Source organism: Streptomyces sp. NPDC104309 (genome assembly GCF_055584025.1).
In genome coordinates this window covers 57174-113940 of record NZ_JBVJMV010000011.1, presented here as the reverse complement: position 1 = coordinate 113940, position 56767 = coordinate 57174, and the positions used below count along the sequence as shown (strand labels likewise).

Annotated in this window: 54 protein-coding genes and 2 pseudogenes (1 of these 56 running past the window's edge); 41 read left to right on the top strand and 15 right to left on the bottom strand. The window is 70.5% G+C overall.

The window, feature by feature from the left end; translation table 11 throughout:
* The 9 genes from recG to ACZ68L_RS18125 form a co-directional block, all read left to right on the top strand.
* A protein-coding gene (gene recG, locus ACZ68L_RS18165; RefSeq protein WP_469577867.1) for an ATP-dependent DNA helicase RecG crosses the window boundary here: on the top strand, window positions 1-45 show its final stretch. The gene continues 2172 nt to the left of window position 1, outside the view; only the last 45 of its 2217 coding nucleotides appear in the window; its start codon lies beyond the left edge, outside the window; the stop codon is at window positions 43-45.
* Between the two features lie 115 nt (window positions 46-160).
* The gene (rsmD, locus tag ACZ68L_RS18160; RefSeq protein ID WP_469577865.1) at window positions 161-745 is read left to right on the top strand and encodes a 16S rRNA (guanine(966)-N(2))-methyltransferase RsmD; all 585 of its coding nucleotides are present in this window, start codon (window positions 161-163) and stop codon (window positions 743-745) included.
* Between the two features lie 26 nt (window positions 746-771).
* A complete protein-coding gene (coaD, locus tag ACZ68L_RS18155; protein WP_361447199.1) occupies window positions 772-1251 on the top strand; it encodes a pantetheine-phosphate adenylyltransferase in 480 nt (159 codons plus the stop codon).
* A 98-nt stretch (window positions 1252-1349) separates the two neighbouring features.
* A complete protein-coding gene (locus ACZ68L_RS18150) occupies window positions 1350-2423 on the top strand; it encodes a cell division initiation protein (RefSeq protein WP_469577863.1) in 1074 nt (357 codons plus the stop codon).
* Between the two features lie 180 nt (window positions 2424-2603).
* The gene (locus ACZ68L_RS18145; RefSeq protein WP_469577861.1) at window positions 2604-3275 is read left to right on the top strand and encodes a YceD family protein; all 672 of its coding nucleotides are present in this window, start codon (window positions 2604-2606) and stop codon (window positions 3273-3275) included.
* Between the two features lie 2 nt (window positions 3276-3277).
* On the top strand, window positions 3278-3451 hold the full coding sequence (gene rpmF, locus ACZ68L_RS18140; RefSeq protein WP_003965982.1) for a 50S ribosomal protein L32: 174 nt from the start codon (window positions 3278-3280) through the stop codon (window positions 3449-3451).
* A 19-nt stretch (window positions 3452-3470) separates the two neighbouring features.
* A complete protein-coding gene (gene rnc / locus ACZ68L_RS18135; RefSeq protein WP_469577859.1) occupies window positions 3471-4295 on the top strand; it encodes a ribonuclease III in 825 nt (274 codons plus the stop codon).
* Between the two features lie 104 nt (window positions 4296-4399).
* Window positions 4400-5260, top strand: coding sequence for a bifunctional DNA-formamidopyrimidine glycosylase/DNA-(apurinic or apyrimidinic site) lyase (gene mutM / locus ACZ68L_RS18130; RefSeq protein ID WP_469577857.1), 861 nt, complete (start codon window positions 4400-4402; stop codon window positions 5258-5260).
* A gap of 139 nt (window positions 5261-5399) precedes the next feature.
* Window positions 5400-6038, top strand: a complete 639-nt coding sequence (locus ACZ68L_RS18125) for a LysE family translocator (RefSeq protein ID WP_469577855.1) — start codon at window positions 5400-5402, stop codon at window positions 6036-6038.
* A 123-nt stretch (window positions 6039-6161) separates the two neighbouring features.
* Here the strand turns inward: ACZ68L_RS18125 and ACZ68L_RS18120 are convergent, their stop codons facing one another.
* Window positions 6162-6572, bottom strand: coding sequence for a winged helix-turn-helix transcriptional regulator (locus ACZ68L_RS18120; RefSeq protein ID WP_469577853.1), 411 nt, complete (start codon window positions 6570-6572; stop codon window positions 6162-6164).
* Between the two features lie 72 nt (window positions 6573-6644).
* The gene (locus ACZ68L_RS18115) at window positions 6645-7583 is read right to left on the bottom strand and encodes a CAP domain-containing protein (RefSeq protein ID WP_469577851.1); all 939 of its coding nucleotides are present in this window, start codon (window positions 7581-7583) and stop codon (window positions 6645-6647) included.
* Window positions 7584-7728: 145 nt separating this feature from the next.
* Between ACZ68L_RS18115 and ACZ68L_RS18110 the strand changes: the two genes are divergently transcribed.
* The 4 genes from ACZ68L_RS18110 to ACZ68L_RS18095 all read left to right on the top strand — a co-directional run bounded on the left by ACZ68L_RS18110 (window position 7729) and on the right by ACZ68L_RS18095 (window position 14498).
* A complete protein-coding gene (locus tag ACZ68L_RS18110; RefSeq protein WP_030928628.1) occupies window positions 7729-8010 on the top strand; it encodes an acylphosphatase in 282 nt (93 codons plus the stop codon).
* Window positions 8011-8449: 439 nt separating this feature from the next.
* Window positions 8450-8662 (top strand): hypothetical protein, encoded by a 213-nt coding sequence (locus ACZ68L_RS18105; RefSeq protein ID WP_018551753.1) that lies wholly within the window; start codon window positions 8450-8452, stop codon window positions 8660-8662.
* A 343-nt stretch (window positions 8663-9005) separates the two neighbouring features.
* Complete coding sequence (locus ACZ68L_RS18100; protein ID WP_469577848.1) at window positions 9006-12857, top strand: AAA family ATPase; 3852 nt, start codon at window positions 9006-9008, stop codon at window positions 12855-12857.
* Between the two features lie 222 nt (window positions 12858-13079).
* The gene (locus ACZ68L_RS18095; protein WP_469577846.1) at window positions 13080-14498 is read left to right on the top strand and encodes a sugar porter family MFS transporter; all 1419 of its coding nucleotides are present in this window, start codon (window positions 13080-13082) and stop codon (window positions 14496-14498) included.
* Window positions 14499-14577: 79 nt separating this feature from the next.
* Here the strand turns inward: ACZ68L_RS18095 and ACZ68L_RS18090 are convergent, their stop codons facing one another.
* Both ACZ68L_RS18090 and ACZ68L_RS18085 read right to left on the bottom strand, forming a co-directional pair.
* Window positions 14578-15543: an LLM class flavin-dependent oxidoreductase gene (locus ACZ68L_RS18090; RefSeq protein ID WP_469577844.1), complete on the bottom strand. Its 966-nt coding sequence runs from the start codon at window positions 15541-15543 to the stop codon at window positions 14578-14580.
* Between the two features lie 58 nt (window positions 15544-15601).
* Window positions 15602-17009 (bottom strand): annotated as a pseudogene (locus ACZ68L_RS18085) (purine-cytosine permease family protein).
* A 111-nt stretch (window positions 17010-17120) separates the two neighbouring features.
* Here ACZ68L_RS18085 and ftsY point away from each other — a divergent pair.
* Window positions 17121-18332 carry a signal recognition particle-docking protein FtsY gene (ftsY, locus tag ACZ68L_RS18080; protein ID WP_469577842.1) on the top strand — a complete coding sequence of 404 codons (1212 nt, stop codon included), beginning with the start codon at window positions 17121-17123 and terminating at the stop codon, window positions 18330-18332.
* Between the two features lie 180 nt (window positions 18333-18512).
* Here ftsY and ACZ68L_RS18075 read toward each other — a convergent pair whose 3' ends face one another.
* Window positions 18513-19172: a bifunctional DNA primase/polymerase gene (locus tag ACZ68L_RS18075; protein ID WP_469577840.1), complete on the bottom strand. Its 660-nt coding sequence runs from the start codon at window positions 19170-19172 to the stop codon at window positions 18513-18515.
* A gap of 425 nt (window positions 19173-19597) precedes the next feature.
* On the opposite strand from ACZ68L_RS18075, the gene nsdA reads away from it, so the two are divergent.
* The 5 genes from nsdA (at window position 19598) to ffh (ending at window position 27338) form a co-directional block, all read left to right on the top strand.
* Window positions 19598-21073 carry a transcriptional repressor NsdA gene (gene nsdA / locus ACZ68L_RS18070; protein WP_469577838.1) on the top strand — a complete coding sequence of 492 codons (1476 nt, stop codon included), beginning with the start codon at window positions 19598-19600 and terminating at the stop codon, window positions 21071-21073.
* 369 nt (window positions 21074-21442) lie between these two features.
* Window positions 21443-22801, top strand: coding sequence for an ammonium transporter (locus ACZ68L_RS18065; protein ID WP_469578155.1), 1359 nt, complete (start codon window positions 21443-21445; stop codon window positions 22799-22801).
* A complete protein-coding gene (locus ACZ68L_RS18060; RefSeq protein ID WP_327272692.1) occupies window positions 22798-23136 on the top strand; it encodes a P-II family nitrogen regulator in 339 nt (112 codons plus the stop codon). Before ACZ68L_RS18065 ends, ACZ68L_RS18060 begins: the two co-directional genes overlap by 4 nt.
* A 59-nt stretch (window positions 23137-23195) precedes the next feature.
* The gene (locus ACZ68L_RS18055; protein ID WP_469577836.1) at window positions 23196-25655 is read left to right on the top strand and encodes a [protein-PII] uridylyltransferase; all 2460 of its coding nucleotides are present in this window, start codon (window positions 23196-23198) and stop codon (window positions 25653-25655) included.
* 132 nt (window positions 25656-25787) lie between these two features.
* A complete protein-coding gene (gene ffh / locus ACZ68L_RS18050) occupies window positions 25788-27338 on the top strand; it encodes a signal recognition particle protein (RefSeq protein ID WP_469577834.1) in 1551 nt (516 codons plus the stop codon).
* A gap of 69 nt (window positions 27339-27407) precedes the next feature.
* On the opposite strand, the gene ACZ68L_RS18045 is transcribed toward ffh, so the two are convergent.
* The 8 genes from ACZ68L_RS18045 to yhfZ form a co-directional block, all read right to left on the bottom strand.
* Complete coding sequence (locus ACZ68L_RS18045) at window positions 27408-28649, bottom strand: phosphopentomutase (RefSeq protein WP_469577832.1); 1242 nt, start codon at window positions 28647-28649, stop codon at window positions 27408-27410.
* Between the two features lie 26 nt (window positions 28650-28675).
* Entirely contained in the window at window positions 28676-29839 is a 1164-nt protein-coding gene (locus ACZ68L_RS18040) for an alanine racemase (RefSeq protein WP_469577830.1), read from the bottom strand.
* 2 nt (window positions 29840-29841) lie between these two features.
* On the bottom strand, window positions 29842-30957 hold the full coding sequence (locus ACZ68L_RS18035) for an aminotransferase class V-fold PLP-dependent enzyme (RefSeq protein WP_469577828.1): 1116 nt from the start codon (window positions 30955-30957) through the stop codon (window positions 29842-29844).
* Window positions 30954-31916, bottom strand: a complete 963-nt coding sequence (locus ACZ68L_RS18030; protein WP_469577826.1) for a phosphotriesterase family protein — start codon at window positions 31914-31916, stop codon at window positions 30954-30956. Before ACZ68L_RS18030 ends, ACZ68L_RS18035 begins: the two co-directional genes overlap by 4 nt.
* Window positions 31917-31951: 35 nt before the next feature.
* Window positions 31952-33286 carry a YhfT family protein gene (locus ACZ68L_RS18025; protein WP_469577824.1) on the bottom strand — a complete coding sequence of 445 codons (1335 nt, stop codon included), beginning with the start codon at window positions 33284-33286 and terminating at the stop codon, window positions 31952-31954.
* A 42-nt stretch (window positions 33287-33328) separates the two neighbouring features.
* Entirely contained in the window at window positions 33329-33685 is a 357-nt protein-coding gene (locus ACZ68L_RS18020) for a DUF2620 domain-containing protein (RefSeq protein ID WP_469577822.1), read from the bottom strand.
* A gap of 44 nt (window positions 33686-33729) precedes the next feature.
* Window positions 33730-34116: a PRD domain-containing protein gene (locus tag ACZ68L_RS18015; protein ID WP_469577820.1), complete on the bottom strand. Its 387-nt coding sequence runs from the start codon at window positions 34114-34116 to the stop codon at window positions 33730-33732.
* Window positions 34117-34206: 90 nt separating this feature from the next.
* Window positions 34207-35145, bottom strand: coding sequence for a GntR family transcriptional regulator YhfZ (gene yhfZ / locus ACZ68L_RS18010; protein WP_469577819.1), 939 nt, complete (start codon window positions 35143-35145; stop codon window positions 34207-34209).
* A 154-nt stretch (window positions 35146-35299) separates the two neighbouring features.
* Between yhfZ and ftsH the strand changes: the two genes are divergently transcribed.
* A complete protein-coding gene (gene ftsH / locus ACZ68L_RS18005; protein WP_469577817.1) occupies window positions 35300-37213 on the top strand; it encodes an ATP-dependent zinc metalloprotease FtsH in 1914 nt (637 codons plus the stop codon).
* 57 nt (window positions 37214-37270) lie between these two features.
* Here ftsH and ACZ68L_RS18000 read toward each other — a convergent pair whose 3' ends face one another.
* Window positions 37271-38119 (bottom strand): methyltransferase domain-containing protein, encoded by an 849-nt coding sequence (locus ACZ68L_RS18000; RefSeq protein ID WP_469577815.1) that lies wholly within the window; start codon window positions 38117-38119, stop codon window positions 37271-37273.
* A 228-nt stretch (window positions 38120-38347) separates the two neighbouring features.
* Between ACZ68L_RS18000 and proS the strand changes: the two genes are divergently transcribed.
* The 18 genes from proS to ACZ68L_RS17910 all read left to right on the top strand — a co-directional run bounded on the left by proS (window position 38348) and on the right by ACZ68L_RS17910 (window position 52897).
* A complete protein-coding gene (gene proS / locus ACZ68L_RS17995; RefSeq protein WP_469577813.1) occupies window positions 38348-39763 on the top strand; it encodes a proline--tRNA ligase in 1416 nt (471 codons plus the stop codon).
* A 229-nt stretch (window positions 39764-39992) separates the two neighbouring features.
* The gene (locus ACZ68L_RS17990; protein ID WP_030928573.1) at window positions 39993-40586 is read left to right on the top strand and encodes a hypothetical protein; all 594 of its coding nucleotides are present in this window, start codon (window positions 39993-39995) and stop codon (window positions 40584-40586) included.
* Window positions 40587-40743: 157 nt separating this feature from the next.
* Entirely contained in the window at window positions 40744-41187 is a 444-nt protein-coding gene (rpsP, locus tag ACZ68L_RS17985) for a 30S ribosomal protein S16 (RefSeq protein ID WP_361452577.1), read from the top strand.
* Window positions 41188-41189: 2 nt separating this feature from the next.
* Window positions 41190-41429, top strand: a complete 240-nt coding sequence (locus tag ACZ68L_RS17980) for an RNA-binding protein (protein ID WP_020868149.1) — start codon at window positions 41190-41192, stop codon at window positions 41427-41429.
* A 79-nt stretch (window positions 41430-41508) separates the two neighbouring features.
* Window positions 41509-42093 carry a ribosome maturation factor RimM gene (gene rimM, locus ACZ68L_RS17975; RefSeq protein ID WP_469577810.1) on the top strand — a complete coding sequence of 195 codons (585 nt, stop codon included), beginning with the start codon at window positions 41509-41511 and terminating at the stop codon, window positions 42091-42093.
* A complete protein-coding gene (trmD, locus tag ACZ68L_RS17970; protein WP_469577808.1) occupies window positions 42093-42914 on the top strand; it encodes a tRNA (guanosine(37)-N1)-methyltransferase TrmD in 822 nt (273 codons plus the stop codon). The genes rimM and trmD overlap by 1 nt, the downstream gene beginning before the upstream one ends.
* A 167-nt stretch (window positions 42915-43081) precedes the next feature.
* On the top strand, window positions 43082-43432 hold the full coding sequence (gene rplS, locus ACZ68L_RS17965) for a 50S ribosomal protein L19 (RefSeq protein WP_351083108.1): 351 nt from the start codon (window positions 43082-43084) through the stop codon (window positions 43430-43432).
* A 45-nt stretch (window positions 43433-43477) separates the two neighbouring features.
* Window positions 43478-44248 (top strand): signal peptidase I, encoded by a 771-nt coding sequence (gene lepB, locus ACZ68L_RS17960; protein ID WP_469577805.1) that lies wholly within the window; start codon window positions 43478-43480, stop codon window positions 44246-44248.
* Complete coding sequence (gene lepB / locus ACZ68L_RS17955) at window positions 44241-45320, top strand: signal peptidase I (protein WP_469577803.1); 1080 nt, start codon at window positions 44241-44243, stop codon at window positions 45318-45320. The genes lepB (ACZ68L_RS17960) and lepB (ACZ68L_RS17955) overlap by 8 nt, the downstream gene beginning before the upstream one ends.
* The gene (lepB, locus tag ACZ68L_RS17950; RefSeq protein WP_469578152.1) at window positions 45217-46116 is read left to right on the top strand and encodes a signal peptidase I; all 900 of its coding nucleotides are present in this window, start codon (window positions 45217-45219) and stop codon (window positions 46114-46116) included. Before lepB (ACZ68L_RS17955) ends, lepB (ACZ68L_RS17950) begins: the two co-directional genes overlap by 104 nt.
* 51 nt (window positions 46117-46167) lie before the next feature.
* On the top strand, window positions 46168-46914 hold the full coding sequence (gene lepB, locus ACZ68L_RS17945) for a signal peptidase I (RefSeq protein ID WP_469577800.1): 747 nt from the start codon (window positions 46168-46170) through the stop codon (window positions 46912-46914).
* Window positions 46904-47392, top strand: a complete 489-nt coding sequence (locus tag ACZ68L_RS17940) for an NUDIX hydrolase (protein ID WP_469577799.1) — start codon at window positions 46904-46906, stop codon at window positions 47390-47392. Before lepB (ACZ68L_RS17945) ends, ACZ68L_RS17940 begins: the two co-directional genes overlap by 11 nt.
* 64 nt (window positions 47393-47456) lie before the next feature.
* Window positions 47457-47765: a DUF2469 domain-containing protein gene (locus ACZ68L_RS17935; protein WP_003965949.1), complete on the top strand. Its 309-nt coding sequence runs from the start codon at window positions 47457-47459 to the stop codon at window positions 47763-47765.
* 126 nt (window positions 47766-47891) lie between these two features.
* Window positions 47892-48251 carry a YraN family protein gene (locus ACZ68L_RS17930; RefSeq protein WP_361452555.1) on the top strand — a complete coding sequence of 120 codons (360 nt, stop codon included), beginning with the start codon at window positions 47892-47894 and terminating at the stop codon, window positions 48249-48251.
* Window positions 48251-49876 (top strand): YifB family Mg chelatase-like AAA ATPase, encoded by a 1626-nt coding sequence (locus ACZ68L_RS17925; protein ID WP_469577797.1) that lies wholly within the window; start codon window positions 48251-48253, stop codon window positions 49874-49876. The genes ACZ68L_RS17930 and ACZ68L_RS17925 overlap by 1 nt, the downstream gene beginning before the upstream one ends.
* 104 nt (window positions 49877-49980) lie before the next feature.
* On the top strand, window positions 49981-51135 hold the full coding sequence (gene dprA / locus ACZ68L_RS17920; RefSeq protein ID WP_469577795.1) for a DNA-processing protein DprA: 1155 nt from the start codon (window positions 49981-49983) through the stop codon (window positions 51133-51135).
* Between the two features lie 241 nt (window positions 51136-51376).
* A complete protein-coding gene (gene whiG / locus ACZ68L_RS17915) occupies window positions 51377-52213 on the top strand; it encodes an RNA polymerase sigma factor WhiG (protein ID WP_469577793.1) in 837 nt (278 codons plus the stop codon).
* Between the two features lie 117 nt (window positions 52214-52330).
* Window positions 52331-52897: a TetR/AcrR family transcriptional regulator gene (locus tag ACZ68L_RS17910; protein WP_469578150.1), complete on the top strand. Its 567-nt coding sequence runs from the start codon at window positions 52331-52333 to the stop codon at window positions 52895-52897.
* Between the two features lie 83 nt (window positions 52898-52980).
* Here ACZ68L_RS17910 and ACZ68L_RS17905 read toward each other — a convergent pair.
* Window positions 52981-53619 (bottom strand): annotated as a pseudogene (locus tag ACZ68L_RS17905) (murein hydrolase activator EnvC family protein); the annotation flags it as partial.
* A gap of 277 nt (window positions 53620-53896) precedes the next feature.
* Between ACZ68L_RS17905 and rpsB the strand changes: the two are divergent.
* The 3 genes from rpsB (at window position 53897) to pyrH (ending at window position 56756) form a co-directional block, all read left to right on the top strand.
* Complete coding sequence (gene rpsB, locus ACZ68L_RS17900) at window positions 53897-54883, top strand: 30S ribosomal protein S2 (protein ID WP_469577792.1); 987 nt, start codon at window positions 53897-53899, stop codon at window positions 54881-54883.
* 99 nt (window positions 54884-54982) lie between these two features.
* Complete coding sequence (gene tsf / locus ACZ68L_RS17895) at window positions 54983-55819, top strand: translation elongation factor Ts (protein ID WP_469577790.1); 837 nt, start codon at window positions 54983-54985, stop codon at window positions 55817-55819.
* 160 nt (window positions 55820-55979) lie between these two features.
* On the top strand, window positions 55980-56756 hold the full coding sequence (gene pyrH / locus ACZ68L_RS17890; protein WP_469577788.1) for a UMP kinase: 777 nt from the start codon (window positions 55980-55982) through the stop codon (window positions 56754-56756).
* Window positions 56757-56767: the final 11 nt, after the last annotated feature.

The window sequence follows — 56767 nt, the reverse complement described above, 5'->3', positions numbered from 1 at the left end:
GCGCTGCTCGACAAGGAGCGCGAGCAGTACCTCGACAAGGGCTGACGGGTCCGGCAGGAGGCGACGGGTGCGCGGGCCCGATCCGCCACGACGCCATATCGTGGGTGGCACGGCGCCACAGCACCCTGTGGGCCGCCCACGAACCGAGGACCAGACACCCATGACCCGCGTGATCGCCGGCTCGGCCGGCGGACGCCGCCTGGCCGTCCCGCCCGGCACCGGCACCCGCCCCACCTCCGACCGCGCGCGCGAGGGACTCTTCTCCACCTGGGAAGCATTCCTGGGCAGCCTCCACGGCACCCGAGTCGCGGATCTGTACGCGGGCTCCGGCGCCGTCGGCCTGGAGGCGCTCTCCCGCGGCGCGGTCCACGCCCTGCTCGTCGAGGCCGACACCAAGGCCGTCCGCACCGTCCGGGACAACGTCCGCACGCTCGGCCTGCCCGGCGCCGAGGTCCGTACCGGCAAGGCGGAACAGATCGTGACCGGGCCGGCGCCTGCGGAGCCGTACGACGTGGTGTTCCTGGACCCGCCGTACGCCGTGACCGACGGCGATCTTGGGGAGATACTGCTCACACTCCGTGCTCAGGGGTGGCTCACGGCCGACGCGCTCGTCACCGTGGAACGCAGCACCAGAGGCGGAGAATTCAACTGGCCCACGGGATTCGAGCCATTGCGGGCCCGTCGCTACGGCGAGGGAACGCTTTGGTACGGTCGCGCCGCCTCTACGTGCGAAGACGCACGATGACCGGACCGGAGAGCGAGGGAACCAAGTTGCGCCGCGCCGTCTGTCCGGGGTCTTTCGACCCCATCACCAATGGACACCTCGACATCATTGGCCGTGCCTCGAAGCTGTACGACGTCGTACACGTCGCGGTGATGATCAACCAGTCCAAGAAGGGTCTGTTCACGGTCGACGAGCGGATCGACCTGATCCGTCAGGTGACCGCGGACTTCGGCAACGTCCAGGTCGAGTCCTTCCACGGCCTCCTGGTCGACTTCTGCAAGCAGCGCGACATCCCGGCGATCGTGAAGGGCCTGCGGGCCGTCAGCGACTTCGACTACGAGCTGCAGATGGCCCAGATGAACAACGGCCTCTCCGGCGTCGAAACGCTCTTCGTGCCGACCAATCCCACCTACAGCTTCCTGTCGTCCTCCCTGGTCAAGGAGGTCGCCACCTGGGGCGGAGACGTCTCCCACCTGCTTCCCCCCGTGGTCCACCAGGCCCTCACCGAGCGCCTCGCCGAGCGCTGAATCACTGACTGTCCGTCACCAGGTGTCGGGCGGGCGCCGACTGGCCGTACAGTCGTCCCGTCCGTCTCCAATCGGCTGTAGAGAGTGGCGAGCACACGGTGGACGTGCAGAAGAAGCTCGACGAGATCGTCGAGACGGTCGGCAGCGCCCGGTCCATGCCCATGTCGGCTTCGTGCGTGGTCAACCGCGCCGAGCTGCTCGCGATGCTCGAAGAGGTGCGCGACGCCCTGCCCGGCTCGCTCGCCCATGCCCAGGAGCTCATCGGCGGGCGCGAGCAGCTGGCCGAGCAGGCCCGTCAGGAGGCCGAACGGATCATCGAGGCCGCACACGCCGAACGCACCTCGTTGATCGCCGGGACCGAGATCGCCGTGCAGTCCCGCAGCGAGGCCGACCGCATCCTCGAAGAGGCCCGGCGGGAGGCCGGGGAGGTCCGCAGCGAGGCCGACGAGTACGTCGACAGCAAGCTCGCCAACTTCGAGGTCGTCCTCACCAAGACCATCGGCTCCGTCGACCGGGGCCGCGAGAAGCTCCTCGGCCGCGGCCAGGCCTTCGACGAGCAGGGGTACGAGGACCCGGACTTCGCCGAGGCCCCCGAGCGCAGCACCGACCCGGCCACGCTCCAGCGCCGGGCCGACGAGTACGTGGACACCAAGCTCGGTGCCTTCGAGGCCGTGCTCGCCAAGACCCTGGAGGCGGTCGGCCGCGGCCGGCAGAAGCTCCACGGCCGGGTGGCCACCGACGAACTCGGCGCGCACATGGCCGCCCAGGACGCGGCGGGCAACCAGGCGCACATGAGCGACGAGGACCACTGGGCCGGCCTCGCCGAGCTCGCCACCCCGGAGCCGCAGCCCGCGCACCAGCAGGTCCAGCCGCACTTCCCGGCCCAGGCCCAGCCGAGCTACGCGGAGACGTACGGGTACCAGGAGCAGCCGCAGCAGGACGTCTACGGATACCAGCAGCAGCCGGACCCGTACGCCGCCTATCAGCAGCAGGGCTACGACCAGAGCCAGGCCCAGCCGCCGGCCCAGGGCTACGACGGCTGGCAGCAGCAGCCCATGCACCCCCAGCAGACCCTTCAGCCGCAGGGCGAGGGCGCTCTCGACGAGACCAGCCTGTTCGACACCAGCATGATCGACCTGGACCAGCTCCGCCGGTACGAACAGGAGCGCTGACCGGCCCCCGCGCCGGTCCGGCCGCCGCAACGGTCCGGGCCGTGCGGGGCCCGGCGGACCGGATTGGGAGCTGAGCGGCGCGTCCAGTATCCTGGCTCTTCGGTCGCGCGTATGACCGCGATCTTCGCTGCCCGATTCGCATACGAATCCGGTCGGCCCTCCCCACGCTGCGTGACGCACATGATTTCGAAAGCAGGAAAAGCCCTGAACGGCCACCTCGACCACCGAAACCCCCTCGTGTTCGACACGCACGAGTTGGGTCGGCGTCCCGGTGCCCTCCAGCGGCTGACCCGCACGGTGGACGCACCCGGTTCACCGGCCCTCGGTATCGACGGGGTCATCGGTGTGCCGGAAGGCGCGCCCGTGGAGCTGGAGCTCCGCCTCGAATCCGTCATGGAAGGGGTGCTCGTCACAGGCACCGCCCGTGCGTCGGCCGAGGGGGAGTGCGTAAGGTGTCTGGAGCCGCTGCACCAAGAGGTCGCGGCGGACTTCCAGGAGATGTTCTCGTACCCTGACGCCGATGACCGGGGCCGCAGCAGCAAGGCGGAACCGGCCGACGACGCCGAGGACGACGAGGGCAGGCTCTTCATCGAGGACGGCCTGTTCGACCTCGAACCAATGCTGCGCGATGCGGTGGTGCTCGCACTGCCGATGCAGCCGGTGTGCCGGGAGTCCTGTGCCGGTCTGTGTTCCGAATGCGGAATCAGGCTGGACGAGAATCCCGGTCACCACCACGATGCCGTCGACATTCGTTGGGCGGCACTGCAAGGACTCGCCGACACCGTTCAGGACGGCGAGAAGGACAACATGGGCGGCGCCGAAGCGGGCGTCGACGAGAAGCAGGAGAAGTAGCCGTGGCTGTTCCGAAGCGGAAGATGTCGCGCAGCAACACGCGCCACCGCCGGTCGCAGTGGAAGGCTGCGGTCCCCACCCTGGTTTCGTGCGAGCGTTGCCAGGAGCCGAAGCTGCAGCACATCGCGTGCCCCAGCTGCGGCACGTACAACAAGCGCCAGGTCCTCGAGGTCTGAGCGGCTGGTGAGAGGCCCGATGTCTGAGTTGTCCAACGCCAAGAAGCAGGCAGACAACGTCAACACAGCCTCGTCCCACACGCTTCTGGAAGGGCGGCTCGGGTATCACCTCGAGTCCGCCCTTCTGGTGCGTGCGCTGACCCATCGCTCGTACGCGTACGAGAACGGCGGTCTGCCCACCAACGAGCGGCTCGAATTCCTCGGGGATTCGGTGCTCGGCCTGGTGGTCACGGACACGCTGTACCGCATCCACCCCGACCTGCCCGAAGGCCAGCTGGCCAAATTGCGGGCCGCGGTGGTCAACTCGCGTGCGCTGGCGGAAGTGGGCCGCGGCCTCGAACTCGGCTCCTTCATCCGGCTCGGCCGCGGTGAAGAGGGCACGGGCGGCAGGGACAAGGCGTCCATCCTCGCCGACACCCTTGAAGCGGTGATCGGTGCGGTCTATCTCGACCAGGGCCTCGGCGCGGCCTCGGAGCTGGTCCACCGGCTCTTCGACCCGCTGATCGACAGGTCCTCCAACCTCGGTGCCGGCCTGGACTGGAAGACCAGCCTCCAGGAACTCACCGCGAGCGAGAGCCTCGGTGTCCCCGAGTACCTCGTCACGGAGACCGGCCCGGACCACGAGAAGACCTTTACTGCTGCTGCTCGCGTCGGTGGTGTCTCGTACGGCACCGGCACCGGCCGTAGCAAGAAGGAAGCGGAGCAGCAGGCGGCGGAGTCCGCCTGGCGCGAGATCAGCGCCGCCGCGGAAGCGCGGGAGGCAGTGGCCGAGGCCGCTGCCGACGGAGGGGCCGCCGACACCCCTGCCGACCCGTCGCCGTCCACGGACGTCGCTCCGGCCTGACCCGAGAACCCCCCTTGGTGCCCTGCGCACCAAGGGGGTTTTTCCTGCCCGGATATGCTTTTCATTTCCCCGTTCACTTCTCGCACTTCACCAGGAGCGACACCGTGCCCGAGCTGCCCGAGGTCGAGGTCGTACGGCGGGGTCTCGCACGCTGGGTCACCGGCCGTACGGTCGGCGAGGTCGAGGTGCTGCACCCGCGTGCGGTGCGCCGCCATCCCGCGGGCGGTGTGGACTTCGCGGCCCGGCTCGGCGGCGCCCGCTTCGGAACGGCCATGCGCCGCGGCAAGTACCTCTGGGTACCGCTGAACGACGCGTCCAGCTCGCTGCTCGGCCACCTCGGCATGAGCGGACAACTGCTCGTACAGCCGCAGGACGCCCCCGACGAGAAGCACCTGCGCGTCCGGATCCGCTTCGACGACGACCTCGGCACCGAGCTGCGCTTCGTCGACCAGCGGACCTTCGGCGGGCTCTCGCTCCACGAGAACACTCCCGACGGGCTGCCCGACACCATCGCGCACATCGCCCGCGATCCCCTGGACCCGGCCTTCGACGACGCGGCGTTCCAGACGGCCCTGCGGCTGCGCCGGACGACGGTCAAGCGTGCTCTGCTCGACCAGTCGCTGATCAGCGGAGTCGGCAACATCTACGCGGACGAGGCGCTGTGGCGCACCAGGCTGCACTACGACCGGCCGACCGCCGGCCTCACCCGCCCCAGGTCCGCCGAGCTGCTGGGGCATGTCCGTGATGTGATGAGCGCGGCGCTCGACCAGGGCGGCACCAGCTTCGACAGCCTCTACGTCAATGTGAACGGCGAGTCCGGTTACTTCGACCGCTCGCTCGACGCGTACGGACGCGAGGGCGAGCCCTGCCACCGCTGCGGTACGCCGATGCGACGCCGGGCGTGGATGAACCGCTCCAGCTACTTCTGCCCGCGCTGCCAGCGTCCGCCGCGCACGGCTTCCTGAGGGCTGTCCGGCGACTCGTCGCCGGACAGCCCTCGGCGTCCGAGGGCGCACGTCGCGGGTGCGTTCTCTCTGATCGGCATGCGGCCGATCCACGGAAAAGGGCTGCAGGCATGCGCGGTCCCCGTGTTACATGGGTGTCATGGTGTCCACCGACCGACTGCTGGCCTTCTCGGCCATGTCCTTCCTTTTGATCGTGGTACCCGGCCCCAGCGTGTTGTTCGTGATCGGGCGGGCACTGGCGCAGGGACGCCGGGCCGCGCTGACCACGGTCGCGGGGAACACGCTCGGAGCCTACGCACTCGTCGTGGCCGTGGCGCTCGGGGTCGGGGCCGTGGTCGAGCGCTCGGTCCTCGTCTTCACGGCGCTGAAGCTCCTGGGCGCCGCGTACCTGGTGTATCTCGGTGTCAAGGCGGTGCGGCAGCGCGGGTCGTTGCATGCCGCGTTCATCGGTGACGGCCCGGAGCACGGCAGTCTGCGCACGTTGTGGGAAGGGTTCGCGGTCGGCGTGGCCAACCCCAAGACCATCGTGTTCTTCGCCGCCGTACTGCCTCAGTTCGTCGACCGTGGTCAGGGGCACGTCACAGTTCAAATGCTGTTGCTCGGTCTGGTCTTCAATGTCATCGCGGTGACCTCCGACAGCGTCTGGGGATTGGTCGCGGCCACCACGCGGAGCTGGTTCGCCCGCTCACCGCGGCGGCTCGCCCTGATCGGCGGGGTCGGTGGGTTCACGATGATCGGTCTCGGTGTGACTGTCGCCGTGACCGGTCGCAAGGACTGAGCTTCCGTCGGCAGACCATGGACGCAGCATGGACGGATCGCTGCGACGGTGTTGCTGCCGCGGAGAACTCCCTGACCTCTGGGCTCCGGGATCGCCCGCTTGATCCAGAGGAGAGGCCCCGGTCTAAGGGCCGCCCCGGCCCTCCGGGCCCGGGTGGGCCTTGTCGTAGCGGTCACGGGCCCGCAGTACCTCGGGCATCCGGCCCTCGACGAGCTGGATCAGCCCGAGCAGCCGCTCGGCGACCTGCCGGCCCAGGGGCGTCAGCTCGTAGTCGACGCGCGGGGGATTGGTCGGTTGGGCCTCGCGGTGGACCAGACCGTCCCGCTCCAGGGCATGGAGTGTCTGAGAGAGCATCTTCTCGCTCACCCCGTCGACCCGGCGCCGCAGTTCGTTGAAGCGGAAGCCGCCCTCGTACAGCGCTCCCAGCGTCAGGCTGCCCCAGCGCCCGGTCACATGCTCCAGCGTGCCGCGCGAGGGGCACTGCCGGGAGAACACGTCGAAGGCGAGCGCGTCCAGACGGGAGTTCTCGTCCATACGTCAAGCTTACGCCTGCACAGCGTTCACCATCGGGTCGCGCTTTCTGGCGGTGAGCGGCTGTGCTGCGGCTCAGAAACCGAAGTCCTGCGTCCACCAGGGGCCGCCCGTGCCGTAGTGCACGCCGACGCCGAGTGTCTTGTAGTCGCAGTTGAGAATGTTCGCCCGGTGGCCGTCGCTGTTCATCCAGGAGTCCATCACGGCCTGTGCGTCGGCCTGGCCGCGGGCGATGTTCTCGCCGCCGAGCCCCTGCACACCGGCCCTCGACGCGCGGTCCCAGGGGGTCCGGCCATCCGGGTCGGTGTGGTCGAAGAAGCCGCGGGCGGTCATGTCGTCACTGAAGTTCTGGGCGAGCGAGGTCAGTGCGGAGCCGGCCGTCACCGGGCTGCAGCCGACCTTCGCGCGCTCCTGGTTGACCAGGGCGAGCACAGCGGCCTGGGCGGAGTCGGCCGTGCCCGAAGCCGTGGACCTGCGGGCGGCCGGAGCCGAGGAGGCGGAGGTCTCCGGAGCGGCCGAGGACGCCTCGGAAGCGGCCGGAGCGGTGCTCTTCCCGGCTTCCGCCGCGCCGGCCTTCGGCGCAGAGGCCGACGGGTTCGCCCGTTCCTTCGGCCGGGACGTCTTCGACGGGGAGCCGGACGACGGGGAGCCCGCCCGGGACCGCGCGTTCGCCGGCCCGTCGGTACGCGCTCCAGCGGGGCCTGCCTCGGCCGACGCGGTGGAGCGGTCGGCGGGCGCGGTGGACGCGCCGCCCTGGCCCAGCAGATCCGGGGCCCCCTCGGTGCGCACCCGGTCGGCGGCCGAGCCGCCGACCGAGTAGGTGTCACCGCCGGGCAGCAGACCGGAGGCGACCGCCACGGCTCCCACGGCGAGGGCCGCGGAGACGCCGACCAGTCCCGTACGAACCGGTGCTCCGGACCGCTTCCCGTGGCGCGCGCCCCGGTGCCGGCCGATGTCCCCCGTCGCGGGGTCCTGAGCGGCAGGAGCTGCGGCGGAGCGTCGATGGCGTCCCATCTGCTGAGCCCTTCTGACGGTCTGGACGCCGCTCTCGGCGTCAACATTCCTCACCCGATCGGGTGAGGCTATTGCGACGGGACTGTACGCCATGGGCTATTGGCGCAAGGTGCTCCGAGAGCAATCGGCCGGTTAGCGTTCGGGCATGAACGAAGACGTACGGCTCACCGCCTGGGTGCGCGGCCGCGTGCAGCAAGTCGGGTTCCGCTGGTTCACCAGGGCAAACGCCCTGGAGATCGGTGGTCTCACCGGGTTCGCCCTCAATCTCGACGACGGCAGGGTGCAGGTCGTTGCCGAGGGTCGGCGTGAGAATTGCCACCGCCTGCTGGAGTGGCTGCGCTCGGACGACACACCCGGGCGCGTTGACGGAGTCACTGAGATCTGGGACACGCCGCGCGGCGGTTATGAGGGCTTCGCGATCCGCTGATGCGGGCCCGAACCGGGTCCGACGCGAGCGCCGTGTTCGGACGGTGTTCGACGGGCGGCGCGCGGTGATGGACCGGGGTGCTTATCTGCGTACACATGAAATGACCTGCGAAATGACCGGGTGGTTGCCAAGATTCGGTTGGCGTGCCAGGCTGCGGCAGTAAGGATGATCTCCACGCCCTCCAGGGCCCCGCAGGAGAGTCGCGCCGCATGATCGTGAAGCCGCGCGCCGCAGGGCTGCCCGTCTCTACAGGGCGTGATCGTGTTGACCGTCAAACTTTTTGGTGAGACGCTGAAATCCCCGCGCACCTTAGCTGTTCGGCAGAGCTGTTTGGCAGCAGAACAGCAGTGAATACAGAGCACTGCCGAGCACCGCGGGTGCGAATCCCTCACGACCCACACCGCATCGGTCGGTCACTCAGTGTGGAGGACCATCCATCATGGCAAAGGCGCTTCTCGGTTACGTCGGCGGTTCCGACCCGCGACTCCTCGCCGAGATGCGACGGCTCCAGCAGCGCGTCCAGGATCTCGAATCCGAGCTTGTACGGATTCAGGACGAGAACGACGCGCTCAATGCCGCCGCCCAGCACCAAGAGTCGCTGCTCGACAGCATCGACATCGACGTACCTCAGGCGGAGCCGGCGCTGACCTGACCGATGGCCACAGGGCCGGTCGGGCTGCCCGCGTCAGTCGTCCGAGATCATCACCCGGATCGTCGCCGGATCATTGAAGATCACCGCTCTTGATCTGTCATCTTCGTGACATGTCCTTGATCCGACATGTGCCGCTGCACCAGTACACCGCACACGCAACACCGCACAAGATTTAAAGGGGCGCTTCGGCGTCCCTTCTTTCTTTCTGCCCGGACCTGTGCGGTTCTTTCTTTCCGCTCGGACCTGTGCGGTCCCGCCCCGGACGTGGACCCCTTCCCTTACCGTCTGATGTGCCCTGCACCTTCATCAGCGAAACCGAGAGTGAAAGGTAGAGTCCGGCGGCGTGCACCTCAAGGCCCTGACCCTGCGCGGTTTCAAATCGTTCGCCTCCGCCACGACGCTGCGGTTCGAACCCGGTATCACGTGCGTCGTCGGCCCCAACGGGTCCGGCAAGTCCAATGTGGTGGACGCGCTCTCCTGGGTCATGGGGGAACAAGGGGCCAAATCACTGCGCGGCGGCAAGATGGAAGACGTGATCTTCGCCGGCACCACCGGGCGGCCGCCGCTCGGACGGGCGGAAGTTTCGCTGACCATCGACAATTCCGATGGCGCGCTGCCCATCGAGTACGCCGAAGTGACGATCACTCGGATCATGTTCCGCAACGGCGGCAGCGAATACCAGATCAATGGCGACACCTGCCGACTCCTGGACATCCAGGAACTCCTCTCGGATTCCGGTATCGGCCGGGAGATGCATGTCATCGTCGGGCAGGGGCAGCTGGACTCCGTACTCCACGCCGATCCGATGGGGCGGCGCGCATTCATCGAGGAAGCCGCGGGCGTGCTCAAGCACCGCAAGCGGAAAGAGAAGGCACTGCGGAAGCTGGACGCGATGGGAGCCAATCTGGCCCGCGTCCAGGACCTGACCGACGAGCTGCGACGTCAGCTGAAACCGCTGGGCCGGCAGGCGGCCGTGGCGCGCCGGGCCGCAGTCATCCAGGCCGATCTGCGCGATGCCAGGCTGCGACTGCTCGCCGACGACCTGGTGCGGCTGCACACCGCGTTGCGCGGCGAGATCGCCGACGAAGCGGCGCTCAAGCAGCGCAGGGAGGCCGCGGAGACGGAGCTCAAGGCGGCCCTGGCGCGCGAGGCGGAGCTGGAGGACGAGGTACGGCGGCTGGCGCCGCGGCTCCAGCGGGCCCAGCATGCCTGGCACGAGCTGTCGCAGCTGGCCGAGCGGGTGCGCGGCACGATCTCGCTGGCCGACGCCCGGGTCAAGAGCGCCGCAGCGGCACCGGAGGAGGAACGGCGCGGCACGGGATTCAGGGACCCTGAAAGCATGGAGCGGGAGGCGGCCCGCGTCCGTGAGCAGGAGGCGGAGCTGGCGGCCGCGCTGGAGGCGGCGGAACACGCGCTGGAGGACACGGCCGCCCACCGTGCCGACCTGGAACGGGAGTTGGCGGCCGAGGAGCGCAGGCTCAAGGACGCCGCGCGGGCCATCGCGGACCGCCGCGAAGGACTCGCCCGGCTGAACGGGCAGGTCAACGCGGCCCGCAGCCGGGCCGGTTCGGCGCAGGCGGAGATCGACCGGCTGGCCGCTTCCCGTGACGAGGCGCAGGAGCGGGCGGTCGTCGCACAGGAGGAGTACGAACAGCTCAAGGCCGAGGTCGAGGGACTGGACGCGGGCGACGCGGAGCTGGGCGAGCGGCACGAGGCCGCCAAGCGGGAACTCGCGGAGGCGGAGGCGGCGCTCTCCACGGCCCGGGAGTCCGCCACCGCCGCCGAACGGAAGCGGGCGGCGGTCGCGGCCCGCCACGACGCACTGGCCCTCGGCCTGCGCCGCAAGGACGGCACGGGTGTGCTGCTCGGCGCGCAGGACCGCCTGGCGGGCCTGCTCGGCCCGGCCGCCGAACTTCTGACGGTGGCGCCGGGGCACGAGGTGGCGGTGGCGGCGGCCCTGGGCGCGGCGGCGGACGCGGTCGCGGTGACGGACCCGGCCACGGCGGCGGAGGCGATCCGGCTGCTGCGCAAACGGGACGCGGGCCGGGCGGCGATGCTGCTGGGCGGGGTGCGCGTCGGCGTCCCCGATCAAGGTGGGGGCTCTGATGCTGGTGTCACTGATGGGGATTTTGCGGCCGGAGGTGCTGGTGGTGCCGGTGGTGCCCATGGTGTTGCTGAGGCCGGTGGTGCCGGTGGTGCCCATGGTGTTGCTGAGGCCGGTGGTGCCGGTGGTGGCTCTGACGCTGCGGCTGGCAGGGCTGGCAGGGCTGGCAGGGCTGGCGGGGCTGATGCGTCTGCTGTGCACCTGCCCGGCCAGGCGCATGGCCAGGCGGACGGGCTTCACGCACCCGCGTACCCCTCGAACATCGCCGTGGCCGGAGCGACCGCCGGAGGTCCGCCCGCTGTTGCCGACCTCGTCCGTGGGCCCGTCGAACTGGTGGACGCCGTACGGAGGCTGGTGCGGGACATGGTGGTCGTCGGCACCTTGGAGGACGCCGAGGACCTCGTCGCCGTACACCCGGAGCTGACGGCCGTGACCGCCGAGGGGGACATCCTCTCGGCGCACTTCGCGCATGGCGGTTCCGCCGGCGCGCCGAGCCTCCTCGAAGTGCAGGCCTCGGTCGACGAAGCCGCCCTCCAGCTGGAGGAACTGGCAGTGCGGTGTGCGGGGTTGACCGATGACCAGCGCCTCGCGACGGAGCGGCGCAGGGCGAGTGCCGGACTGGTCGAGGAGCTGGGGGAGCGGCGCCGGGCCGCCGAGCGGGAGAAGTCCGGGGTGGCCCAGCAGCTCGGGCGGCTCGCCGGGCAGGCCCGAGGCGCCGCGGGCGAGGCCGAGCGGATGACCGCGTCCGCCGCCCGAGCCCAGGAGGCGCTGGAGCGGGCGACGGAGGAAGCCGAGGAACTGGCCGAACGGCTGCTCGTCGCCGAGGAGATGCCGGTCGAGGAGGAGCCGGACACGTCCGTGCGCGACCGGCTCGCCGCCGACGGTGCCAACGCCCGTCAGACCGAGATGGAGGCCCGCCTCCAGGTACGTACCCACGAGGAGAGGGTCAAGGGGCTCGCGGGCCGTGCGGACGCCCTCGACCGGGGCGCCCGAGCCGAACGAGAGGCCCGCGCCCGCGCTGAGCGGCGCCGCGCCCGGCTGCGGCACGAGGCCGCGGTGGCCTCGGCCGTCGCGTCCGGTGCCCGGCAGCTGCTCGCCCATGTCGAGGTGTCCGTCGTACGGGCCGAGTGGGAGCGGGGCGCGGCCGAGGCGGCGAAGGCGGAGCGGGAGCGGGAGCTCGCGGCCGAGCGCAACCAGGGCCGCGAGCTCAAGAGCGAGCTGGACAAGCTGACCGACTCCGTCCACCGCGGCGAGGTGCTCGGCGCCGAGAAGCGGCTGCGCATAGAGCAACTGGAGGCGAAGGCGCTGGAGGAGCTGGGCGTCGAGCCGGCCGGGCTGGCCGCCGAGTACGGCCCCGACCAGCTCGTACCGCCGTCACCGGCGGCGGACGGCGAGGAACTGCCGGAGGATCCGGAGCATCCGCGCAACCAGCCGAAGCCCTTCGTCAGGTCCGAGCAGGAGAAGCGGCTGAAGGCGGCCGAACGGGCGTACCAGCAACTCGGAAAGGTGAATCCACTCGCGCTCGAGGAGTTCTCGGCGCTGGAGGAGCGGCACAAGTTCCTCTCCGAGCAGCTCGAAGACCTGAAGAAGACCCGGGCCGATCTGATACAGGTCATCAAGGAGGTCGACGAGCGGGTCGAGCAGGTGTTCACCGAGGCGTACCGGGACACGGCCCGTGAGTTCGAGGGTGTCTTCTCGCGGCTCTTCCCGGGCGGCGAGGGACGGCTCGTCCTGACCGACCCGGACAACATGCTCGCGACCGGAGTGGATGTCGAGGCCCGGCCGCCCGGCAAGAAGGTCAAGCGGCTCTCACTGCTGTCCGGCGGGGAACGCTCGCTCACGGCGGTGGCGTTGCTGGTTTCGATCTTCAAGGCCCGCCCGAGTCCGTTCTACGTGATGGACGAGGTCGAGGCGGCGCTCGACGACACCAATCTGCAGCGGCTGATCAGGATCATGGAGGAGCTCCAGGAGAGCTCGCAGCTGATCGTGATCACGCACCAGAAGCGGACGATGGAGGTCGCCGACGCACTGTACGGCGTCTCGATGCAGGGTGACGGGGTTTCCAAGGTCATCAGCCAGCGGCTGCGCTGAGCCCTCCCACCCTTCAAGGCTTCAACGTACTTGCAGGCTGCTCTCTGACTGGTCCGCGACCAACGAAAGTTGACTTCGAAACTTGAACGCATAGTCGCTGCAGCATCGTCTTTATCTTCAAGTGGTGGCAGGTGGAAAGTTATGCGCCACTTGGAGGAGCTCGCGCCCCACAAGAGCTCGTCCCCCCACACCTGACGACGCGGCCAGGCATCAGGAGTTCAAGTGACCAGCACCTCGCAGGGACCGGCGTCCGGAGCCCGAGCGGCCCACCCGGACCACCTCGGCCATGTCATCTTCATCACGGCGGCCGCGGCGATGGGCGGCTTCCTGTTCGGCTATGACAGCTCCGTCATCAACGGTGCCGTCGAGGCCATCCGCAGCCGGTACGAGATCGGTTCGGGAACGCTCGCCCAGGTCATCGCCATCGCCCTGATCGGCTGTGCGATCGGCGCGGCCACGGCGGGACGCATCGCCGACCGTATCGGCCGCATCCGCTGCATGCAGATCGCCTCCGTGCTCTTCACCATCAGCGCCGTCGGCTCCGCGCTCCCGTTCGCGCTCTGGGACCTGGCGATGTGGCGCATCATCGGCGGCTTCGCCATCGGCATGGCCTCGGTGATCGGCCCGGCGTACATCGCCGAGGTCTCGCCGCCCGCCTACCGCGGTCGCCTCGGCTCCTTCCAGCAGGCCGCGATCGTCGTCGGCATCGCCATCTCCCAACTGGTCAACTACGGCATCCTGCAGCTCGCCGACGGCGATCAGCGCGGCAAGATCGGCGGCATCGAGGCCTGGCAGTGGATGCTCGGCGTGATGGTCGTCCCCGCAGTCCTGTACGGGCTGCTGTCGCTGGCGATCCCCGAGTCGCCGCGGTTCCTGATCTCGGTCGGCAGGAAGGACCGCGCCCGGCAGATCCTGGCGGAGGTCGAGGGCACGTCCGTCGACCTCGACGCCCGGGTCGCCGAGATCGAGACCGCCATGCGCCGTGAGCACAAGTCCAAGTTCGCGGACCTGCTCGGCGGACGCGTCGGCTTCCTGCCGATCGTCTGGGTCGGCATCGGCCTCTCGGTCTTCCAGCAACTCGTCGGCATCAACGTGGCGTTCTACTACTCGGCGACGCTCTGGCAGTCCGTCGGCATCGACCCGTCGGCCTCGTTCTTCTACTCGTTCACCACGTCGATCATCAACATCATCGGCACCGTGGTCGCCATGGTCCTGGTGGACCGGGTGGGCCGCAAGCCGCTCGCGCTGGTCGGGTCAACCGGTATGGCCATCGCCCTCGCCTTCGAGGCCTGGGCCTTCTCGGCCCACCTGGTCGACGGCAAACTGCCCCACGCCCATGGCGTCGTGGCACTCGTCGCGGCCCATGTGTTCGTGCTCTTCTTCGCCCTGTCGTGGGGTGTCGTGGTCTGGGTCTTCCTCGGCGAGATGTTCCCGAACAGGATCCGCGCCGCGGCACTCGGTGTCGCCGCGTCCGCGCAGTGGATCGCCAACTGGGCGATCACCGCGAGCTTCCCGAGCCTGTCCGACTGGAACCTGTCGGGCACGTACATCATCTACGCATGCTTCGCCACGCTCTCGATCCCCTTCGTGCTCAAGTTCGTGAAGGAGACCAAGGGCAAGGCGTTGGAGGAGATGGGCTGATCCCCGCTGTCCCTCTCCTCGTCCACGGAGCGCCCCGGCCCGCACCCGCGGAGCCGGGGCGGTTCCGGATACGCCGAGGTCAGCGCGCGACCGCGGCGCAGAACAGCCGCAGACTGCGCCATCCCTCCTCGACCGGCATCCCGCCGCACAGCGGATGCAGCACCAGGCTCTCCGCTTCCCCGGCCGCCGCGGCGCACTCGTCCGGTGTGACGACCCGGTAGACCCCTTCGTCCCGCAGCTCCGTCACCGTCGTCGCCGCCGAACGCACGGCCGAGCGGATGTCCTTGGACTGCCAGGAGGCGTACGTGCGCGCCTCGTGGAGAAAGTGCCCGCCGTACTCCGCCCAGGTCCGGTCCGGGTCCTCGGACACATGCAGCAGCGGTGTCCGGGCGGCCGGCATCATGCAGAAGCCGTCCGTCCCGAACCGCGCACGCTGCGCGTGGTAGTACGCCTCCAGCTCCGGCAGATGCGCGCTCGGGAAGAACGGCAGCCCGAACCGGGCCGCCCGCCGCGCCGCCGCCCGCGAACTGCCGCCCACCAGCAGCAGCGGATGCGGCCGGGTGTACGGGCGCGGAGTGATCCGGACCATACGGCCCCGGTACGGGAACGGCTCCCCGGTCCACGCCTGCAACAGGGTCTCCAGCAGCTCGTCCTGGAGCCTGCCGCGCCTGCCCCACTCGACGCCCGCCTGTTCGTACTCCTCCGGCCGGTAGCCGATCCCCGCCACGGTGACCAGCCGGCCCGCGCTCAGCAGGTCCAGGACCGCGATGTCCTCGGCCAGCCGCAGCGGGTCGTGCAGCGGGCCGATGATCGCCGAGACGGTGACCGCGATCCGGCGGGTGGCGCCGAAGACCGAGCCAGCGAAGACGAAGGGGGAGGGCAGCCAGGAGTTGGCGACGCCGTGGTGCTCCTCGGTCTGTACCGTGTCGACGCCGTGCTCGTCGGCGTACGCGGCCATCTCCAGGGCGGCGCGGTAGCGGGCCGAGAGCGACTCGTGGGTGGCGTCGGGATCGACGAGATTGAACCGGACCACTGTGAAGGCCATGACACTTGTCCCCTTCGTCGGGCGCACTCGGCGAGCCGGGAGACTAGCTGACGGAGTGTCAGAAGTGTAGAGGCGCGTCGCCTCCGGGCTCGCCCCCGCCCTCCCGCGCGGCGGGGCGAGGCAGGGCCGCGTACAGCGCGGCGAAGGCGGTGATCGTGGCTGCCCGGCCCAGTCCGTGGCGCCCGATCCAGGTGTCTGGCGAACGGGCCGGAGAACCACTGCACGCCGGCGAAGAGCAGTCCCACCACGAGGCCCACGGTCCACGCGGTCACGGCCGCCACGGCGAAGCCCCCCGTGTACCAGTAGGCGCCGGAGGGCGTGGTGTCCGGGGAGTGCCGCCGGATCGTATCTGCGCCCCCGGAGTTGATCCACACCGAAGACCCCGATCCACACCGAGAACGTCACCGCGAGCAGCGTCGGAAAGGAGACGAAGGAATTTCGTGAAGCCCGCCGCCGTCATCATCGGCAGTGCGCCCAGGAACACGCTGATGCCGGCGTTCACCCCGACCGCCCACGCCCGGGGGATCCTGAATCCCGGCGTCTGCGCGGTAAAACCGCCCGAATGCAGCGACATCGCGTTGATCAGCACCATGCCGATGACGGCCATCAGCAGATACGGCACCGCGAGCCGGCCCGGCAGCAGGGCCCCGATGAACGCCACCGGCTCCCGGGCGACGGCCGGCCCCGGCGTGGCGAGCGCCATCACGGTGCCCATCAGTGCCGGCGGCGGGCATACGAACCCGGCGCTGCTCACGGTCGCCCCGACCATGGCGGGGCCGGACGCGGTGCGGGCAGGCAGTGGGCGGCGGGACCCGCCGGAACCCGGCCGATCCCGCCGCCCACCAGAGTGCCGACCCCGGTGATCACCATCGCCGTCGGCCCGGCGGGCCTGTCCAGGACGTCGTGCCAGTCGGTCCTGCTGAGCAGGTGGATCAGTACGAGGACGCTGAAGCAGGCGAAGAGGTGCATCGACCAGGTGCAGCAGGCCCGCACCGCCCGCATGCCCGGCCCCGACACCAGGAAGCCGCTCCCCACGAAGGAGAGCAGGGTCACCATGATCAGGGTGTTGCCGCTCGTGATGGAGAAGAGCAGGTTCAGTACGGCCGGCAGGGCGTAGGTGCCGGTGACCGCGTTCACCTTCACCCAGCCTCAGCGGGCGATCCAGATCGGCGCTCTGGGCAGCAGGTTGCCGCACCGGCCGAAGACGGCCCGCGAGAGCGCCATGCCGGGGGCCCCGCCCTCCCGGCCCGCGGCCGAGATCAGTCCGACCAGTCCGAAGCCGATGGCCGGCGCCACGATCGCGACGGTGAGTACCTGCCAGAAGTTCAGCCCGTTGAAGACGATGAGCCCCGCGCCCATGGTGAGCGGCAGCACAGTCGGATTCGCACCGGCCCAGAGGGGAAGAGGGTCCGGACCCGGCCGGTGCGCCCGCTGTCGGGGACGGGCTCCAGGTCACGGGTCTCCACGGACAGGGCCGTATCTTTACCGCCAAAAGGTGCATAACGGTTGAAGTGGATGCGGGGGGTGGTCCTTCGGGGCGGTCCGTGCGGGCGGTCGTGACTGATACTGGATGGGTTATGGAATTCGTCATCCTTGCTGTAGTCATCGCCCTGGTCGCGGTCGGCGTGATCAGCGGGCTCGTGGTCAGCGGCCGCAAGAAGAAGCAGCTGCCCCCGGCACCGTCGAGCACGCCGACCATCACTCCTCCCGCCGAACCTCATGTCGGCGAGGAGGCCGAGACGCCGCGCGAGGAACCGCGCCGCACCATCGAGGAGGTCGGCCCTCCCGCGGCCGAGGCTCCCGTCGCGGAGGTCCCCGAGGCCGTCGGGCCGGAGGCGCCCGCCGCCCCCGCCCTCGAAGTGCCCGAGCCCACCGCCGGCCGACTGGTACGGCTGCGCGCCCGGCTCGCCCGCTCGCAGAACTCCCTCGGCAAGGGGCTGCTCACGCTCCTGTCCCGCGACAACCTCGACGAGGAGACCTGGGAGGAGATCGAGGACACGCTCCTCACCGCCGACGTGGGCGTCGCGCCCACCCAGGAACTGGTGGAGCGGCTCCGCGAACGCGTCCGTGTCCTCGGCACCCGTACGCCCGACGGGCTGCGCACGTTGCTGCGCGAGGAGCTCCTCGCCCTGCTGGGCACGGACTTCGACCGCGAGGTCAAGACGGAGAGCGGTGTCGACACCCCCGGCGTTGTGATGGTGGTCGGCGTCAACGGAACCGGCAAGACCACCACCACCGGCAAGTTGGCCCGGGTGCTCGTCGCCGACGGCCGCAGCGTCGTGCTCGGCGCCGCCGACACCTTCCGGGCCGCCGCCGCCGACCAGCTGCAGACCTGGGGCGAGCGCGTCGGTGCCCGCACCGTGCGTGGTCCCGAGGGCGGCGACCCCGCGTCGATCGCCTTCGACGCGGTGAAGGAGGGCATCGCCGAGGGCGCGGATGTCGTCCTCATCGACACCGCCGGACGGCTGCACACCAAGACCGGGCTGATGGACGAGCTCGGCAAGGTCAAGCGGGTCGTCGAGAAGCACGGACCGCTGGACGAGATCCTGCTCGTCCTCGATGCCACGACCGGGCAGAACGGCCTCGTGCAGGCCCGGGTGTTCGCCGAGGTCGTCGACATCACCGGCATCGTGCTCACCAAGCTGGACGGCACCGCCAAGGGCGGCATCGTCGTCGCCGTCCAGCGTGAACTGGGCGTACCGGTGAAGCTGGTCGGTCTCGGCGAGGGGCCGGACGATCTGGCTCCGTTCGAGCCGGGCGCGTTCGTGGACGCCCTGATCGGGGACTGACACCGCACCCACCCGAGGAGCCCGACCGCATGAGGCAGCCGCGGCCGGGCTCTTCCGTTCCCAGGAGCGGCTGCTTTCGGCGGTGGCTGTTCTCGGGAGCGGCTGCCGGTCGCTTCGGGGCCGGCCGCCTGTGGCGCGATGACGCCGTCGGTGAGCCGCCTCCTTCGCGGAAGAGGTGGTTCAGCCGCAGAGGGGTGTGCGATGGCAGCTGTACGCCAGCGTGCCCAGCAGCAGCCGTGCCTGCGGCGGCGCGGCCGCCGTGTCCAGCACCGGCGGGCGCAGCCACCGAACCGGGCCGAGGCCGCCCTCGTCGGACGGCGGGGCGGTGATGTGGCAGCCGGGCCCCAGCGCCCGCAGATCGAGCCCCGCGTCGTCCCAGCCCATCCGGTACAGCAGTTGCGGGAGCTCGGCGGCGGCCCCCGGGGCCACGAAGAACCGTGCCCGTCCGGACGGCGTCACCGCGACCGGGCCGAGCGGCAGTCCCATTCGCTCCATGCGGACCAGGGCCCGGCGCCCGGCCGCTTCGGCGACGTCGAGGATGTCGAAGGTGCGGCCCACCGGCAGCAGCATCGAGGCGCCCGGAACCCGGGCCCAGGACTTCGCCGCCGCGTCGAGCGTCGCGCCCGCGGGGACCTCGGGCGCGAAGGCCAGCGGATGGGCGCCGGGGGAGGGGCACGTCGGCTCCCCGCAGGAGCAGCGGCCCGAGGCTGCCCGCGTCCCCGGAACTACGGCCCAGCCCCACAGTCCTGTGTACTCGGCCAATGCCGTGCACTCGGCCGCACGGCCGCGGCGCCGTGAGCCGGTGCGCATCTCACGGATGCCGCCGATCGTGAAGCCCATACCCCCTCCAACGGGTCCGACTCGCCGGTGGTTACGACGCGGAGCCGAGTCGTGACGCTCCGGCGCCTCTGTCGATCCGTGGTGCGCCCGGCGCATTCGGGGGCGTGCGACGCCGGTCGCGCGCTCCGAGGCGCATCACTGCACCCACTGACGATCGTCGTGTGTCAAGTGAATCGCGCCGGGCGGGGGTGGCGTTCATCCGAAGGGGTGGCGAATGGTGGCGTTTCTGTCATCGCCCTCGTGGGAGTGGTGATCGTAGGATTACCGTCGGTACACGAACCATGGAAGTATGTGCGCCCACGGGTATGCCGGAGGCAACCCGATTTCCTGTTCCATTGCGCGCAACCTCCGTATGGGCGGCATTGGGCCAGGGCATTCTGATAGTGGTTCGCGCGACAGCATTTCGGCCGAATGGGGGCGTTCCAGTGAGTGGCAGCGGCGCAGGCGATTCGAATGCCGGTAAGCGCCCCAATGAGCAATTGGGCTCATGGTTCGTGCGCAGCGGCTGGTCGAAGGGCGAGCTCGCGCGGCAGGTGAACCGCCGGGCGCGCCAGATGGGCGCCCACCACATCAGCACCGACACCTCCCGGGTGCGGCGCTGGCTCGACGGCGAACAGCCGCGCGAGCCGATCCCGCGCATCCTCTCGGAGCTCTTCTCGGAGCGCTTCGGCTCCGTCGTCGCCATCGAGGACCTCGGGCTGCGCTCGGCGCACCAGTCACCGTCCGTGTCCGGTGTCGACCTGCCCTGGGCGGGCCCGCAGACCGTCGCGCTGCTCAGTGAGTTCTCCCGCAGCGATCTGATGCTCGCCCGGCGCGGGTTCCTCGGCTCCTCGCTCGCCCTGGCCGCGGGGCCCGCCCTCATCGAGCCCATGCAGCGCTGGCTGGTGCCCGTCGCCGCCTCCGGTCCGGCGGAGCCGGAGCCGTCCGTCGCGGACCGCCGTCCCTCCCGGCTCTCCGGCCCCGAGCTCGACCTGCTGGAGTCCACCACCGCGATGTTCCGCCAGTGGGACGCGCAGTGCGGCGGCGGACTGCGCCGCAAGGCCGTCGTCGGGCAACTCCACGAGGTCACCGACCTGCTGCAGGAACCGCAGCCGGCCGCCACCGCCGAGCGGCTCTTCCGCTGCGCGGCCGAACTGGCGGAGCTGGCCGGCTGGATGAGCTACGACGTCGGCCTCCAGCCCACCGCCCAGAAGTACTTCGTTCTCGCGCTCCACGCCTCGAAAGAGGCCGGCGACAAACCGCTCGGTTCGTATGTTCTGTCCAGCATGAGCCGCCAGATGATCCATCTCGGCCGGCCCGACGACGCGCTCGAACTGATCCACCTGGCGCAGTACGGCAGCCGGGACTGCGCCACCGCGCGTACCCAGGCCATGCTGTATGCGATGGAGGCCCGCGCGTACGCCACCATGGGCCAGCCCAGCAAATGCAAGCGAGCCGTCCGGATGGCCGAGGACACCTTTCTCGACGTCGGCATCGACGGCGAGCCCGAGCCCGACTGGATCCGGTTCTTCTCCGAGGCCGAGCTCAACGGCGAGAACTCCCACTCGTTCCGCGACCTCTCCTATGTCGCGGGCCGCAGCCCCAGCTACGCCACGCTCGCCGAAACCCGCATGCAGAAGGCCGTCCAGCTCTTCGGCGAGGACGACGAGCACCAGCGGTCGTACGCACTCAACCTGATCGGCCTCGCCACCGTCCATCTCCTCAAGCGCGAGCCCGAGCAGTCCACGGTGCTGGCCGAGCAGGCCCTGCGCGTGGCCAAGAAGATCCGCTCCGAGCGCGTCAACACCCGGCTCCGCAAGACGGTCGACACCGCCGCCAGGGACTTCGGGGACATCCCCGATGTCGCCCGGCTCACCGCGCTCCTCACCGAGCAACTGCCCGAGACCGCAGAGGCGGTCTGAGCGACACCCCTGACCCCGGCCACGACGACCACCCCGCACGGACCGACTTCGGCTCCCCCCATTGCCAGGTCAGCGGGTGGTCGGCGTGGCCGGTTCGCGTTGCCGTTCCCGTACGGGAGAGTCGTAACCGCACCGTATGCGGACCGGGCCGCAGAGCAGGCCCGGCACCGGATACGCCACCGCCGGTTCATGGGGACGTAACACACCCGACCTCTTCGTCACTGCCGCGAAACACCGAGCGGCATCGACGGAAACCGCGCTGGGCGAGTCTCATGGCGCATAGCCGGCCCGCACCTTTTCCCAGTGGTCCCGCACGTGGTGCCGCTCATCCCGCCCGCACGCGGCCGCACCGACGACGAGGAGACGCCGATGCCCCCAGGCATCACGACGCTTGCCGCAGACACCCCGACGCTGTCTGCCGCCAACACCGGGTTCATGCTCATCTGCTCCGCCATGGTGATGCTCATGACCCCGGCCCTGGCCTTCTTCTACGGAGGCATGGTCCGCGTCAAGAGCACCCTCAACATGCTGATGATGAGCTTCATCAGCCTCGGGATCGTCACGATCCTGTGGGTGCTCTACGGGTTCAGCCTCGCCTTCGGCACCGACATCGGGTCCGTCCTCGGCTGGAGCTCGGACTACGTCGGCCTCAGCGGGATCGGCATCACCCAGCTCTGGGACGGATACACGATCCCCGTCTATGTCTTCGCCGTCTTCCAGCTGATGTTCGCCGTCATCACCCCCGCGCTGATCAGTGGCGCCCTCGCCGACCGGGTGAAGTTCACCTCCTGGGCCCTGTTCATCACGCTCTGGGTCACCGTCGTCTACTTCCCCGTCGCCCACTGGGTCTGGGGCGCGGGCGGCTGGCTGTTCGAGCTCGGCGTCATCGACTTCGCCGGGGGTACGGCGGTCCACATCAACGCGGGTGCCGCCGCGCTCGGCGTGATCCTCGTCATCGGCAAGCGCGTCGGCTTCAAGAAGGACCCGATGCGGCCGCACAGCCTGCCGCTCGTCATGCTCGGTGCCGGACTGCTCTGGTTCGGCTGGTTCGGTTTCAACGCCGGCTCGTGGCTCGGCAACGACGACGGCGTCGGCGCGGTCATGTTCGTCAACACCCAGGTCGCCACCGCGGCCGCGATGCTCGCCTGGCTCGGTTACGAGAAGCTCCGCCACGGTTCCTTCACCACCCTCGGAGCGGCCTCCGGCGCGGTCGCCGGCCTCGTCGCCATCACCCCGTCCGGCGGCGCGGTCAGCCCGCTCGGCGCCATCGCGGTCGGTGCCATCGCCGGTGTCCTGTGCGCCATGGCCGTCGGCCTGAAGTACAGGTTCGGCTACGACGACTCCCTGGACGTCGTCGGCGTCCACCTCGTCGGCGGTGTCGCGGGCTCCCTCCTCATCGGCCTCTTCGCCACCGGCGGTGTCCAGTCCGACGCCAAGGGTCTCTTCTACGGAGGCGGCCTCGACCAGCTCGGGAAGCAGGCCGTCGGGGTCTTCGCCGTCCTCGCGTACTCTCTGGTCGTCTCCGCGCTCCTCGCCTTCCTCCTGGACAGGACGATCGGGATGCGGGTCGACGAGGACGACGAGATCTCCGGCATCGACCAGGTCGAACACGCCGAGACGGCGTACGACTTCAGCGGAGCGGGCGGCGGCGCGGCCCCGCGCACCACGGCCTCCGCGACGGCACCGGGTACGACGGCAGCAACGCAGACCAAGAAGGTGGACGCATGAAGCTCATCACCGCAGTCGTGAAGCCGCACCGGCTCGACGAGATCAAGGAGGCCCTCCAGGCCTTCGGCATCCAGGGCCTCACGGTCACAGAGGCCAGCGGATACGGGCGTCAGCGCGGCCACACCGAGGTCTACCGGGGCGCCGAGTACACCGTCGACCTCGTCCCCAAGATCCGCATCGAGGTCCTGGTCGAGGACGAGGACTCCGAAGAGCTCATCGACGTCGTCGTGAAGGCCGCGCGGACCGGAAAGATCGGTGACGGCAAGGTCTGGAGCGTGCCCGTCGACACCGCGATTCGCGTACGAACGGGCGAACGCGGCCCGGACGCCCTCTGACCGACGGCCCCGACGACCACCGTGCGAAGACCGACGGTCCCGAAACGAAAGGCAGCCGGGTGACGAGCACCGAAGCGACCACCGAATCCGAGGACTCGGAACCCAGCGGCTACGCGGCGGCCCGGCTGCGCCTCCTCCAGGGGAAGGAGCGGTCCGGGCCGCCGCGCCGTGCGGCCCTCGCCTCGCTCACCGACGACTGGCTCACCGCCCTGTTCACCGCCGCCGCCGGACAGACCGGCGTCCGCGGCGCCGCCCTTGTCGCCGTCGGCGGCTACGGCCGCGGTGAACTCTCCCCGCGCAGCGACCTCGACCTCCTGCTCCTGCACGACGGCCACGCCGACACGGCCGCCATCGCCGCCCTCGCCGACCGCGTCTGGTACCCCGTCTGGGACCTCGGCCTCGCCCTCGACCACTCCGTGCGCACCCCCGCCGAGGCCCGCAGAACGGCAGGCGAGGACCTCAAGGTCCAGCTCGGACTGCTCGACGCCCGGCCCGTCGCCGGAGACCTCGGCCTCGTCGCCACGCTGCGCACCGCGATCCTCGCCGACTGGCGCAACCAGGCGCCCAAACGCCTCCCCGCACTCGACGAGCTCTGCCGTGAACGCGCCGAACGCCAGGGCGAGCTCCAGTTCCTCCTCGAACCCGACCTCAAGGAGGCCCGCGGCGGACTGCGCGACGCCGCCGCACTGCGCGCCGTCGCCGCCTCCTGGGTCGCCGACGCCCCCCGCGAGGGCCTCGCCGAGGCCCTCCGCGTCCTCCTCGACGCCCGCGACGCCCTCCACCTCACCACCGGCCGCGCCACCGACCGCCTCGGACTCCAGGACCAGGACCAGGTCGCCGCCGAACTCGGCCTCCTCGACGCGGACGCCCTGCTGCGCCAGGTGTACGAGGCCGCCCGCACCGTCTCGTACGCCACCGACGTCACCTGGCGCGAGGTCAACCGCGTGCTGCGGGCCCGCTCGGCGCGCCCCCGGCTGCGCGCGATTCTGGGGGGCGGCAGGACGACCGCGGCCGAACGCACCCCGCTCGCCGAAGGCGTCGTCGAGGCGGACGGCGAGGTCGTGCTCGCCCGCACCGCCCGCCCCGAACGCGACCCCGTGCTCGTGCTGCGGGCCGCCGCGGCCGCCGCACAGTCCGAACTCCCGCTCTCCCGGCACCTCGTACGCCACCTCGCCACCACCGCCCGCCCGCTGCCGGTGCCCTGGCCCGCCGAGGCCCGTGAGGAACTCGTCACCCTCCTCGGCGCGGGCGAGGCCACCGTTCCCGTCTGGGAGGCGCTCGAAGCGGAGGGCCTGATCACCCGGCTGCTCCCCGACTGGGAACGCGTCCACTGCCGCCCCCAGCGCAACCCCGTCCACACCTGGACCGTCGACCGTCACCTCGTCGAAGCGGCGGTCCGCGCCTCCTCCCTCACCCGCCGCGTCGGCCGCCCCGACCTGCTCCTCGTCGCCGCGCTCCTGCACGACATCGGCAAGGGCTGGCCCGGCGACCACTCCGCCGCCGGGGAGGTCATCGCCCGGGACATGGCCGCCCGGATCGGCTTCGACCAGCACGACATCGGCGTCATCGCCACCCTCGTGCGCCATCATCTGCTGCTCATCGAGACCGCCACCCGCCGCGACCTCGACGACCCGGCGACCGTCCGCTCCGTCGCGGACGCCGTCTCCACCGCCTCCACCCTGGAACTCCTGCACGCCCTCACCGAGGCCGACGCCCTCGCCACCGGGCCCGCGGCCTGGTCCTCCTGGCGCGCCTCCCTCGTCGCCGACCTCGTCAAGCGCGTCGCCGCCGTGCTCGCCGGTCAGGCCCCGGAAGAACCGGAACCCGCCGCACCCAGCGCCGAACAGGAACGCCTCGCCATCGAGGCCCTGCGCACCGGCGAACCCGTCCTCACCCTGCACGCCCAGGCCGGGACCCCGGACGAGGACGGCGAACCGGAACCGATCGGCGTCGAACTCCTCATCGCCCTGCCCGACCGCCCCGGCGTGCTGCCGGCCGCGGCGGGTGTCCTTGCCCTGCACCGCCTCACCGTGCGCGCCGCCGACCTGCGCGCCGTGGAACTCCCCACCGAACTCGGCGCGGGCGACTGTGCCGACCTGCTGCTGCTCAGCTGGCGGGTCGCGGCCGAGTACGGCTCCCTGCCGCAGGCGGGCCGCCTCCGCGCCGACCTCGTACGCGCCCTGGACGGCTCCCTGGACATCCGTGCCCGGCTCGCCGAGCGCGAGGCCGCCTATCCCAGGCGGCGCGGCGTGAAGGCCCCGCCGCCGAGGGTGACGGTCGCCGCGGCCGGCTCACGGCTGGCGACGGTGATCGAGGTACGGGCCCAGGACGCCCCGGGACTGCTGCACCGGATCGGCCGGGCGTTGGAACACAGCGGGGTCCGCGTGCGCAGCGCGCATGTGTCGACGCTGGGCGCGAACGCGGTGGACGCCTTCTACGTCACGGACACCGACGGGGAGCCGCTGCCCGAGGTGCGGGCGGCCGAGGTGGCCCGGGAGGTCGAGAAGGCGCTGGGCTGAGCACCGCGTCCCGGCCCCGGAGCCCTCGAACGCCATGAGAACCGGGCGAGGGCCACGCGTTTCCCGGGGTCCGGATACCCTTGGGGACGACCGACCTGCCCCAGCCCCCGACCCTGAGGACCGACGAGCGCCGTGTTCGATACTCTCTCCGACCGCCTTAGCGCGACTTTCAAGAACCTCCGGGGCAAGGGCCGCTTGTCCGAGGCGGACATCGACGCCACGGCCCGCGAGATCCGTATCGCCCTGCTCGAAGCCGATGTCGCGCTGCCCGTCGTCCGGGCCTTCATCGCCAACGTCAAGGAGCGGGCGCGCGGCGTCGAGGTCTCCCAGGCGCTGAACCCCGCCCAGCAGGTCGTCAAGATCGTCAACGAGGAGCTCGTGGGCATCCTCGGCGGCGAGACCCGGCGGCTGCGGTTCGCCAAGAACCCGCCCACCGTGATCATGCTCGCCGGTCTCCAGGGTGCCGGTAAGACCACCCTCGCCGGAAAGCTCGGTCTCTGGCTCAAGGGCCAGGGCCACTCCCCGCTGCTCGTCGCCTGTGACCTCCAGCGCCCCAACGCCGTCAACCAGCTCAGCGTCGTCGCCGACCGCGCCGGTGTCGCGGTGTACGCGCCCGAGCCGGGCAACGGCGTCGGCGATCCGGTCCAGGTGGCCAAGGACTCGATCGAGCACGCCAGGTCCAAGCAGTACGACGTCGTCATCGTCGACACCGCGGGCCGCCTCGGCATCGACCAGGAGCTGATGCAGCAGGCCGCGGACATCCGCGACGCCGTCGGCCCCGACGAGATCCTCTTCGTCGTCGACGCGATGATCGGCCAGGACGCGGTCAACACCGCCGAGGCCTTCCGCGACGGCGTCGGCTTCGACGGCGTGGTGCTCTCCAAGCTCGACGGCGACGCCCGCGGTGGTGCGGCCCTGTCGATCGCCCATGTCACGGGCAAGCAGGTCATGTTCGCGTCGAACGGTGAGAAGCTCGAGGACTTCGACGCCTTCCACCCCGACCGCATGGCGTCCCGCATCCTCGACATGGGTGACCTGCTCACCCTGATCGAGCAGGCGGAGAAGACCTTCAGCCAGGAAGAGGCCGCCAAGATGGCCTCCAAACTGGCGTCGAGCAAGGGCAAGGACTTCACGCTCGACGACTTCCTGGCCCAGATGGAGCAGGTCCGGAAGATGGGCTCCATCTCCAAGCTGCTCGGGATGCTGCCCGGCATGGGGCAGATCAAGGAACAGATCAACAACATCGACGAGCGCGATGTGGACCGTATGGCCGCGATCATCAAGTCGATGACTCCGAAGGAACGCGCCGAGCCGACGATCATCAACGGCTCGCGCCGGGCCCGTATCGCCAAGGGTTCCGGGGCAGAGGTCAGCGCGGTGAAGAATCTGGTGGAGCGGTTCTTCGAGGCCCGCAAGATGATGTCGAAGATGGCCCAGGGCGGCGGCATGCCGGGAATGCCCGGGATGCCGGGGATGGGCGGCGGCCCCGGCCGGCAGAAGAAGCAGGTCAAGCAGGCCAAGGGCAAGCGCAAGAGCGGCAACCCGATGAAGCGCAAGGCCGAGGAGCAGGCCGCGGCGGCCCGTCGCGAGCAGGCGGCGGCGCAGGGCGGCGCGTTCGGCCTGCCGGCGCAGGAGGACAAGAACTTCGACCTGCCGGACGAGTTCAAGAAGTTCATGGGCTGAGCGCCCGACGACATGCGTGAGGGGCGCCCACCGCCGGTGGGCGCCCCTCACGCATGTCGTCGGGCGAACCTACGCGGCGTGCCGCCCAGGCCGCAGCGCCGTGCCGTTGGCCAGTCCGCCCGGGTCCAGGGACAGCGAGACGGCCGCGGTGGCGCCCACATCCGCGAGGCTCTCCGCGTCCGGCAGCAGCTCCACGCCGTCCGTGCCGGGCCGGTGGATCAGCACCGGCACGTACTCGCGGGTGTGGTAGGCGTGCCCGATCGTGGGGTCGTTCCCGTGGTCGGCGGTGACGATCAGCCGGTCGCCGGGGCCGTCGAGCAGCGCCACGAGTCCGGCGAGTCCGGCGTCCACCTGTTCCAGGAGGTGTCCGTAACGCTCGGTGTCCTGCTGGTGCCCAGCCAGGTCGGTCTCCTGGACGTTGGCGACGACGAGCGCGTTGCCGGGGGCGCGTACCGCTTCGAGGGTGTACGCGAGCACGTCGGCGGTCCCGACGGCCGGGTGCCGTCGCGCCGCCTCGCACGCCAGGATGTCGGCGGCCTTCCCCACCAGGGTGACCGGGACACCGGCGCGGGCGGCCAGATCGGGGAGCTGGCGGGTGTGGTCGAGCTCGGCGCCCAGGTGCTGGACCTCCAGGCCGCCGTTGCGGTAGAAGCCGGTGGCCGGGGTGTCGAGGCCGACGGTTCCCGCGTCGCCGGGGCGTACGAACCGCCCGAGCGGACCGTCCGCGTGGCCGCCGACCGCGATGACCCGGGCGACGGGCGCGACCGCGCGGACGGTACGGGCGATGGCGAGGATGCCGCCGGGGCCTTCGAAGGGCAGATCGTCGAGGCGTCCCGAGGCGTTCCAGTTGATCCCGGGGTCGGCCTCCAGGTTGTCGTGGACGAGGACCGCCCCGTCGACCACGAGCAGCGGCTTGCCGTCCAACGGGACGACGTGGTGCCCCGCCGCCTCCAGGGCTCTGGTCACCTCGTCGAGGTGGTCGGCGAGCCGGGCGACGGTGACCCGGCTGAAGTCCGCGCCCATCATGGTCTGGTGGCCCGCGAAGGTGTCGGCGCCGGGATAGCCGAGCGCGGCGCGGCCCGCGGCGACGGGCAGCAGGGTGCGACGGGCGAGATCCGGGTGCGGGTGGACCAGGCCGAGCCCCAGCGCGCCGAGCACCGGCAGGCGCAGCGGGCGGCCGAGGGCCGTGCGGCAGTGGTCGAGAACGTGTCCGCAGGTGTCGGCGGTGAGATCGCCGGGGCGCAGGGTGCCCGCGTCGGGCATGGCGCCGACGCCGAATCCGTCGATGACGACGATGACGGTCTTGGCCATGGAGGCATCCTCTTCCGGGTCCGGCCTCACAGGGCCCGGCCCTGGGCGTCGTACAGCGCGTTCAGCCGGGGGGCGCCGGAGGAGAGTCCGGAGACGACGGCGACGGTCGAGCGGGTGACGAAGATCTGGGTGCGGAAGGCGAGCAGCGCGGTGTCCCCGAGCCGGACGTCCTGGCCGTCGGCGGGCGCGTCGAGCAGCCGGTAGTAGTCGATGTTCTCGGCGGGCGCGTCCTGTACGCCGAGGCGTGCGCCGGTGCGCGGCAGCAGGGCGCTGCGGATGTGGGACCGGGCGTAGAAGCCGCCGCCGCGGATCGCCGGGCGGCCGTCGTCGAGGGTGTGGGCGATCTCGCTGACGTACACGTACGCGGGCTTCTCGGGCTGGTGCGGGTCGATGGCGTGCAGCGGGGTGGTGCCGGTGAGGGCGTGGCCGGGTTCGCCGTGGGTGGCGCCGAGTTCGGCGAGCAGGGGGAGGGAGGCCATCGAGGTGGCGCTGGGCGCGCTCAGCTTGAGGCGCTCGTGTCCGCGGGAGGCCAGGACCTCACGGGCCTTGAGGGCGAGCGCGAAGTTGGGGGTGGCGCGGGGAACGCCGGTCGCCGGGTCGCACAGGACGCAGGGGAAGGCGGTGACGCCCGCGATCCGGATGCCGGGCAGCCGTTCGGCGGCCTCGGCGAAGGCGTCGAGCCGGCCGAGCGGGACGCCGCCCTCCTGACCGGGGTAGACCGAACCCTCGGCGCCTTCGAGGCGCACCAGCACGTCCTGGACGAGGCCCAGCCGCTGGGCGGCCCCGGACACGGCCTGCGCGTTGGCGAGGTCGAAGACGGTGACGGTCTCGGGGCGCCAGGCCAGCATTTCCGGCAGTGCGCGGCGGGGGATCTGGACGAGGTGGCCGAGGTTGCCGGCCCGCGCGCCCGCGGCGCGCAGGGTGCGGGCCTCGGGCGGATCGATCGCGGCGAACGCGGGGATGTGCCGGGCGACGGCCCTGATCAGCTCGGGGTTGCGGCCCAGCTGCTTGACCACGAACCAGAGGCCGACGCCCAGCCGTTCGGCCTCCGCCGCCAGCAATGCGGCGTTGGCCTCGATGGCGTCGAGGTCCATCACATAGGTGTCGGGCGGGATCTCGCCGCGCCGGTGAAGGGTGGCCGCGGCGTCGACGAGCTCGGAGTTGCGGGTGAGCACGGTGTCGAGAAACACGGTCAGTCGTCCTTCGGGTCGTTCAGCGCGCCGAGCGAGCGGCGCAGGATGTCGATGACGAGATCCGCGCCCGCACGCATCGGATTGACGCGCACGGTCCAGTCGGCCAGCTCGGGGGAGTCGTCCAGGGCGGAGCTGGACATCCGGTAGAAGAGCGGCGCGATCTCGTAGCGGGAGTTGGAGCCGACGGGGTAGGGGGCGGCCCCGAAGCGGGCGGCCACGGCGGGCAGTTCCCGTGCGACCGGCCGGTCGAGGCGGACCAGCAGGCAGCGGTCCTGGGCATTGGCGATCCGTACCTCGGCGACGCCGTCCACCTCGCCCGCGGCCAGCCGTTCGGCGACCTCGGCGCCCACCCGGGACTGCACGGACCACATGACCGGCACGTGCGTGAGGGCGCGCAGGGCGTCGAGCGCCTGCCAGCCCTGGACCTGGCCGCCGCCGGAGTAGTTGTCGCGGCGGATGTGCCCGACCAGATCGCGGGCGCCGACGACGATGCCGACGCCTTCGGGGCCGTGCAGCTTGAAGAGGGAGAAGCAGGAGGCGTCGGCGCCGAGCTCCACTCCCGCGGCGGGGGTGCGCATGACGGCGTAGTTGTCGTCGACCAGGGTGCGGACCCCGGCGGCCCGGCAGGCGGCGAGGACCTCCGCCGGGTCGTACGAGTCGGCGAGCCGCTGGCGGGTGTGCTGGACGTAGGCCCACCGGAACCGGCCGGACCCCAGGGCCTCGCGCAGCGCCCGCGCGTCGTTGAAGTCGACCTCGACGGTCGTCACGCCGATGCCGCGCAGCGTGACCTCGGTGGTGCGGTAGACGGGGGCCCGGTGGATGAGCAGCGGGTCGCCCGCGCGCACGGCGGCATTGAGGGCGGCGCGGATCGCGCCGGTGCCCGCGCCCTGGACGAACGCGGCGTCCTCGGCGCCGAAGAAGTCCGCGAGTACGGCCTCGACCCGGGCGGTGGTGCGGGGGCGGCCGAGACCCGGGACGACCCCGGCGTCCGCGTCGAAGAGCTGGGGGCCCTCGAAGTGCGTGGTGGTGGCCTCCAGGAGCCGGAACTGTCTGGCGATCGCGTCGTCCAGCTCCACCGTCGCCAGCGGGAAGGTCTGCGGAAGTACGGGACTCATGCTCGGATCTCCTCCACGCGCGCGCCGGTCAGGAAGCGCAGCGGATTGCGGCGGGTCATCAGGTCGATCAGGTCGTCGTCGACTCCGGCGGCACGGACCTCGGGCAGGAAGTTCCGAAAGAGATGTCCGTACCCTTGGCCGCCCTCGTCCAGGAGGTAGCCGTGGCGGGAGATGTCACAGCTCAGCAGGACCCGGTCGGCGTGCCCGGCCTCGATGAGGGCGAGCAGCAGCCGCAGCCGGGTGTCGTCACTCTGGTAGCCGTCCTTGCCGACGGTGTCGAACGCGACGTATGCCCCGCTCGCCGCCAGCTCCTCGTGGACGGCGGGGTCGTCCAGCAGGTCCTGGTGGCCGATGCTGACGCGGTGGGCGGGCAGGCCCTCGCCGGTCAGCAGCTCCAGCTGGGCGACTCCGCCGCGGCCGAGCTGGGCGTGGGTGGCGACGGAGAGGCCGGTGGCGAGGGCGGCCCGCGCACTGGCGCGCAGCACCTTGGCCTCGGACGCCGTCGGGGTGTCGCCGTGGCTGCCGATCTCACCGAGGACACCGGGGCGGATGCCGGTGGCGCCGATGCCGCCGTCGATCTCCGCCACGAGCGTGCGGGCCAGTTCTTCGACGGTGGCGTCGTCGATCTCGGGGGTGTGGAACGGTTCGTAGTACCAGCCGGTCGCGGCGACGACGGCGATCCGCGCGTCCCGGGCGATACGGGCCAGGGCACGGACGTCGCGGCCCATGCCGCGGCAGGTCAGCTCGACGACGAGACCGAGGCCGAACTCCTCGCGCAGGGCGGTGAGCTCGGCGGTGACCGCCGGGGTGTGAAGGTCCGGGTCGAGGACGGCCGCGCCGTCGCCCCTGTGGTCCAGGTCGAGGACCAGGTGCTCGTGGGCGAGGGCGGGGCCGGCCACGGAACCGGCGGGGAGATCGCCGGTGACGGTGCGCAGGGTGGGCGGGGCGGGGTGGTTCATCGTGGGGGGTTCCTTCTTCGTGTACGCGGCCGGCCTCAGCCCTTGATCGGGGTGAACAGGTCGAGCCAGTACAGGACGTTGAGGAGGATGCCGCCGACGATGACCGCGGCGGGAGCGGCGGCCATCTTCACGACCGGCCGGCCCATCGCCTCGTTCAGCAGGTAGAGCCCGCCGACGACGAGGATGCCGAGACCGCCGCCCATGGCGTTGGCGGCCATCAGCGAGCCGAAGAGGATCGCGAGCTGCAGGGTGTCGCCGATCGCGCTGCGCAGGTGCTCCGAGGAGTCACGGACGCTGGGCAGCTTGCCCAGGAGCTTGCCGATGTACGACAGGGCCAGGACCTCGGCGGCGAAGACGACGGCGCCGACGATCGCGGCCAGGAACGGGTTCGGCATCAGATAGCCGATGGGGTACACCAGGGTGAATCCCGCGATGCCGTACGCGCCGGAGGCGAGCGCGGTCGTCGCGATCAGCGGAATGAAGCCGAACACCCGGTAGAAGTCGACCTGGGCGGCCTCGGAGTACTGCCCCTTGGCGATCAGGAAGCTGGTCGCCTCGCCGCCGCCGAATATGTGCATCTGGGCCAGCACACAGACCCCGGCGCCGAGCACCATGAACAGCGGGAGGTACTTGCGCAGACGGGCCGCGCTGGCGCTGAAGAGCGAGGCCATCGGGTCGTCCTCCAGGACGACCTCGGTGACCCCCGCGGCCCGGTCGGCCCTGCGCTGCTTCATGTCCTTGGCGACGGCCAGGGCGATCAGCATCAGCACGCCGACGGCCATGGCCAGCGCCCCGGCGAACATCTTCGGCCAGAGCTTCATGGTCATGACGACCAGCGCGAGTTCCAGGACTCCGGCGATGCCGCCCCACTTGCGGCCGAACTGCTTGGTGATGGCGAGCACCGGGAACAGCGCGAAGAGGAAGAGGATCGGCGTCGACATCTGCTGCATGGCGGTGATGAAGTCGACGGGCAGGTCGTGCGCGACGTTGTTGGCGCCGTTCAGCCCGAAGACGACGACGGCGCCCCAGGCGCCGCCGAGGATCGGCGCGAGCCACTTCTTCGGCGCCAGAATGCCGAGGATGTCGGTGGGCAGGAAGACGAGCCACGGGTTGAGCACGCCGGTGGAGAGTGCCATCGGGGCGCCGAGTCCGAAGATGAACCCGGCGGAGAGGCCGAAGGAGACCGCCGTCGTCGCGCTGCGGGTGGTGCGCCCCTGGATGAAGTCCAGCAGGAACGGACGTACGCCGTCGTTGAAGACGGCCAGAGCCATGTGAGAGATGTACGCGGTCAGCGCGCACAGGGCTATCACGGTCAGCTGCTGGGCCAGCGTGAAGTCAAGGCTGGTGCCGGCGGCGAGTGTGGTGCTCACGAGTCACTCCTTCGTGCCCGGGATGAGGGAGGGGTGGCCGGATCAGCCGCGGGCGGCGATGGCGCGCGCCATGAGTGGGGCGATGACGTCGATCTGGTCCATCGAGAAGCCGAAGACCTTCTTGCCGTCGGCGATCAGGGCGGTGACCTCCTCCTCGGTGGGCACGCTGCGGCCGAAGGTGTGGCAGGCGGCGCTGCCCATGAGGCCGACGAGGACGCCGAGGGAGGCACCGGCACCGGTGTGGCAGGTGCCGAGGTAGTAGTCGGCCTGTCCGACGCGGAGCTTCATCGCGGCGTCCATGTCGCTGGAGGTGACGACGTCGAGGGCGTCGATGCCGAGCTTGCCGATGGCCTGGGCGACCTCGACCTTGCCGACTCCACCGGTGAGGATCTTCGTCATTTCTGTCTCTTCTCTCTGTGCGGCTGTTCCGTGTGCGGGGCGGGTCAGGAAGTGGGAGCGGCCGGTGACTGCTGGGCCAGGACGGCGAGGTGCATGCCGAGGAAGTTGACCTCCGACTCGGGGAGCGCGGCACCGAGTTCCCGTTCGGCCCGCGCGGACACGGCACGGGCGCGTTCGACCGCGTCGGGGTGTCCGGCCAGTTCGGCGGCGACCTGGTCGTCGGTGAGGAACTGCTCGATCGGCTCGCCGTCCAGGAGCCGGGTGAGCGCCATCATCAGATGGCTGGTCAGCATGCCCGCGGTCGCTTCGGTGACCGTGCGGCCGTCGGTTTCGAGGGCGGTCAGCTCGGCGGTGACGAAATCGGCCACTTCGGGCCGGACCTGACCGCCTTCGCGGAAGAGCTGGATCCGCAGTGCGAGCTGGTCGTCCATGGTGATCCTCCTAAAATCAACAATAATCAGGATTCTGTATTTTGAGGCCGACGGGCGTTCGGGACGAGCGAGATGTCCGTCACCCGCCGGTCAGTACGAGGGCATGCGCTCGCCCCGCAGCACTTCGCTCTGCAGCCGGGTCACCAGGGACAGGTCGAGCGCGTCCCGCACCGCGGCGAGCGCCTTCGTCCCCTCGGTCCGCCCGATGACGGCCGCGCTGGAGTTGCGCAGCGACAGCTCGCGGGTGACCTCGTCGCCGAGCGGGAGCACGTCGACGCCCGGCCCGATCCGGTCCTGCGCCTCGTCCAGGTTCCAGACGGTGGCGTCGACCTCGTCGCGGGCGAAGAGGTCACGCAGCTGCATGTACGAGGCCTCCAGCCACTCGATGTCGTCCCGGCCGGCGAACACCCGCTCCACGAGCATCCGCAGATCCTCGGACGCGTGGTCGACGGCCACCCGCAGTCCGGGGGAGTCCAGGTCGACGCCGTGCCGCACCAGCATCCCGTGTGCGCCGACGTAGGTGGCGGGGCCGAGATCGGCGACGAGTTCCACCGGGTGCTCGGCGATCAGCTGGTCGGCCGCGAAGCGGGACAGGATGACGAGGTCGACCTTGCCCTCCAGCAGTGCGGCCGTACGGGCTCCGGCACCTCGCATGAACGTGATCGCGAACGGGGCGCCCGCCTCCTCGAAGGCGCTGCGCAGCCCGGTCGCCAGCCCTTCGTACCTGCGCGAGTACGGGAGCGGCATCGCGGCGAGCAGTGTGCCGAGTCCGGACAGCCGCCAGAGGATGGAGCGGTCGGACCGGACGAGGAAGGTGCCGAGATGGCCGCGGGCCGTCGTCTCGATCGCGCCGGAATCCTCCAGCAGCTGCAAGGCCGCCTGAACGGTCCCGTTTCCGCAGCCCAGCTCCTCGGCGAAGTCGCGCACGCGGGGCAGGCGGGTGTCCGGCTCATGGTTGAGCAGCAGGACGGCGAGCTGCCGGGCGGCGAGGCCGTTTCGAGTGAGGAAGCGGTCATCGAAATCGTTCACGAATCAAACAGTAAACAGGATTCTGGATATTGACAAGGAATTCATCCGGGTGGCCTCGCTTCCCTCTCTGGGCCCACTGGAGAGGCTCACGGGGGGCTTGGTGTCGTTTTCTCATCTAATGTCACGATTGACGGCTGCCGGAAGAGGAGCACGCGTGACCAACCCCGTACCTCCCCGCGATCGAACCGACCAGCCGTGGCGCTCCGAGGGCGCCCCACCACCTCCGCCGACGGGCCGGAAGATGCCCGGGGGCTGGGGCGGGCTGCTGCTGACCGCGCTCGCCGTCTATCTGATCGCCAATCTGGTGCTGTCCTTCTTCAATGGGGCGGAGGAGCGGACGATCGCGTACACGGAGTTCAGCAAGCAGGTCACCTCGGGCAATGTCTCCAAGATCTACGCCAAGGGCGACGCGATCCAGGGGCAGCTCAAGAAGGAGGCGAAGGTTCCGGGAAGCGACAAGACGTACACCAAGTTCGTCACTCAGCGGCCCGCCTTCGCGGATGACAATCTCTGGGCCGAACTGGTCAAGGACGATGTCACCGTCACCGCCGAGCCGGTCGTCCAGCAGCGCAGCTTCCTGGCCAATCTGCTGATCTCGCTGGCCCCTATGCTGCTGCTCGTCCTGCTCTGGGTGTTCATCGCCCGGCGGATGGCCAGGGGCATGGGCGGCGGGATGGGCGGCTTCGGGCGCAAGGCGCCGCCCAAGCCCGTCGAACTGGAGGCCGCCGAGCGCACCACCTTCCAGGACGTGGCCGGGATCGACGAGGTCGAGGGCGAGCTCAACGATGTCGTGGACTTCCTGAAGAACCCGCAGGCCTATCGGAAGATGGGCGCCCGGATGCCCGGCGGAGTTCTCCTCGCGGGACCTCCCGGCACCGGCAAGACCCTGCTCGCGCGGGCCGTCGCCGGTGAGGCCGGAGTGCCGTTCTTCTCGGCCTCGGCCTCCGAGTTCATCGAGATGATCGTCGGCGTCGGCGCGAGCCGGGTGCGGGAACTCTTCGCGGAGGCGCGCAAGGTCGCCCCCGCCATCATCTTCATCGACGAGATCGACACCATCGGCCGGGCCCGCGGCGGCGGCTCCGGCATGGGCGGTCACGACGAACGCGAACAGACCCTCAACCAGATCCTCACCGAGATGGACGGCTTCTCCGGTTCGGAGGGGGTCGTCGTGCTCGCCGCCACCAACCGGGCCGACGTCCTCGACCCCGCCCTCACCCGGCCCGGCCGCTTCGACCGCATCGTCCAGGTCAGCCCGCCGGACAGGGGCGGCCGGGAGGCGATTCTGGAGATCCACACCCGGCAGATCCCGCTTGCCGAGGATGTGAACCTGGCCCAGGTGGCCGGCACGACCCCCGGAATGACCGGCGCCGATCTCGCCAACCTGGCCAATGAGGCCGCGCTGCTCGCCGTCAAGCGCCGGCAGTCCGAGGTGAGCCAGTCCGATCTCTCGGACGCCCTGGAGAAGGTCCAGCTCGGGGCGGAGCGCTCGCTGGTCATGTCGGACGAGGAGCGCCGCAGGACCGCGTACCACGAGAGCGGGCACGCCCTGCTCGGCATGGTCCAGCCGGGGGCCGATCCGGTCCGCAAGGTCACCATCGTCCCGCGCGGCCGGGCCCTGGGCGTCACCCTCTCGACACCGGACGCCGACAAGTACTCCTACACCGAGGACTACCTGCGCGGCCGCATCATCGGCGCGCTCGGCGGGATGGCCGCCGAGCACGTGGTCTTCGACATGATCACCACAGGTGCGGAGAGCGACCTGGAGCAGGTCACCAACCTGGCCCGCGGCATGGTCGGCCGCTGGGGCATGAGCCACAAGGTGGGCAGGCTGACCGCGATCCCGGGCGATGCCCAGCAGGCGTACGGACTGTCGGCCGCCCCCGCGACGCTCGACGCGGTGGACAGCGAGATGCGGCGGATCGTCGACGAGTGCTACGAGGCGGCGTGCCGGCTCCTGCGCGAGAACCGGGACCGGCTGGACTCGCTGGCCGCGGCACTGCTGGAGAACGAGACGCTGGACGAGGCCGCGGCCTACCGGGCGGCCGGCATCACCCGTCTGGCCAAGTAGCACCCGCCCTGCCCCGTGCGCGCACGGGGCTCACCTGCGCCGCACACGGGCTCACGATCACGTGGTGCACACGAGATAGCGGAAGACGTTCGGCATCCAGATCGTGCCGTCCCGGCGCCGGTGCGGATGCAGGGCCTCCGCGACCTCCTTCTCTACCTGGGCCCGGTCCGTCGCCCGCACCGCCGCGTCGAAGAGCCGCGTCGACAGCAGTCCCCGCACCGCGCTGTCCATGTCCGCGTACCCGAACGGGCACGCCACCCGTCCGGAGCCGTCCGGATTCAGACCGGCCCGGAACGCCACTTCCTCCAGGTCGTCCCGGCGTGCCACGCGCCAGCCGTCCGTGCGGGGCGTCGGCGCCCCGTCGGCGAGCCGGTCCGCCACCCGCAGTACCGGGGTCGTCGCACACCGCTCCGGCGGGCCCCACCCGGCCAGCACCACCGTGCTGCCGCGGGCGGCCAGCGGTACGGCGGACCGCAGCGCGGACACCAGCCCTTCCCCGTCCCCGGACGAGCAGCCGATCGGGGTGAACGCGGTGAGCAGGTTGTAAGGGGTTCCGTCGGCCGGGGCGGCCTCGGACGGATCGCCGTCGAGGAGCCGGGGATGCCCGGCCTCGTTCCCCGGGTCGGTCAGCAGCCGGGCCCGTGCGAGTGCCAGCCGGTCGGGGTCGGTGTCGACGCCGGTGACGCGGGCCCCGCGGCCGGCCGCGATCAGCAGCGCGAGACCGGAGCCGCAGCCGAGGGAGAGCAGCCGGGTGCCGGTGCCCACTTCGAGCCGCTCGTACACCGCCTCGTACAGCGGTGCGAGCATTCGCTCCTGGATCTCGGCCCAGTCCCGGGCGCGGGTGCCGGGGTCCACCGGGGTGGCCGTGTCCGCGTGGCTGCGGTGCCGGACGAGCGTAGGTGTCATGGAAGCGCTCCAATCCGCCGAGAGGTCGGTCGTGTCCGATCGGTCGTGCCCCGAGTGGATGCTCCCCCCTGTGCGTGTGCGCCCGCTCCCCCCTCCATGTCAGAGAACTGCGCATCGGCCCCCGCGTCCAGGGGCCCGACCGCAATGGCCGGGTGGTCCGGGGGACGGACCGCGGCAGCGGGGCCCGTCGCTCCGTGTGGTGGGCGGTGTCGCCATACGATGCGCGCCATGGCAAAGGCACCCGTTCTCACGCCCCAGGCCGAGGACTTTCCCCGCTGGTACCAGGATCTGATCAACAAGGCCGAACTCGCGGACAACGGTCCGGTGCGCGGCACCATGGTCATCCGGCCGTACGGATACGGCCTGTGGGAGCGGATGCAGCAGGAGATGGATGCCCGGATCAAAAAGGCGGGCGCCCGGAACGCCTACTTCCCGCTCTTCATCCCCCAGTCTTACCTGACACGCGAAGCCGAGCACGTCGAGGGCTTCGCGCCGGAGCTCGCGATCGTGACCCGCGGAGGCGGAAAAGAGCTCGAAGAGCCCGTGGTGGTGCGGCCGACGTCCGAAACGATCATCAATGAGTACTTCTCGAAATGGGTGCGGAGCTACCGGGATCTGCCGCTGCTGATCAACCAGTGGGCGAACGTGGTGCGCTGGGAGAGGCGGCCGCGGGTCTTTCTCCGCACGACGGAATTCCTCTGGCAGGAGGGCCACACCGCCCACGCCACCCGCGAGGAGGCCCGGGAGTACGCCGCGTACATCCACCGGGACGTCTACGCGGACTTCATGGTCAATGTCCTGGGCATCGATGTGGTCCTGGGCCGCAAGACCCCGGCCGAGCGATTCGCGGGCGCCATCAACACTCTGACGCTCGAAGCCATGATGCGGGACGGCAAGGCCCTGCAGATGGGTACGAGCCACGAGCTCGGCACCAATTTCGCCAAGGCCTTCCACACCGGCTACCTGTCCAGGGAGGGCAGGCGGGAGCTCGTCTGGCAGACCTCGTGGGGCTCGTCGACCCGCATGGTCGGCGGTCTGATCATGGCGCACGGCGACGACCACGGCCTCCGGGTGCCGCCGCGGCTCGCCCCCGTCCAGGCGGTCGTCCTCGCGATCAAGGGGGAGGAGGCGGTGCTGAGCGCGGCCCGGTCCGTCGGGGAGCGACTGCGCGCCGCGGGGATCAGGACCGAGGTCGACGACCGCACCGACACCCCGTTCGGCCGCCGCGCGGTCGACTGGGAGCTGAAGGGCGTGCCGGTACGGATCGAGGTCGGCCCGCGCGATCTGGAGCACGGCACCGCGATGCTGGCCAGGCGCGTCCCCGGCGGGAAGGAGCCGGTGGCGGTCGAGGCCCTGCCCGCGCTCCTTCCGGCCGTCCTGGAGGAGGACCAGGCGACGCTGCTGCGCGAGTCCCGTGTCAGGCGCGAGTCGTCCACCACCGAGGCCGCGTCCGTCGAGGAGGCCGCGGAGGCCGCGGCAGCGGGCGGCTGGGCACGTATCGCCTGGTCGGCCCTCGGCCCGGCGGGGGAGGCCCGGCTCGCGGAACGGGGGGTGTCGGTGCGGTGCCTGGTCGCGGCGGACGGGTCGGTGCCGGATTCGGACGATGCCCCCGGTAATGTCGCGCTGGTGGCCCGCGCCTACTGACGCCCCGCCCGCCCACCGGGGCGGCTCGGCATCCCGGCATACGCCGGCCGACTACGCGTCCGGGCGTACGGGGCGCTACGTACCGGCTTGGTGTGAGCTGTGAGACTTCTCCGCAGATCTGCGCACCCGCCCTCGTCAGGACGCATCAACGGCAACTGACTGGTACGTGCAAATTATTTGGGATGGCCCGGAATCGGAACACCGGGGCACTCGCGCTCGTTGTCACGACGTGAGCACGACACCACCTGTACTTGCCGCAGAGCTGGCGCAGGCGTGGGCCGACATTCAGCGGTACCACCCCGAGCTGCCGGATCTAGCCGCGCCCGAGTCCCTGATCGGAGAGTCCTCGTCCGCCTGTGGCGCCGAACTCTCCTTCGAGCGACTGCTGCATGAGGCAGTCCATGGCATCGCCGCCGCGAGAGGTGTCCGCGACACCTCGCGGGCCGGCCGCTACCACAACCGTCGATTCCTCGCGATCGCCGAGGAGCTGGGCCTCGACCATGCCGAGGAGCCCCACCCCAGCAGTGGCTTCTCACTGGTCACGCTCAATCCCGAGGCCAAGCGCAGGTACCGGCCGACGATCGAGCGACTGCAGCGCGCTCTCAAGGCGCACACGGTCGCCACCGCCGCCGACACCAAGCGTTCCTTCCGCGGGCCGGCTGCCCGGCACGGTTCCTCCGGCGGAGGAGTCCGCGTCAAGGCCGTCTGCGACTGCGGACGCAATGTGCGGGTCGTCCCGTCGGTCCTGGCGCAGGCGCCGATCGTCTGCGGCGGCTGTGGAAAGCCGTTCCGTATCCCGGAAGCCGCGGTCGCGGTGGGGTGACCCGATGCGGTGTGGCACAATGACTAGCTGTACTCGACAGTCGCACAGGACCCCTCTCTCCTCCGGCTGACGCGTCCATCGGGCACCCGAGTACCGCAACCCCACGTGGCATCTTCGTTGTGCCCAACCACGTCATAGACCAGGAGACACCACTTCCGTGGCAGTCAAGATCAAGCTGAAGCGTCTGGGCAAGATCCGTTCGCCTCACTACCGCATCGTCGTCGCCGACTCCCGTACCCGCCGTGACGGCCGGGCCATCGAGGAGATCGGTCTGTACCACCCGGTGCAGAACCCCTCGCGCATCGAGGTCAACTCGGAGCGTGCGCAGTACTGGCTGTCCGTCGGCGCCCAGCCGACCGAGCCGGTTCTCGCGATCCTGAAGCTCACCGGTGACTGGCAGGCCCACAAGGGTCTCCCGGCCCCCGCGCCGCTGCTGCAGCCGGAGCCCAAGGCCGACAAGCGCGCCCTGTTCGAGGCCCTGGCCAAGGACGGCGGCGAGGAGTCCAAGGGCGAGGCCATCACGCAGAAGGCGAAGAAGTCCGACAAGAAGGCGGACGAGGCTGCTGACGCGGCTGCGGCCGCCGAGTCGACCGAGGCCTGAGCATGCTCGAGGAGGCTCTCGAGCACCTCGTGAAGGGCATCGTCGACAACCCCGATGAAGTGCAGGTCGCCTCGCGCAACCTGCGCCGTGGTCGCGTGCTTGAGGTCCGGGTCCACCCCGACGACCTCGGCAAGGTGATCGGCCGCAACGGCCGCACCGCGCGCGCACTGCGTACCGTCGTGGGCGCCATCGGCGGCCGTGGCATCCGCGTCGACCTCGTCGATGTGGATCAGGTTCGCTGACAGAGTTGAACACCGGCACGGGCCGGGGAGGGCCAAGCGCCCGCCCCGGCCCGTCGTCGTATGACAGGAGAGACACAAGGTGCAGTTGGTAGTCGCGCGGATCGGCCGTGCCCACGGCATCAAGGGCGAGGTCACCGTCGAGGTGCGTACGGACGAGCCGGAGCTGCGGCTCGCGCCCGGGGCCGTACTCGCCACCGAACCGGCCGGCGCCGGACCGCTCACGATCGAGACCGGCCGGGTGCACAGCGGACGGCTGCTGCTCCGGTTCGAGGGCGTACGCGACCGTACGGCTGCCGAGGCCCTGCGCAACACACTGCTGATCGCCGAGGTCGACCCGGCGGAACTCCCCGAGGACCCCGAGGAGTTCTACGACCATCAGCTCATGGACCTCGACGTGGTTCTGGCCGACGGCACCGGGATCGGCCGGATCACCGAGATCACACACCTGCCGTCCCAGGACCTCTTCATCGTGGAGCGGCCGGACGGCAGCGAGGTGATGATCCCGTTCGTCGAGGAGATCGTCACCGAGATCGATCTGGCGGAGCAGCGTGCGGTGATCGCCCCGCCGCCCGGACTGATCGACGAGAGCCAGGCCGTGATCGCCTCCTCGCGCGACGAAGAGGGCGACGGGGACGGGACGCCCGAGTCCGGGAAGGACGCCTGATGCGCCTCGACGTCGTCACGATCTTCCCGGAGTACCTGGAACCGCTGAACGTCTCGCTCGTCGGCAAGGCCCGCGCGCGCGGCCGCCTCGATGTGCACGTCCACGATCTGCGCGACTGGACGTACGACCGGCACAACACGGTGGACGACACCCCGTACGGCGGCGGCCCCGGCATGGTCATGAAGACCGAGCCGTGGGGCGAGGCGCTGGACGACGCCCTGGCGCGCGGGTACGAGGCCGGGGCGCACTCCCCGGTGCTCGTGGTCCCCACGCCCAGCGGCCGTCCGTTCACCCAGGAACTCGCCGTCGAGCTCTCCGAACGGCCGTGGCTGATCTTCACGCCGGCCCGCTACGAGGGCATCGACCGCCGGGTGATGGACGAGTACGCCACCCGCATACCGGTCGTCGAGGTGTCCATCGGTGACTACGTGCTGGCCGGCGGGGAAGCCGCGGTGCTGGTGATCACCGAAGCGGTGGCCCGGCTGCTGCCCGGTGTGCTCGGCAACGCCGAGTCGCACCGCGACGATTCCTTCGCCCCCGGCGAGATGGCCGATCTCCTGGAGGGGCCCGTCTACACCAAGCCGCCCGAGTGGCGCGGCCGGGGCATCCCGGACGTCCTGCTCAGCGGTCACCACGGGAAGATCGCACGCTGGCGGCGGGACGAGGCGTTCCGTCGCACGGCACTCAACCGGCCCGATCTCATCGAGCGCTGCGAGGCGAGCGGCTTCGACAAGAAGGACCGCGAGATCCTCTCCATCCTCGGCTGGTCACCGGAGCCCGGGGGCCGATTTTGGCGCAGGCCCGAGGCCGTGGAAGAATAGGCCGCTGCTGTACGTCCGGCGTGCGCCCCTGCCACAGGGGGAAGCGACCGCTGTGTTCTCCATGCACATGGGGAACGGTCCCGACGCCCGTCCGACGCGATCAGCGCCTCCAGCTCCTCACTACCTTCCGTCGATGACCTGTGGCATCGGCGAAGAAAGCAGACAACATGGCTTCCCTGCTCGACGACGTCAACGCCGCATCGCTGCGTACCGACGTCCCGGCGTTCCGCCCCGGCGACACCGTCAACGTCCACGTGCGAGTGATCGAGGGCAACCGCTCCCGTATCCAGCAGTTCAAGGGCGTGGTCATCCGCCGCCAGGGCTCCGGCGTCAGCGAGACCTTCACGGTCCGCAAGGTCTCCTTCAGCGTCGGCGTGGAGCGTACCTTCCCGGTGCACAGCCCGATCTTCGAGAAGATCGAGCTCGTCACCCGCGGTGACGTCCGTCGCGCCAAGCTGTACTACCTCCGTGAGCTGCGCGGCAAGGCCGCGAAGATCAAGGAGAAGCGCGACAACTGAGCTGACTCCCAGGTCCACAGGACGGCCGGATAAGCTCTGGCCCCGATGGACACGGAAGCCAAGCCCTCGGAGCGCGACAGCTCCTCCGCACCCGCAACAGGGTCGGAGGAGGGGTCGCGCTTCTCGCGTATCCCGGACCGGATGGCCGCCTCGATGTCGTGGCGGCGGACCGCCGCGCTCGGTGCCGTCTGCGCGGTCTTCGTGCTGCTGCTCAGCGCCTTCGTGGTGCAGCCCTTCCTGATTCCCAGCGGCTCGATGGAGTCCACGCTGCGGGTGGGGGACAGGGTGCTGGTGAACAAATTGGCGTACCGTTTCGGCTCCGTACCGCAGCGCGGTGACGTGGTGGTCTTCGACGGCACCGGATCCTTCGTGCAGGAGGCGCCGCGGGAGAACCCCGTCACCGGCCTGCTGCACGGCGTGGCAGCGTCCCTCGGCCTGGCGAGGCCCGCCGAGACCGACTACGTGAAGCGGGTGGTGGGCGTGGGCGGTGACCGGGTGGTCTGCTGCGACAGACGAGGGCGGGTCGAGGTGAACGGCCGTCCCGTCGACGAGGACTACCTGTTTCCGGGAGACGCGCCGTCCCGGGTGCGCTTCGACATCGTCGTGCCCGACGGCACGCTGTGGATGATGGGCGACCACCGCAGCAATTCCCGCGACTCGCGCGACCACCTGGGAGAACCGGGCGGCGGCATGGTCCCGGTCGACAGGGTGATCGGCCGGGTGGACTGGATCGGCTGGCCGCTGGGCCGGCTGGGCTCGCTGCCGGACAGTGCCGCCTTCGCCGGCGTACGGGCGCCGGGCGGGGCTCATGGGTAGCCGCGGGCGGCGGGAGGGCGGGACCGACCCGGAGATACCGGTGTCGGCCGACACCGGGCCGACACCCGCGCGCCCACGGCCGACCAGGGCGGAGCGGCGCAGACTGGCGCGCAAGGTCAGACGGCGGCGGCGCGGGTCGGCCGTGCGGGAGATCCCGCTGCTCATCACCGTGGCGCTGCTGATCGCGCTCGTGCTCAAGACCTTCCTGGTGCAGGCCTTCGTGATCCCGTCGGGATCGATGGAACAGACCATCCGGATCGGCGACCGGGTGCTGGTGGACAAGCTGACGCCCTGGTTCGGGTCCAGGCCCGAGCGCGGAGATGTCGTCGTCTTCAAGGACCCGGGGCACTGGCTGAACCAGGAGAACGTCGGCAAGAAGGACTCGCCCGTCGTCGTCAAGCAGGTGAAGGAAGCGCTGACGTTCATCGGGCTGCTGCCCTCCGACGACGAGCAGGATCTGATCAAACGGGTGGTCGCCGTCGGCGGCGACACGGTGAAGTGCTGTGACAAGGACGGCCGGATCACGGTCAACGGCGTGCCGCTCGACGAGCCGTATCTGAACCCCGGCAATCCGCCCTCCCTCATCAAATTCGAGGTAAAGGTTCCGGCCGGACGGATCTTCGTGATGGGTGACCACCGGTCCAATTCGGCCGATTCGCGCTACCACTTGGACGAGCCTGAGCACGGCACGGTTTCCGAGGACGAGGTCGTGGGACGGGCCGTGGTCATCGCCTGGCCCTTCGGCCACTGGCGAAAACTGGAGGAACCGGCGACATTCGACTCGGTCCCTGACGCGCGCGCCGGGACGACTGCTGGGTCGGGCCCGTCGAATAGTGTGTCGTCCAAGGATCCCAACGGAGTGATCCCTCTCCCGACCCCTGCGGAACTCCCGCTCGTTATGGGAGTGGTGGGCCTGCACCGGCTAGGGCGCGGGCGGCGGCACGGAGTAAGGAGTGGATGTGGGGGATTTGGCGGTCGGCGCGCGATCCGGACACGAGGAACCCGAGGACCGGCCGGGCAATCCGGAGAATGTCGACTCCGCCGGGACGACGGCGGACGGCGCGGGGAGTGACGGCGACTCCCCGGGCGGTGGTGATTCGGCCCTGAAGAAGCCGCGCTCCTTCTGGAAGGAGCTCCCTCTGCTCATCGGTATCGCGCTGGTTCTCGCGCTGTTGATCAAGACGTTTCTGGTGCAGGCGTTCTCGATCCCCTCGGACTCGATGCAGAACACGCTGCAGCGGGGCGACCGGGTGCTGGTCGACAAGCTGACGCCGTGGTTCGGCGCGGAGCCCAAGCGCGGCGAGGTCGTGGTCTTCCACGACCCGGGCGGCTGGCTGGAGAGCACCCAGACGAGCAATCCGAACGTGGTGCAGAAGTTCCTCAGTTTCATCGGACTGATGCCGTCCGCCGAGGAGAAGGACCTGATCAAGCGGGTCATCGCGGTCGGCGGCGACACGGTGGAGTGCAAGAAGGACGGCCCGGTCGTGGTCAACGGCAAGGCACTGGACGACACGTCGTTCATCTTCCCCGGGAACACGCCCTGCAATGACGAGCCGTTCGGCCCGATCAATGTGCCCAAGGGGCGCATCTGGGTGATGGGCGACCACCGCCAGAACTCCCTCGACTCCCGCTACCACCAGGGTCTGCCGGGCGGCGGCACGGTCTCCGACAAGGAGGTCGTCGGCCGGGCCATCGTCGTGGCGTGGCCCATCAACCGCTGGGCGACCCTGCCGGTCCCGAAGACCTTCGACCAGCCGGGGATCAACGCGGCGATGGGCCTGGCCCCCGGAGCACTCGGCGTAGCCGGTGCGGTGCCCCTCGTGATGTGGCGTCGCAAGAGGCTGACCAGCGGGCGTACCGCCGGGTAGGGTGCCGACTCGGATCAGCGATTGTCGATCTCCGAGGTGGGGGACGCTGGGATGAGTGGAACAGGACGTACGGGTGACGGCCACGGTCGGCTCGGCAGCAAGCTGTCGGGGCTGGCCGTGGCCGTCGGCTGTGTGCTCTTCCTCGGCGGCTTCGCCTGGGCGGCCGTGGTGTACAAGCCGTACACCGTGCCGACCGAGTCGATGACACCGACGGTGCACGCCGGAGACCGGGTGCTCGCGGAGCGGATCGACGGCAGCGAGGTGCGCCGCGGCGACGTGGTGGTCTTCACCGATCCGGCGTGGGGCGACGTGCCGATGGTGAAGCGGGTCGTGGGCATCGGCGGTGACACGATCGCCTGCTGCGACAAGGGCCGGCTCAAGATCAACGGCAAATCCATTGAGGAACCGTATCTGCATACGAAGGGCCTCGCCTCGGTGAGCGACTTCACGGCGGATGTGCCCAAGGGGCAGCTCTTCCTGCTCGGGGACGAACGCAGCGCCTCGCTGGACTCGCGGGTCCATCTCGACGACCCGGGGCAGGGCTCCGTGCCGCGCAGCGCGGTGCAGGCCAGGGTGGACGCCATCGCCTGGCCGCTGAACGGCATGGTCGGGCGGCCGCAGGCCTTCGCCTCCCTCCCCGGAGGCGTGTCGTCGCCCGGACCGCTGCGGCTGCAGCTCGCTGCCGTGGCGGTGGGTGCGGTGCTCATCCTCGCCGGATGCGCGTACGGTCCGATCGCGGCACGGTCCGCGCGGTCGGCACGGAGCAGGAGTGAACGGGCGACCGCCGGTGCGCACTGAGAAACGGAAGGTCGCCCGCGTGGTGCTGCTGGACCCCGACGACCGCATTCTCCTGATGCACGGGTTTGAACCGGAGGACCCGGCAAGCACCTGGTGGTTCACCCCCGGTGGCGGTCTGGAGGGCGACGAGACCCGGGAACAGGCCGCGCTGCGCGAACTCGCCGAGGAAACCGGGATCACCGACGTCGAGCTGGGCCCGCTGCTCTGGCAACGGATGTGCTCGTTCCCGTTCGACGGCCGCCGCTGGGAGCAGGACGAGTGGTACTACCTGGCACGTACGACGCAGACCGCCACCGACACGCGTGGGCTGACCGGGCTGGAGCAGCGCAGCGTCGCGGGCCTGAGGTGGTGGACCTCCGCCGAACTGTCGGCGGCGCGTGAGACGGTGTACCCGACCAAACTCGCCGAGCTGCTGCGCACGCTGCTCGCCGAGGGTCCTCCGTGTACGCCAATGGTTCTGGCCCCCGAAACCGCCTAAGCGCCCGGGGGTGCCCGGGTCTGGCGCACAATGGGGGCACGCACGGCTGAAGGGGAACATGCCAATGAGCGCCGAGGACCTCGAAAAGTACGAGACCGAGATGGAGCTGAAGCTCTACCGGGAGTACCGAGATGTCGTCGGTCTGTTCAAATATGTGATCGAGACCGAACGGCGCTTCTACCTCACCAACGACTACGAGATGCAGGTGCACTCGGTTCAGGGCGAGGTGTTCTTCGAAGTATCCATGGCGGACGCCTGGGTCTGGGACATGTACCGGCCCGCACGCTTCGTCAAGCAGGTGCGGGTGTTGACGTTCAAGGACGTCAACATCGAGGAGCTCAACAAGAGCGATCTCGAACTTCCGGGCGGCTGAGCCCCGTTTTCCGGAGGCTGATTCCCACTTCCGGGTGGCTGGGTTATCCACAATCCCGGACTTGTCCACCAAGATCCACCAGCTGGGACCGAACCCGTCAGAGTCGGTCCCGGAGGTGGTGCCGATATGAACGCACGAGGGGCACTCGGGCGGTACGGCGAGGATCTGGCGGCGCGGCTGCTGACCGACGCGGGCCTGTCCGTACTGGAACGGAACTGGCGCTGTCGCGCCGGTGAGATCGACATCGTCGCGATGGACGGCGACACACTCGTGGTCTGCGAGGTGAAGACCCGGAGGGCGGGCGCCTTCGAGCATCCGATGGAGGCCGTCACACCGGTCAAGGCGGAGCGGCTGCGACGGCTGGCCGGGATCTGGCTCCACCGGCACGGCGGTCCGCCGCCCGGCGGGGTCCGGATCGATCTGGTCGGGGTGCTGCTGCCCAGGCGAGGAGCGCCCGTCGCCGAGCATGCGCGAGGGGTGGCCTGATGGGGTTCGCGCGGGCGTGTTCGGTGGCGCTCGTCGGCGTCGAGGGCGTGGTGGTGGAGGTCCAGGCGGACCTGGAGGCGGGGGTGGCCGCGTTCACCCTGGTGGGGCTGCCGGATAAGAGTCTGGTGGAGAGCCGGGACCGGGTCAGGGCCGCGGTCGTGAACTCCGGGGCCGAGTGGCCACAGAAGAAGCTCACGGTGGGGCTGTCGCCCGCCTCCGTGCCGAAGGGCGGCTCCGGTTTCGATCTCGCGGTCGCCTGCGCGGTGCTGGGCGCCGCCGAGCGGATCGATCCGGCGGCCATCGCCGATGTGGTGATGATCGGTGAGCTCGGGCTCGACGGCCGGGTGCGGCCGGTGCGCGGCGTGCTGCCCGCGGTACTCGCCGCGGCGGAGGCCGGGTACCGCCAGGTCGTCGTGGCCGAGCAGACCGCGGGGGAGGCGGCACTGGTGCCCGGGGTCTCGGTGCTCGGGGTGCGGAGCCTGCGGCAGCTGATCGCGGTCCTCTGCGACGAGCCGGTGCCGGACGAGCGGGTGTCCTGCGACGAGGGGCGGCCCGACGCCATGCTGGCCGGGCTGATGGTGCCCGGCACGGGCATCGGCACCGGGATCGCCCGGGGCGCCGGACACGGTGATGGCAGCCAGCCGGACCTGGCGGACGTGGCGGGGCAGGAGCGGCCGCGCAAGGCACTGGAGGTCGCCGCGGCGGGCGGTCACCACCTGCTGCTCTCCGGTCCGCCGGGCGCCGGCAAGACCATGCTGGCCGAGCGGTTGTCGGCGATCCTGCCGACGCTGACCAGGAAGGAGTCGCTGGAGGTCACCGCGGTGCACTCGGTGGCGGGCATTCTCCCGCCCGGGGAACCGCTGGTCACCCGGGCGCCGTACTGCGCTCCCCACCACTCGGCGACGATGCAGTCGCTGGTCGGCGGGGGCAACGGGCTGCCGCGGCCCGGTGCGGTCTCGCTGGCACACCGGGGGATTCTCTTTCTGGACGAGGCGCCGGAATTCTCCGTGCGGGTGCTGGACGCGCTGCGCCAGCCGCTGGAGTCGGGGCACGTGGTGGTGGCACGCAGCGCCGGGGTGGTGCGGCTGCCCGCCCGGTTCCTGATGGTCCTCGCCGCCAATCCCTGCCCGTGCGGACGGCACACCCTCAGTGGCGCCGGCTGCGAATGCCCGCCCTCGACGGTCAGGCGCTATCAGGCGAGGCTCTCCGGGCCGTTGCTCGACCGGGTGGATCTCCGGGTGGTCGTCGACCCGGTCGGGCGTCGTGACCTGATGGGGCAGGGCGGCAGGGGAGAGTCGACGGCCACGGTGGCGGCCCGGGTCCGGGAGGCCAGGGCGCGGGCCGCGGACCGGCTGGCCGGCACCGCGTGGACGACCAACAGCGAGGTGCCCGGCCATGAGTTGCGGACCAGGCTGGCCGTGGCACCGGGCGCGCTCATGGAGGCCGAGCGGGACATGGAGCGGGGCCTGCTCACCGCGCGCGGCCTGGACCGGGTGCTCAGGGTGGCGTGGACGGTCGCCGATCTGCGCGGCGCCGACCGCCCGGAGGCCTCCGACATCGCGGTGGCGCTGGAGCTGCGGACCGGGATTCCACGGGGCGCCGCGACGAAGGCCGGGGCGTCATGAAGCCCTGGGCCGACAGTGAGCGGGAGCGGGAGCCGGGATGCCTTCCGGGGCGGCGCACGGAGCGTGGCGCGGTGCCGGGGCCCCCGAGCGGACCGGGAGCGGCGGTGAGCGAGCGGGAACGGGTGGCACGGGCCGCACTGACCCGCGTCCTGGAACCGGGGGACGAGCGAGGCGGACACTGGCTGCGCGAGTGCGGTGCCGTCGAACTGATACGACGCATCACCACCAGGGACGGGACCGCGGAGCGACTGAGCCGGATGACGCCGAAACGTCTCGACGCATACCGGTTGCGGGCCGAGCACGTCGAGCCCGAGCGGGACCTGGCGGCGGTCGCCGCGCTCGGCGGTCGGTTCGTCTGTCCCGGCGAGCTGGAGTGGCCCAGCCAGCTCGACGACCTGGGGGACAGCAGGCCGATCGGCCTCTGGGTGCGGGGGCCGCGCGACCTGCGGCTCTGGGCGCTGCGCTCGGTCGCCGTGGTCGGGGCCCGTGCCTGCACACCGTACGGATCGCACATGGCGGCGAGTCTCGGCACCGGGCTCGCCGAGCTGGGCTGGGTCGTCGTGTCGGGGGCGGCGTTCGGGGTGGACGGGGCCGCGCATCGTGGGGCGCTCGCCGTCGGCGGGGCGACGATGGCGGTCCTGGCCTGCGGGGTGGACGTCGCCTATCCGAGGGGACACGCCGAGCTGATCGGACGGATGGCGGAACAGGGGCTCGTCATCGGCGAATTGCCACCGTCCGATCATCCGACCCGCAGCAGATTCATTCTCCGGAACCGGGTCATCGCCGCGTTGACGCGCGGGACGGTCGTGGTCGAGGCCGAGTACCGCAGCGGTTCGCTGGTCACCGCACGCAGCGCGCAGCGGCTCGGCCGCTTCACCATGGGGGTGCCGGGCCCCGCCACCAGCGGGCTGTCGGCAGGGGTCCATGAGCTCCTCCGAGGGGAGGGCGTCCTGGTGACGGATGCCGCGGAAGTCGCCGAACTGGTGGGGGACATCGGCGAGCTGGCTCCGCCCAGACGCGGCCCCGTCCACCCCAGGGACCTGCTGGACGCGGTCTCCGCCAGGGTCCTCGACGCGCTGCCGTCCCGCGGCTCCGTCAGCGGGCGGGACGTGGCCCGCGCCGCGGGAACCGGCGCCGACGAAGCGCTCGGCAGGCTGTACGAACTGCACTCACTGGGGTTCGTCGAACGCGATGGCGACGGATGGCGGTTGACGCCGCGACCGACATGCAATGGCGACGCGCGGCGAGGCGGTACTTGACCTGGAGCATTCGGGTGAAAAGGTGATGCCGATGACCTCGGCGGATACTTCAGCGACGCCTCCGGGGCGGCGCACGAGGCGGCGGCCCCGGATCCCGGTCATGTCCGACCGGCCGGGACCGCACAGCACCGATCCGCTGTCCTGCGCGGACCGCGACGCCTCAGTCACGCTACGCTCACAAGGATTCCCACTCACACACAAGTCCTCCAGCAATTCACGGCAGAACGGCTCAAGGCACCACATGCCCCAGCACACCTCCGGGTCTGACCGCGCGCCAGTACCACCGGCTGCGCGTGGCACTGTGCGCCCCACCGCCCCCTCCTCGCTCGACGAGTTGTGGCGCTCGTACAAGTCCACGGGCGACGAGCGGCTGCGGGAGCAGTTGATCCTGCACTACTCGCCGTTGGTGAAGTACGTCGCGGGCCGGGTGAGCGTGGGTCTGCCCTCCAACGTCGAGCAGGCGGACTTCGTCTCCTCGGGGGTGTTCGGACTGATCGACGCGATCGAGAAGTTCGACATCGAGCGCGCGATCAAGTTCGAGACGTACGCGATCACCCGCATCCGGGGCGCGATGATCGATGAACTCCGTGCGCTGGACTGGATTCCGCGCTCGGTGCGTCAGAAGGCGCGGGCCGTGGAGCGCGCCTATGCCACGCTGGAGGCCCAACTGCGGCGCACCCCTTCCGAGCCGGAGGTGGCTGCGGAGATGGGCATCGCGCTGGAGGAACTGCACGCGGTTTTCAGCCAGTTGTCGCTGGCGAACGTGGTGGCGCTGGAGGAACTGCTGCATGTCGGCGGCGAGGGCGGCGACCGGCTGAGCCTGATGGACACGCTGGAGGACACCGCCGCCGACGATCCGGTGGAGGTCGCCGAGGACCGTGAGCTCAGACGACTGCTCGCCCGGGCGATCAATACGCTTCCGGAACGCGAGAAGACGGTCGTCACGCTCTACTACTACGAGGGCCTCACGCTCGCCGAGATCGGCAATGTCCTCGGAGTCACCGAGAGCCGCGTCAGCCAGATCCACACCAAATCGGTGCTGCAGTTGCGCGCGAAACTGGCCGACGCCGGGCGCTGAGACCACGGGCGCCCGACGCGTGCCCGGTCCGCTTCGGCCACCGATCGGAGCCGTACGCCCTCTCCCGAACACGGGCCGCCGTAGAGTGGATGCGTGCCCAGGATTCGAGCGGCCTCGGTGGCCGAGCACCGGACCATGCAGCGCGGCGCCCTCCTGGACGCCGCCCGCTCCCTGCTGTCCGAGGGCGGTACGGAGGCGTTGACCTTCCCCGCCCTCGCCGAACGCACGGGCCTCGCCCGGTCCTCCGTCTACGAATACTTCCGCTCCCGGGCAGCCGTCGTCGAAGAGCTCTGCGCCGTCGACTTCCCCGTCTGGGCGGCCGAGGTCGAGAACGCGATGGAGCAGGCCACCACGTCCGAGGAGAAGGTCGAGGCCTACGTGCGCCGGCAGCTCGACCTCGTCGGGGACCGCCGCCACCGGGCGGTCGTCGCGATCTCGGCGAGCGAACTGGACGCGGGCGCACGCGAGAAGATCAGGGCCGCGCACGGCGGGCTGATCGCCATGATCGTCGAGGCGCTCGGCGATCTCGGCCATGAACAGCCGAGGCTGGCCGCGATGCTGCTGCAGGGGTCGGTGGACGCCGCGGTCCGGCGCATCGAACTCGGCGTGGCGGAGGAACCGGCCGTGATCGCGGACACCGCCGTGGCCATGATCCTGCGAGGCGTGCGGGGCGGACGGGACTGACGTCGGCGCCCTGCCGCGGCGACGACGGGCAGCGCACCGGAGGCGGCGAGTCCGCTCCCGGCCCCCTCTGCGGAGGGCCGGGACTCCGGTACGCCGAACACCGGCAGCAGCCGGGACGGCCCCCGTCGCAACAGCGCGGGCGGCAGCAGCGAGAGCGGATCCAGATACGTGTCACCGCGCCGCAGCCCCCAGTGCAGACAGCCCGACGCGCAGTGGAAGGGGCCCGCCTCCACGATCGCCACGACCTGCCCCGCCGTCACTTGGTCGTCGGTCGCGACCAGCGCGCGCACCGGCTCGTACGTGGTCCGCAGTGGTGGATCGCCGGTCCCGGCCACCTCGATCGCCAGCACCCCGCGCCCCGCCACACGTCCTGCGAACGAGACCCGCCCGGAGGCCGCGGCGAGCACCTGCGTGCCGGGCCCCGCGGCGAGATCGACCCCGCGGTGGCCCCGCCCGTAGGTGTTCGTCGGCGGCTCCCACCCCCGTACGACCACGGGCCGCCCGGCGAGCGGCCACGACCGCGCACCATCCGGCCGGGGCACCGGTACGGGTGTGGGAACGGGTGCGGGAGCAGGCGTCGGCGGAGGCGCTTCGGCCGCCACGACCCGCGTGCCGCACAGCACCGCGAGGAGGGCGACCACCACGAGCGCGGCCGCTGCGGCCGCGCGGAAACGGAGTCCGTGCCCGGAGCGGGGCACGGTCGGATCGGTTGTGCATCGCATGGCAGAACCGTCCCGCGCTGCACGGAATCGCGGGGATCATGGACCGGATCTGTGGACTACCGACCGGTTGTGGACAGCGCCGTCACCCGGCACCCGACCCGTCCCGTACACTTCCTATGGCGATCCGGGTCACCGGGTCGACTTCGCACGCCCCGCCACCTCCCTCTCTGCGGACGGTGGCCGCGCTCCTCGGTCCCTCGTGGCACGGCGCGTCGGGGCGTCAGGCGCGACAGCAATCCTGCGGTCGCGACAACCGAGCACCTCAAGGAGTACGGCCATGGCCGTCGTCACGATGCGGGAGCTGCTGGAAAGCGGCGTCCACTTCGGTCACCAGACCCGTCGCTGGAACCCGAAGATGAAGCGCTTCATCTTCACCGAGCGCAACGGCATCTACATCATCGACCTGCTCCAGTCGCTGTCGTACATCGACCGCGCCTACGAGTTCGTCAAGGAGACCGTCGCCCACGGCGGTTCCATCATGTTCGTCGGTACCAAGAAGCAGGCCCAGGAGGCCATCGCCGAGCAGGCGACGCGCGTCGGCATGCCGTACGTCAACCAGCGTTGGCTCGGTGGCATGCTCACCAACTTCTCCACCGTCTACAAGCGCCTTCAGCGTCTGAAGGAGCTTGAGCTCATCGACTTCGAGGACGTGGCCGCCTCCGGCCTCACCAAGAAGGAGCTCCTGGTTCTCTCCCGCGAGAAGGCCAAGCTGGAGAAGACCCTCGGTGGTATCCGCGAGATGCAGAAGGTGCCGAGCGCCGTCTGGATCGTCGACACCAAGAAGGAGCACATCGCCGTCGGTGAGGCGCGCAAGCTCCACATCCCGGTCGTCGCGATCCTCGACACCAACTGCGACCCCGACGAGGTCGACTACAAGATTCCGGGCAACGACGACGCGATCCGCTCCGTCACCCTGCTCACCCGTGTGATCGCCGACGCCGTCGCCGAGGGCCTCATCGCCCGTTCCGGTGCCGCCACCGGTGACTCGAAGCCGGGCGCGAAGGCCGCCGGCGAGCCGCTCGCCGAGTGGGAGCGCGACCTGCTCGAGGGCGACAAGAAGGCCGACGCCGAGGTGCAGTCCTCCGCCGAGACCGAGAAGGCCGCGGACGCCGAGAAGCCGGCCGAGGCTGCTGCCGAGGCCCCGGCCGCGGACGCCGAGACGCCGGCCGAGGCCGAGGCCGCTGCCGAGGCCCCGGCCGCGGACGCCGAGACGCCGGCCGAGGCCGCTGCCGAGGCCCCGGCTGCGGACGCCGAGCAGGCCTGACACCCGTCACGGCTGATGACGGCGGGGGCCGGTGCCACAAGCACCGCCCCCGCCGTTCACCCGTAGATCTTTCAGACTTCGAGAGAGAAACACAGACTCATGGCGAACTACACCGCCGCTGACGTCAAGAAGCTCCGTGAGCTGACCGGCGCCGGCATGATGGACTGCAAGAAGGCGCTCGACGAGGCCGACGGCAACGTCGACAAGGCCGTCGAGGCGCTCCGTATCAAGGGCCAGAAGGGCGTCGCCAAGCGCGAGGGCCGTTCTGCCGAGAACGGTGCCGTCGTTTCCCTCATCTCCGAGGACAAGACCTCCGGCGTTCTGCTTGAGCTGAAGTGCGAGACGGACTTCGTCGCCAAGGGCGAGAAGTTCCAGACCGTCGCCAACACGCTCGCCGCCCACGTCGCCGCGACCTCGCCGGTCGACCTGGCCGCGCTGCTCGCCTCCGAGATCGAGGCCGGCAAGACCGTCCAGGCGTACGTCGACGAGGCCAACGCCAACCTCGGCGAGAAGATCGTCCTGGACCGCTTCGCGCAGTTCACCGGTGGTTACGTGGCTGCGTACATGCACCGCACGATGCCCGACCTCCCGCCGCAGGTCGGTGTGCTGGTCGAGCTCGACAAGGAGAGCGCCGAGGTAGCCAAGGACGTCGCGCAGCACATCGCCGCCTTCGCCCCGAAGTACCTCAACCGTGACGAGGTCCCGGCCGAGACGGTCGAGAACGAGCGTCGTGTCGCCGAGGCCACCTCCCGCGAGGAGGGCAAGCCCGAGGCTGCCCTTCCGAAGATCGTCGAGGGTCGCGTCAACGGCTTCTTCAAGGAGGTCGTCGTCCTGGAGCAGGCGTTCGCCAAGGACAACAAGAAGTCCGTCCAGAAGGTTCTGGACGAGGCCGGTGTCACCCTGAAGCGCTTCTCGCGCATCAAGGTCGGCATCTGAAGTCCGTCCGCGAACAACGGTGGACCCCGATAGGGTCTAGTGCAGTCGTCGGCCGCACACATGCCGTACGACCGCAGATCTGACGAGGAGGCCATTGCCGCAGGGGAACACCAGACCCACCGGCAATGGCCTTCTTCGTATGTGCACGAGGAGAATCTCCATGAACAAGGACGCGGACGCCGCAAAAGGTGACCACAAGCGCGACGACGGCAAGGTGCCCGGACGCTTCATGCTGAAGCTGTCCGGAGAGGCGTTCGCCGGCGGCGGGGGTCTCGGTGTCGACCCCGATGTCGTGCACGCCATCGCCCGGGAAATCGCGGCAGTCGTCCGCGACGGCGCGGAAATCGCGGTCGTCATCGGCGGCGGCAACTTCTTCCGCGGTGCCGAGCTCCAGCAGCGCGGCATGGACCGGGCCCGGTCCGACTACATGGGCATGCTCGGCACGGTCATGAACTGCCTGGCGCTCCAGGACTTCCTGGAGAAGGAAGGCATCGACTCCCGCGTCCAGACCGCCATCACCATGGGGCAGGTCGCGGAGCCGTACATCCCGCTGCGCGCCGTGCGCCATCTGGAGAAGGGCCGCGTCGTCATCTTCGGCGCCGGTATGGGGATGCCGTACTTCTCCACCGACACCACTGCCGCCCAGCGCGCCCTGGAGATCGACGCCCAGGGACTGCTGATGGGCAAGAACGGGGTGGACGGGGTCTACGACTCCGACCCGAAGACCAACCCCGACGCGGTGAAGTTCGACGCGCTCGAGTACAGCGAGGTGCTCGCCCGCGATCTCAAGATCGCCGACGCCACCGCCATCACGCTCTGCCGCGACAACCAGCTGCCGATCCTCGTGTTCGAGCTGACCGCGACGGGCAATATCGCCCGTGCGGTCAAGGGTGAGAAGATCGGCACGCTCGTGAGTGACCAGGGCACCCGGACCTGAGAACCGGGGGA

What these genes read in the sequence shown, in the direction of transcription:
- rsmD (WP_469577865.1), top strand. Translation starts at nt 161, where the DNA reads ATGACCCGCGTGATCGCCGGCTCGGCCGGCGGACGCCGCCTGGCCGTC.
- tsf (WP_469577790.1), top strand. Translation starts at nt 54,983, where the DNA reads ATGGCGAACTACACCGCCGCTGACGTCAAGAAGCTCCGTGAGCTGACC.
- ACZ68L_RS18120 (WP_469577853.1), bottom strand. Translation starts at nt 6,572, where the DNA reads ATGGACGAGAACTCCCGTCTGGACGCGCTCGCCTTCGACGTGTTCTCC.
- ACZ68L_RS18075 (WP_469577840.1), bottom strand. Translation starts at nt 19,172, where the DNA reads ATGGGCTTCACGATCGGCGGCATCCGTGAGATGCGCACCGGCTCACGG.
- ACZ68L_RS18110 (WP_030928628.1), top strand. Translation starts at nt 7,729, where the DNA reads ATGAACGAAGACGTACGGCTCACCGCCTGGGTGCGCGGCCGCGTGCAG.
- ACZ68L_RS18090 (WP_469577844.1), bottom strand. Translation starts at nt 15,543, where the DNA reads ATGGCCTTCACAGTGGTCCGGTTCAATCTCGTCGATCCCGACGCCACC.
- whiG (WP_469577793.1), top strand. Translation starts at nt 51,377, where the DNA reads ATGCCCCAGCACACCTCCGGGTCTGACCGCGCGCCAGTACCACCGGCT.
- ACZ68L_RS17980 (WP_020868149.1), top strand. Translation starts at nt 41,190, where the DNA reads ATGCTCGAGGAGGCTCTCGAGCACCTCGTGAAGGGCATCGTCGACAAC.
- ACZ68L_RS18015 (WP_469577820.1), bottom strand. Translation starts at nt 34,116, where the DNA reads ATGGACGACCAGCTCGCACTGCGGATCCAGCTCTTCCGCGAAGGCGGT.
- lepB (WP_469577800.1), top strand. Translation starts at nt 46,168, where the DNA reads ATGAGTGGAACAGGACGTACGGGTGACGGCCACGGTCGGCTCGGCAGC.
- lepB (WP_469577805.1), top strand. Translation starts at nt 43,478, where the DNA reads ATGGACACGGAAGCCAAGCCCTCGGAGCGCGACAGCTCCTCCGCACCC.
- ACZ68L_RS17930 (WP_361452555.1), top strand. Translation starts at nt 47,892, where the DNA reads ATGAACGCACGAGGGGCACTCGGGCGGTACGGCGAGGATCTGGCGGCG.
- rplS (WP_351083108.1), top strand. Translation starts at nt 43,082, where the DNA reads ATGGCTTCCCTGCTCGACGACGTCAACGCCGCATCGCTGCGTACCGAC.
- ACZ68L_RS18125 (WP_469577855.1), top strand. Translation starts at nt 5,400, where the DNA reads ATGGTGTCCACCGACCGACTGCTGGCCTTCTCGGCCATGTCCTTCCTT.
- rpsB (WP_469577792.1), top strand. Translation starts at nt 53,897, where the DNA reads ATGGCCGTCGTCACGATGCGGGAGCTGCTGGAAAGCGGCGTCCACTTC.
- ACZ68L_RS18105 (WP_018551753.1), top strand. Translation starts at nt 8,450, where the DNA reads ATGGCAAAGGCGCTTCTCGGTTACGTCGGCGGTTCCGACCCGCGACTC.
- ACZ68L_RS18035 (WP_469577828.1), bottom strand. Translation starts at nt 30,957, where the DNA reads ATGAGTCCCGTACTTCCGCAGACCTTCCCGCTGGCGACGGTGGAGCTG.
- ACZ68L_RS18065 (WP_469578155.1), top strand. Translation starts at nt 21,443, where the DNA reads ATGCCCCCAGGCATCACGACGCTTGCCGCAGACACCCCGACGCTGTCT.
- proS (WP_469577813.1), top strand. Translation starts at nt 38,348, where the DNA reads ATGGCAAAGGCACCCGTTCTCACGCCCCAGGCCGAGGACTTTCCCCGC.
- lepB (WP_469577803.1), top strand. Translation starts at nt 44,241, where the DNA reads ATGGGTAGCCGCGGGCGGCGGGAGGGCGGGACCGACCCGGAGATACCG.
- ACZ68L_RS18145 (WP_469577861.1), top strand. Translation starts at nt 2,604, where the DNA reads ATGATTTCGAAAGCAGGAAAAGCCCTGAACGGCCACCTCGACCACCGA.
- trmD (WP_469577808.1), top strand. Translation starts at nt 42,093, where the DNA reads ATGCGCCTCGACGTCGTCACGATCTTCCCGGAGTACCTGGAACCGCTG.
- ftsY (WP_469577842.1), top strand. Translation starts at nt 17,121, where the DNA reads ATGGAATTCGTCATCCTTGCTGTAGTCATCGCCCTGGTCGCGGTCGGC.
- ACZ68L_RS18030 (WP_469577826.1), bottom strand. Translation starts at nt 31,916, where the DNA reads ATGAACCACCCCGCCCCGCCCACCCTGCGCACCGTCACCGGCGATCTC.
- ACZ68L_RS18045 (WP_469577832.1), bottom strand. Translation starts at nt 28,649, where the DNA reads ATGGCCAAGACCGTCATCGTCGTCATCGACGGATTCGGCGTCGGCGCC.
- rnc (WP_469577859.1), top strand. Translation starts at nt 3,471, where the DNA reads ATGTCTGAGTTGTCCAACGCCAAGAAGCAGGCAGACAACGTCAACACA.
- ACZ68L_RS17935 (WP_003965949.1), top strand. Translation starts at nt 47,457, where the DNA reads ATGAGCGCCGAGGACCTCGAAAAGTACGAGACCGAGATGGAGCTGAAG.
- pyrH (WP_469577788.1), top strand. Translation starts at nt 55,980, where the DNA reads ATGAACAAGGACGCGGACGCCGCAAAAGGTGACCACAAGCGCGACGAC.
- ACZ68L_RS18020 (WP_469577822.1), bottom strand. Translation starts at nt 33,685, where the DNA reads ATGACGAAGATCCTCACCGGTGGAGTCGGCAAGGTCGAGGTCGCCCAG.
- ACZ68L_RS18115 (WP_469577851.1), bottom strand. Translation starts at nt 7,583, where the DNA reads ATGGGACGCCATCGACGCTCCGCCGCAGCTCCTGCCGCTCAGGACCCC.
- ACZ68L_RS17925 (WP_469577797.1), top strand. Translation starts at nt 48,251, where the DNA reads ATGGGGTTCGCGCGGGCGTGTTCGGTGGCGCTCGTCGGCGTCGAGGGC.
- ACZ68L_RS18060 (WP_327272692.1), top strand. Translation starts at nt 22,798, where the DNA reads ATGAAGCTCATCACCGCAGTCGTGAAGCCGCACCGGCTCGACGAGATC.
- ACZ68L_RS18000 (WP_469577815.1), bottom strand. Translation starts at nt 38,119, where the DNA reads ATGACACCTACGCTCGTCCGGCACCGCAGCCACGCGGACACGGCCACC.